Annotated in this window: 43 protein-coding genes and 1 pseudogene; 34 read left to right on the top strand and 10 right to left on the bottom strand. The window is 71.6% G+C overall.

Annotated elements, in window-relative coordinates; genetic code table 11:
- The first annotated feature begins 188 nt into the window (after positions 1 to 188).
- From ACFVH0_RS30770 to ACFVH0_RS30745, 6 genes are all read left to right on the top strand, one after another.
- Positions 189 to 1,439, top strand: a complete 1,251-nt coding sequence (locus tag ACFVH0_RS30770; protein ID WP_385825518.1) for a ParA family protein — start codon at positions 189 to 191, stop codon at positions 1,437 to 1,439.
- A complete protein-coding gene (locus ACFVH0_RS30765; RefSeq protein WP_385825516.1) occupies positions 1,436 to 2,704 on the top strand; it encodes a ParB/RepB/Spo0J family partition protein in 1,269 nt (422 codons plus the stop codon). The genes ACFVH0_RS30770 and ACFVH0_RS30765 overlap by 4 nt, the downstream gene beginning before the upstream one ends.
- 716 nt (positions 2,705 to 3,420) lie before the next feature.
- A complete protein-coding gene (locus ACFVH0_RS30760; protein WP_385825515.1) occupies positions 3,421 to 4,533 on the top strand; it encodes a bifunctional DNA primase/polymerase in 1,113 nt (370 codons plus the stop codon).
- The gene (locus tag ACFVH0_RS30755) at positions 4,530 to 6,062 is read left to right on the top strand and encodes a phage/plasmid primase, P4 family (protein WP_385825513.1); all 1,533 of its coding nucleotides are present in this window, start codon (positions 4,530 to 4,532) and stop codon (positions 6,060 to 6,062) included. The genes ACFVH0_RS30760 and ACFVH0_RS30755 overlap by 4 nt, the downstream gene beginning before the upstream one ends.
- Complete coding sequence (locus tag ACFVH0_RS30750; protein WP_124723573.1) at positions 6,059 to 6,448, top strand: DUF6009 family protein; 390 nt, start codon at positions 6,059 to 6,061, stop codon at positions 6,446 to 6,448. Before ACFVH0_RS30755 ends, ACFVH0_RS30750 begins: the two co-directional genes overlap by 4 nt.
- Positions 6,449 to 6,620: 172 nt before the next feature.
- Positions 6,621 to 8,132, top strand: a complete 1,512-nt coding sequence (locus tag ACFVH0_RS30745; protein ID WP_385825511.1) for an FAD-dependent monooxygenase — start codon at positions 6,621 to 6,623, stop codon at positions 8,130 to 8,132.
- A gap of 26 nt (positions 8,133 to 8,158) precedes the next feature.
- Here the strand turns inward: ACFVH0_RS30745 and ACFVH0_RS30740 are convergent, their stop codons facing one another.
- Positions 8,159 to 8,830, bottom strand: a complete 672-nt coding sequence (locus tag ACFVH0_RS30740; protein ID WP_385825509.1) for a ScbR family autoregulator-binding transcription factor — start codon at positions 8,828 to 8,830, stop codon at positions 8,159 to 8,161.
- Between the two features lie 128 nt (positions 8,831 to 8,958).
- Here ACFVH0_RS30740 and ACFVH0_RS30735 point away from each other — a divergent pair, with 128 nt between their 5' ends.
- A complete protein-coding gene (locus ACFVH0_RS30735; protein ID WP_385825507.1) occupies positions 8,959 to 9,810 on the top strand; it encodes an NAD(P)H-binding protein in 852 nt (283 codons plus the stop codon).
- Positions 9,811 to 9,894: 84 nt separating this feature from the next.
- On the opposite strand, the gene ACFVH0_RS30730 is transcribed toward ACFVH0_RS30735, so the two are convergent.
- Entirely contained in the window at positions 9,895 to 10,785 is an 891-nt protein-coding gene (locus ACFVH0_RS30730; RefSeq protein WP_385825505.1) for a ScbA/BarX family gamma-butyrolactone biosynthesis protein, read from the bottom strand.
- A 496-nt stretch (positions 10,786 to 11,281) separates the two neighbouring features.
- Here ACFVH0_RS30730 and ACFVH0_RS30725 point away from each other — a divergent pair, with 496 nt between their 5' ends.
- The 15 genes from ACFVH0_RS30725 (at position 11,282) to ACFVH0_RS30655 (ending at position 26,237) form a co-directional block, all read left to right on the top strand.
- A complete protein-coding gene (locus ACFVH0_RS30725) occupies positions 11,282 to 11,917 on the top strand; it encodes a ScbR family autoregulator-binding transcription factor (RefSeq protein ID WP_385825503.1) in 636 nt (211 codons plus the stop codon).
- 380 nt (positions 11,918 to 12,297) lie between these two features.
- Positions 12,298 to 13,131, top strand: coding sequence for a BTAD domain-containing putative transcriptional regulator (locus ACFVH0_RS30720; protein WP_385825501.1), 834 nt, complete (start codon positions 12,298 to 12,300; stop codon positions 13,129 to 13,131).
- Position 13,132: 1 nt separating this feature from the next.
- The gene (locus ACFVH0_RS30715; RefSeq protein ID WP_385825498.1) at positions 13,133 to 13,933 is read left to right on the top strand and encodes a ScbR family autoregulator-binding transcription factor; all 801 of its coding nucleotides are present in this window, start codon (positions 13,133 to 13,135) and stop codon (positions 13,931 to 13,933) included.
- Positions 13,934 to 13,966: 33 nt separating this feature from the next.
- Positions 13,967 to 14,692 carry a phosphopantetheine-binding protein gene (locus ACFVH0_RS30710; RefSeq protein WP_385825496.1) on the top strand — a complete coding sequence of 242 codons (726 nt, stop codon included), beginning with the start codon at positions 13,967 to 13,969 and terminating at the stop codon, positions 14,690 to 14,692.
- A 31-nt stretch (positions 14,693 to 14,723) separates the two neighbouring features.
- Positions 14,724 to 16,589, top strand: a complete 1,866-nt coding sequence (locus ACFVH0_RS30705; protein WP_385825495.1) for a polyketide synthase — start codon at positions 14,724 to 14,726, stop codon at positions 16,587 to 16,589.
- Complete coding sequence (locus tag ACFVH0_RS30700) at positions 16,586 to 17,410, top strand: 4'-phosphopantetheinyl transferase family protein (protein WP_385825493.1); 825 nt, start codon at positions 16,586 to 16,588, stop codon at positions 17,408 to 17,410. The genes ACFVH0_RS30705 and ACFVH0_RS30700 overlap by 4 nt, the downstream gene beginning before the upstream one ends.
- A gap of 221 nt (positions 17,411 to 17,631) precedes the next feature.
- Positions 17,632 to 18,537, top strand: coding sequence for an MBL fold metallo-hydrolase (locus ACFVH0_RS30695; protein ID WP_385825491.1), 906 nt, complete (start codon positions 17,632 to 17,634; stop codon positions 18,535 to 18,537).
- A gap of 232 nt (positions 18,538 to 18,769) precedes the next feature.
- Positions 18,770 to 19,591, top strand: coding sequence for a BTAD domain-containing putative transcriptional regulator (locus tag ACFVH0_RS30690; RefSeq protein ID WP_385825489.1), 822 nt, complete (start codon positions 18,770 to 18,772; stop codon positions 19,589 to 19,591).
- A 132-nt stretch (positions 19,592 to 19,723) separates the two neighbouring features.
- Entirely contained in the window at positions 19,724 to 20,485 is a 762-nt protein-coding gene (locus tag ACFVH0_RS30685; protein WP_385825487.1) for a thioesterase II family protein, read from the top strand.
- 5 nt (positions 20,486 to 20,490) lie between these two features.
- Positions 20,491 to 21,759 carry a beta-ketoacyl-[acyl-carrier-protein] synthase family protein gene (locus ACFVH0_RS30680; protein ID WP_385825485.1) on the top strand — a complete coding sequence of 423 codons (1,269 nt, stop codon included), beginning with the start codon at positions 20,491 to 20,493 and terminating at the stop codon, positions 21,757 to 21,759.
- Positions 21,756 to 23,081 carry a beta-ketoacyl synthase N-terminal-like domain-containing protein gene (locus ACFVH0_RS30675; RefSeq protein WP_385825483.1) on the top strand — a complete coding sequence of 442 codons (1,326 nt, stop codon included), beginning with the start codon at positions 21,756 to 21,758 and terminating at the stop codon, positions 23,079 to 23,081. The genes ACFVH0_RS30680 and ACFVH0_RS30675 overlap by 4 nt, the downstream gene beginning before the upstream one ends.
- A gap of 87 nt (positions 23,082 to 23,168) precedes the next feature.
- The gene (locus tag ACFVH0_RS30670; RefSeq protein ID WP_385825481.1) at positions 23,169 to 23,432 is read left to right on the top strand and encodes an acyl carrier protein; all 264 of its coding nucleotides are present in this window, start codon (positions 23,169 to 23,171) and stop codon (positions 23,430 to 23,432) included.
- A 19-nt stretch (positions 23,433 to 23,451) separates the two neighbouring features.
- Positions 23,452 to 24,711, top strand: a complete 1,260-nt coding sequence (locus ACFVH0_RS30665; RefSeq protein WP_385825480.1) for an FAD-dependent monooxygenase — start codon at positions 23,452 to 23,454, stop codon at positions 24,709 to 24,711.
- Between the two features lie 765 nt (positions 24,712 to 25,476).
- Entirely contained in the window at positions 25,477 to 25,929 is a 453-nt protein-coding gene (locus tag ACFVH0_RS30660) for a MarR family transcriptional regulator (RefSeq protein WP_385825478.1), read from the top strand.
- On the top strand, positions 25,926 to 26,237 hold the full coding sequence (locus ACFVH0_RS30655; protein ID WP_385825476.1) for a replication initiation protein, RepL2: 312 nt from the start codon (positions 25,926 to 25,928) through the stop codon (positions 26,235 to 26,237). Before ACFVH0_RS30660 ends, ACFVH0_RS30655 begins: the two co-directional genes overlap by 4 nt.
- A 164-nt stretch (positions 26,238 to 26,401) precedes the next feature.
- Here ACFVH0_RS30655 and ACFVH0_RS30650 read toward each other — a convergent pair.
- Both ACFVH0_RS30650 and ACFVH0_RS30645 read right to left on the bottom strand, forming a co-directional pair.
- A pseudogene (locus tag ACFVH0_RS30650) lies at positions 26,402 to 26,612 on the bottom strand (HAD family hydrolase); the annotation flags it as partial.
- 311 nt (positions 26,613 to 26,923) lie between these two features.
- The gene (locus ACFVH0_RS30645; RefSeq protein ID WP_385825474.1) at positions 26,924 to 27,394 is read right to left on the bottom strand and encodes a nuclear transport factor 2 family protein; all 471 of its coding nucleotides are present in this window, start codon (positions 27,392 to 27,394) and stop codon (positions 26,924 to 26,926) included.
- Positions 27,395 to 27,525: 131 nt separating this feature from the next.
- Between ACFVH0_RS30645 and ACFVH0_RS30640 the strand changes: the two genes are divergently transcribed.
- The 6 genes from ACFVH0_RS30640 (at position 27,526) to ACFVH0_RS30615 (ending at position 35,941) form a co-directional block, all read left to right on the top strand.
- Positions 27,526 to 29,118: a class I adenylate-forming enzyme family protein gene (locus tag ACFVH0_RS30640; protein ID WP_385825472.1), complete on the top strand. Its 1,593-nt coding sequence runs from the start codon at positions 27,526 to 27,528 to the stop codon at positions 29,116 to 29,118.
- The gene (locus ACFVH0_RS30635; RefSeq protein WP_385825470.1) at positions 29,115 to 30,803 is read left to right on the top strand and encodes an FAD-dependent oxidoreductase; all 1,689 of its coding nucleotides are present in this window, start codon (positions 29,115 to 29,117) and stop codon (positions 30,801 to 30,803) included. The genes ACFVH0_RS30640 and ACFVH0_RS30635 overlap by 4 nt, the downstream gene beginning before the upstream one ends.
- Entirely contained in the window at positions 30,803 to 31,612 is an 810-nt protein-coding gene (locus tag ACFVH0_RS30630) for an SDR family NAD(P)-dependent oxidoreductase (protein ID WP_385825468.1), read from the top strand. Before ACFVH0_RS30635 ends, ACFVH0_RS30630 begins: the two co-directional genes overlap by 1 nt.
- A gap of 41 nt (positions 31,613 to 31,653) precedes the next feature.
- Positions 31,654 to 32,628, top strand: coding sequence for an aromatase/cyclase (locus ACFVH0_RS30625; protein WP_385825466.1), 975 nt, complete (start codon positions 31,654 to 31,656; stop codon positions 32,626 to 32,628).
- Positions 32,629 to 32,673: 45 nt separating this feature from the next.
- Complete coding sequence (locus ACFVH0_RS30620; RefSeq protein ID WP_385825464.1) at positions 32,674 to 33,630, top strand: SRPBCC family protein; 957 nt, start codon at positions 32,674 to 32,676, stop codon at positions 33,628 to 33,630.
- Positions 33,631 to 33,859: 229 nt separating this feature from the next.
- Positions 33,860 to 35,941 (top strand): condensation domain-containing protein, encoded by a 2,082-nt coding sequence (locus ACFVH0_RS30615; RefSeq protein ID WP_385825463.1) that lies wholly within the window; start codon positions 33,860 to 33,862, stop codon positions 35,939 to 35,941.
- A 16-nt stretch (positions 35,942 to 35,957) separates the two neighbouring features.
- Here the strand turns inward: ACFVH0_RS30615 and ACFVH0_RS30610 are convergent, their stop codons facing one another.
- Complete coding sequence (locus ACFVH0_RS30610) at positions 35,958 to 38,594, bottom strand: AAA family ATPase (RefSeq protein ID WP_385825461.1); 2,637 nt, start codon at positions 38,592 to 38,594, stop codon at positions 35,958 to 35,960.
- A 100-nt stretch (positions 38,595 to 38,694) separates the two neighbouring features.
- The gene (locus ACFVH0_RS30605) at positions 38,695 to 38,979 is read right to left on the bottom strand and encodes a PqqD family peptide modification chaperone (protein ID WP_385825459.1); all 285 of its coding nucleotides are present in this window, start codon (positions 38,977 to 38,979) and stop codon (positions 38,695 to 38,697) included.
- Positions 38,980 to 39,692: 713 nt separating this feature from the next.
- On the opposite strand from ACFVH0_RS30605, the gene ACFVH0_RS30600 reads away from it, so the two are divergent.
- The 6 genes from ACFVH0_RS30600 to ACFVH0_RS30575 all read left to right on the top strand — a co-directional run bounded on the left by ACFVH0_RS30600 (position 39,693) and on the right by ACFVH0_RS30575 (position 45,816).
- Positions 39,693 to 39,989 carry an antibiotic biosynthesis monooxygenase family protein gene (locus tag ACFVH0_RS30600; protein WP_385825457.1) on the top strand — a complete coding sequence of 99 codons (297 nt, stop codon included), beginning with the start codon at positions 39,693 to 39,695 and terminating at the stop codon, positions 39,987 to 39,989.
- Positions 39,979 to 40,773, top strand: coding sequence for an acyltransferase domain-containing protein (locus ACFVH0_RS30595; protein WP_385825455.1), 795 nt, complete (start codon positions 39,979 to 39,981; stop codon positions 40,771 to 40,773). The genes ACFVH0_RS30600 and ACFVH0_RS30595 overlap by 11 nt, the downstream gene beginning before the upstream one ends.
- 333 nt (positions 40,774 to 41,106) lie before the next feature.
- Entirely contained in the window at positions 41,107 to 42,885 is a 1,779-nt protein-coding gene (locus tag ACFVH0_RS30590; RefSeq protein WP_385825453.1) for an acyl-CoA dehydrogenase family protein, read from the top strand.
- A gap of 20 nt (positions 42,886 to 42,905) precedes the next feature.
- Entirely contained in the window at positions 42,906 to 43,796 is an 891-nt protein-coding gene (locus tag ACFVH0_RS30585) for a 4'-phosphopantetheinyl transferase family protein (RefSeq protein ID WP_385825451.1), read from the top strand.
- Between the two features lie 158 nt (positions 43,797 to 43,954).
- Positions 43,955 to 45,544, top strand: a complete 1,590-nt coding sequence (locus ACFVH0_RS30580) for an acyl-CoA carboxylase subunit beta (protein ID WP_385825530.1) — start codon at positions 43,955 to 43,957, stop codon at positions 45,542 to 45,544.
- Positions 45,541 to 45,816, top strand: a complete 276-nt coding sequence (locus ACFVH0_RS30575; protein ID WP_385825449.1) for an acyl-CoA carboxylase epsilon subunit — start codon at positions 45,541 to 45,543, stop codon at positions 45,814 to 45,816. The genes ACFVH0_RS30580 and ACFVH0_RS30575 overlap by 4 nt, the downstream gene beginning before the upstream one ends.
- Here ACFVH0_RS30575 and ACFVH0_RS30570 read toward each other — a convergent pair.
- The 4 genes from ACFVH0_RS30570 to ACFVH0_RS30555 all read right to left on the bottom strand — a co-directional run.
- Positions 45,788 to 46,897: a BTAD domain-containing putative transcriptional regulator gene (locus ACFVH0_RS30570; protein WP_385825447.1), complete on the bottom strand. Its 1,110-nt coding sequence runs from the start codon at positions 46,895 to 46,897 to the stop codon at positions 45,788 to 45,790. The genes ACFVH0_RS30575 and ACFVH0_RS30570 overlap by 29 nt on opposite strands.
- Entirely contained in the window at positions 46,894 to 47,640 is a 747-nt protein-coding gene (locus tag ACFVH0_RS30565; protein ID WP_385825445.1) for a thioesterase II family protein, read from the bottom strand. Before ACFVH0_RS30565 ends, ACFVH0_RS30570 begins: the two co-directional genes overlap by 4 nt.
- A gap of 189 nt (positions 47,641 to 47,829) precedes the next feature.
- Positions 47,830 to 50,799: a LuxR C-terminal-related transcriptional regulator gene (locus ACFVH0_RS30560; RefSeq protein ID WP_385825443.1), complete on the bottom strand. Its 2,970-nt coding sequence runs from the start codon at positions 50,797 to 50,799 to the stop codon at positions 47,830 to 47,832.
- 360 nt (positions 50,800 to 51,159) lie between these two features.
- On the bottom strand, positions 51,160 to 54,918 hold a 3,759-nt coding region (locus tag ACFVH0_RS30555), incomplete at its 5' end, for an acyltransferase domain-containing protein (protein WP_385825441.1).

The following is a 54,918-nucleotide window of genomic DNA, read 5'->3' as shown; positions in this document are numbered from 1 at the left end:
TGTTTCTTGGGGGGGCTTTTTTATACCTTTTCTTTGTCTTGGCGGACCAGCCCCCCATACCACTTTACCTTTGCCGGTTTGTGGGGGTTTGTTATCACGGCGTGATAGCTCACCCACAACGAAAAAAGACGACAGAGCTAACGTTTCGCGCGCTCAATTGATCTATGACGTTAGTAGAGTGACGAACTATGACGACACCCGACACCAGGGGCGACCGAGAGAAGGTCGTCTCGAAGCTGCCCTCCTGGCTCCGCCAGGAACTCAAGGTCCGCGCCGTTCAGCACGGCATCGACATGCAGGACGCAGTCGAAGCCGGCATCACTGCATGGCGCGGTCTCGGATCCAACCTCTCCCCCATCGACACTTCTAGGGCAGAGTCCTTCGCGACGTTCCTGCCTTCTCCCTTGTGGACCGGATTCCGTTCGGACTGCAAGCGCCGCGGGGTCTCCCTCATCCAGGGTCTGGCCCAGTCCGTCCGAGTCTGGCTGGACAGCCATCCCGCACCCGCAGTGAAGCGTCCCGACATCGTCCGACGTGTCGTCATCTGCAATCAGAAAGGCGGTGTCGGCAAGACCGCTGTCACTGCCGGGACCGGCGAGGCTCTCGCGGAGGACTCCACCGCCCTTGTGCCGGTTCGTGTCTCCAAGCACTTCGCCGCACTCCTCGAAGAGGATGAGGAAGTCGCCAACGATCCGCTCGCTCTGGAGGATCTGCCTGGGCTCGGACAGCGTGTCCTGCTCGTCGACTTCGACCCCCAGGGGCACCTCACCAAGCAACTGGGCCACGCTCCCCTCGCCATGGACGGCGACTCGCTCACCAATCACATGGCCGGTGATGGCAAGGGCTCACTGAGCGATCTCATCGTGCCGATCGAGGAGGACCGGTTCGGTGGACGCCTGCACCTTCTTCCTGCCTGCACCGATGCGTTTCTCCTCGATGTGCGACTCGCCTCCGTCCGTGCACGGGAGTCTGCCCTCGAACGGGCCCTTGCCGCGGTTGAGCCCGACTATGACGTCATCCTGATCGACTGCCCTCCGAGCCTCGGGCTGAGCATGGATGCAGCCACCTACTACGGGCGCCGTCGCCCGCAGGAGGTGCCGGGGAACTCCGGTGTTCTCATCGTCGTCCAGGCCGAGGACAGCAGCGCAGACGCCTACGAGCTGCTCACGTCGCAGATCGAGGACATGCGCAATGACCTCGCCCTCGACGTCGACTACCTCGGCCTGGTCGTCAACCACTACGACGCCCGTCGCGGTTACATCGCCACCTCCTCTCTCCAGTCCTGGATGGCCATAAAGGATCCGCGTGTCGTGGGCGTCATCGGAGACCTCAAGGAACAGAAGGAAGCCGTCCGTGCGAAGCGGCCGCTTCTTGCCTATGCACCCCGCTGCGAACAGTCCGTTGCGCTCCGCGCCCTCGCCCGGGAGATCAGCAAGTGAGTAAGGCCAAGAACCTCGGGGCCGGTTCCTCCTTCGCCCAGGCCCGCCCCATCAGCGCCCGCCGGGCTGCGATCGGTGCTGCTACGGGCGTGCCGACGGCCGGCGTCCCCGATCCGACCGAGCTTGCACTGAACCTCATCAGTCAGAACCCCGACAACCCCCGCGAGGAGCTTCGCGATCTTGAGGGGCTGGCGGAGAGCATTGCGGAGATCGGCCTCGTCAACGCCGTGACGGTGGCTTCGATCGAGGCCTACTTGGAAGAGCGTCCGCACCGTGCGGACGACCTCGACGAGGGTGCCCGGTACATCGTTGTCGATGGTCACCGACGTCTTGCCGCGGCACGTCTTGCCGGTGCTGCGAAGATTCGCGTCAGCGTCGACAACGCCCTTGTTTCGACGGATGAGGCACTCCTTGAGGCAGCCTTCGTAGCCAACGTCCACCGTGACGACATGAACCCGCTGGAACAGGCCCAGGCGCTTCGTACGCTCGTCGACTTCTACGGTTCTCAGACCAAGGCTGCCAAGAGGCTCGGCATTGCCCAGTCGACCATTTCGTCGAAGCTCTCCGTCCTCGACCTCGATCCTCAACTCCAGGCGGACCTGGTGGAGGGGCGCCGCAAGATCGAGCACGTACGGAATCTCTCCAAGCTGCCGCCCGATGAGCAGCGCCAGCAGGCGGATGCGCGGGCCGCCGCAGGGGTTCAGCGGCGCTCGGCGGTACGTGAACTATCACGGCGTGATAGCCCGGAGAGCGGGGGAGCAGATGAGTCGGGTGGCGGGGCCGATACGTCGGATGGTCCTGCTGCCTCGGGTGGCTCTGGGGAACAACGGGCGGCAGTATCACGGCGTGATAATCCCGGGGAGTCTCCGGCTGGGCTATCACGGCGTGATAGCCCAGGGGAGAGCGAGGCCGATCTATCACGGCGTGATAGCCCGAGTGAGGAACAGGCAGACCTATCACGGCGTGATAGCCCGGGAGTGCGGGAGGCCGATCTATCACGGCGTGATAGCTCCGAGGCCCGGGAAGAGGTGTCGGCTACGCACGACGAAGTTCCGGGGCAGCGGTCGGAGCATGCCGGACGCCAGGTCGCACCGGCTCAGCTGGCCCCGGGGGAGTCGGGCATCGTCGCCCTCGGCAAGGTCACGAAGATGCCCTGGCACGACGGACATCAGGTTGCCGACCTCGTACTGAGGAAGATGGACGAGGCGCAGCGGAAGATCCTTGTCGACAGGATCCTTGCCGAGGGCACCGACTCGGTTCGATGAGCGGCCCGGTGGGGAGGCGGGCCGAGGTGCCGGGTTACTGCCCCGGTTCCTGGCCCGCCTCCCCACGCGGCCCGCTTCCTGGGACAGCCCGCTGTTGGTCAGCTGTCGTGATGGGGCGGGGAACTGCTCGGTACAGCAGGTGTGTTGGCTGCTGGTGCGGCAGAACTCCGGTTGCCCGGCCTGCAGTTTCATGACCTTCGGCAGCCGCGATTGGCTGGTATGTGCTGGTGGCAGCGGTCGTGATGGGGAAGCCGCTTGAGCCCGGATGGAGACGGACTTGAGCGATCCGGGGGGTGGGGGAGTGGGACCAGCGACTGAACGTCAGCGACTGAATGGGCGTTGAGTCGCTTCGCCCCGAGAGAGAAAACCGCAGGTCAGAGGGGTTTGTTGGGGGGAACAGCGACTGAAGCGACTCAAGTTTCAGGTATATCGAGACATTCCTGCGTGCGCGTGTGAGCGCGTGTGTGCGTCATATATAGCGAACTTGAGTCGCTTCAGTCGCTGTTCTGTATTGCATAAGCCTCTGACCTGGTGTTTTGTGTGCCTGCTGGCAAGCGACTGAGTGACCGACAGTCTCTGGACCCTCAGTCGCTCGGTCGTTGGGGCATCTTGCAGATGCGTACATCTGTTCTGCCCCATGTGCCTCTCCTTCCTCTCAGATTTCGCTAATCTGATTTTGGGAGTTGAGTCGCTTCAGTCGCTGATGGGGGAAGTGAATGGCAGCTGAGCTGCAGGTTTCGCGCAGCGACCCACGGCAGTTCGCAGGATCTGCATCGGTCGCTTCGCAGCCTCTGACAACTGCCTCGTGGTGTGCGCGCCAGGGGTGGCCGGTTCATCCTCTTGCTCCGGGCCGTAAAACGCCTGTGGGCAACTGTGAGGTGTGCCGTGTTCAGGGTCATGCCCGAGGGGGGTGCGACTGTATTCGTGCGGGTCGCTGGTGTCATGGGTTTCATGCGGCAACGCTTGATTTCGACCGGATCCAGCAGTGGTGGGGAAATCGGCCCGATCTCGGGGTGGGAGTTGCCACCGGTCCTGCCGGCCTCGTGGTCATCGATATCGATGCGCATGCGTGTGAACTCCCCGACCGTGACCGGCTGCTGCCGGGCGTCGGGATCTCCGCAGGGGTCGACCTGACCGGACTGGCCAATGGCTTTCACACCCTGGGCGTGCTGGCTGCCCTGCGTGGCGCTGCCAGCCCGGCGGACGACGAGTCGACGCTGCGTGTCCGCACACCGTCCGGGGGGCTCCACGTGTGGTACCGCAACGACGGCGGTCACCGGTGGCAGTGCTCCTCCGGGTCTGGCGGCGGCCGAGCCCTCGCCTGGCAGGTCGACGTCCGGGCGCACGGCGGGTACATCGTGGCGCCCGGAACCGTGACCCTTGCGGGGGTCTACCGGCCCGTGGGGACCGTGCGGGTACCGGCTGCGCTTCCCGCCTGGCTCGCCAGGGAACTGGAGCGCACCGGGCATCTGCCGTCCGCTTCCGTGCCGGGAACCCGGCCGGTGCCGCCCCGTGCCCGGCAGGCGGTTCTCGCGGCCGGTGGCGGCCGCGGTGCTGGTGACCGGGTACTGACCGGAGTTCTCGCCGAAGTCGCCGCGTGTGCGGCGGTACCCGAAGGCGCCGCGTTCTCGGAGAAGTTGAACCGGGCCGCGTACACCGCGGGAGGTCTGGTCGCGGCGGGGCACCTCACCGAGGACGAGGCGACGCGGGCGTTGCAGGATGCGGCCGAGCGGGCCCGTCCGGGGCAGCAGCGGCGTTGTCTGGCGATCATCCGGGGCGGTCTGAGTGCAGGTCTGGCCCGTCCGCTGTCCCTCGGGGGGCGGGCGTGAGTGTGGACGAGGAGAGAGCACTGTCTGCCTTCGACGTCCAGGCGGTGGCCGCGCAGATCCTTGCGCAGCCCGTCCCGGCGCCGAGGCAGAGCGAAGAGTCCGCGCGGTATCAGGCTGCTGCCGCCCCGGAGAGGGACGGCGAGGCGACGGCGGACGGGCTGCTGCCCGACACACTGACCGACCGCGGGAACGCCAAGCTGTTCGTCAAGCTCTACTGCAACGACTACCGGCACGTGCCCGGGATCGGCTGGTACCGATGGGACGGCACCCGGTGGCAGATCGACGAGGACGACACCGTGATGTGGTCGGCTGGCGATCTGGCGGAGTCCATTGCCACCACTGATCCACGAGGCGTCTACACCCCGACCGCGCTGCAGCAGCACCGCCGCCGCACGCTGAGCACCAGCGGGATGAATGCGATGCTGACGCAGGCGAAGTCCGCCCCGGGGATGGTGCTCAACGCGGCCCGGCTGGACGCGGATGCGTACGCGTTGTGCACGCCTGCGGGAGTCGTCGATCTGCGTTCCGGGCGCATCCGTCCTGCGGAGCCCACGAAGGACTTCCATTCCCGGTCGACCTCGGCCGCGCCGGAGCCGATGCCGACGCCGCGTTGGAACCGGTTCCTGACCGACACCTTCGGCGAGGGTCCGGACGGTGCGGAGATGATCGACTTTCTCCAGCTGTTGCTCGGCTACTCGGTCACGGGGGATGTCGGCGCCCAGGTCATGCCGTTCCTGTTCGGTTCCGGGAAGAACGGCAAGTCCGTACTGCTGGATGTGTTGATGAAGCTGCTCGGGGACTACGCGGACGCGGCGCCTCCGGGGTTCTTGATGTCGCGTCCGTACGAGGGGCATCCGACCGATCTGGCGGAGCTGCACGGCCGGCGCGTGATCGTGTGCAGCGAGGTCAAGCCGGGGGACCGTTTCGATGAGGCTCGGGTCAAGCTGCTGACCGGTGGCGACCGGATCAAGGCGCGCCGGATGCGGCAGGACTTCTTCAGCTTCGAGCCGACGCACAAGATGTGGCTGCTCGGCAATCACCGGCCCGAGGTGGGCACGGGTGGCTTCGCGTTCTGGCGGCGTATGCGGCTGATCCCGTTCGAGCGGGTCGTCTCCGACGATCGCAAGATCGACAACCTGGCGGACATCCTTGTGACGCAGGAGGGTCCGGGCATCCTCAACTGGCTCATCGAAGGTGCCCGTCGCTACCTCGGGGGCGACAAGGACCTGACGGGCCCCGAGCGGGTCCGTATCGCGACCACGGCGTACGCCGAGACCGAGGACCACACCGGGCGCTTCGTCCATGAGACCTGTCGGCTTGAAGCCGATCTGCGCGCGGAGCAGTCCCAGCTCTACGCGGCCTACAGGAGCTGGTGCCAGAATGAGGGGGCGCCGGCGATATCGTCCCGGGCTTTCGCGGCACGTGTTCGCGAGGTGGTGGGACTGGCGTCACCGAAGGAAATGATCCTTTCCAACCAGCGCAAGTACTACCCGGGCATCGGCCTGCTCGCGGACGAGGAGACAGTATGAGTGCCCTCATCGCAGAGGACGAGATCGTCGACGAGATGGATCTCGTCTGGCTTGAGGACATCAGTCGGCTCGACTATGTCCGCCAGAGTCTGGACCGGTTGCCGACCCGGCGGGGGAGACCCGCGTACCACCGCGACGGCCGGATGGTCGGATACGCCCTGCTCGGTCCGAAGGCCAAGCCGTCCCGTTCCTCGGGTACGTTCCGGCGGCGGGTTTTCTGGCTGCTGCCGCACGACCGGGACACCGAGCCCGACGGGCTGTACGCGCGGGGGGCGCCGGCGGAGGCTGTGGATGTGCGGACGCTGGCGCCGGGCAGCAAGGGGCACAAGACCGAGCGTTCGGAGGGCGGTCCGATGTCGTCCACTATGCGGGAGCTCCAGCCGTAGTCTCAGCCTCGACTTCAGCTTTAGTGTCGGCTTCAGCTTGAGCTTCGCTTCAGGCTGAAGCCACGGCTTCAGCTTTGGCGCCGGCCGGTTTCCTCGACGGATGGATTGGAAACAGTCCGTCCGGTATATTTCCTTCGGCGGGGATGGATCACGGCCAGGGGGAGGCGTCGCTGTGCAGGGGGAACGTTCGGTTCGGGCACAGGTCGTGGTGGTCGGCGGGGGACCGGTCGGCATGCTCATTGCCGCCGAGCTCGCCGGGTACGGAGTCGACACCGCGCTATTGGAGTCCAGGGCCGAGGTGTCCGAGCAGCCCAAGGCGACCACGCTGCACGCGCGGGCGGTGCAGACCCTGGCTCGGCGCGGCCACCTGCCGGGGCACGGGCATCCGTACACCGGTGGCGCGGCGGAGAGCCCCTTCCACTTCGCGGGGATGCCCGGACTGGTCATCAAGACGCCCGCGCGCGAGCCCGAGCCGATCCTCAAGTGCCCCCAGGCGGAGCTGGAGCGGCACTTCGAGGAGCGGGCGCGTGCGGCCGGGGCGCGGATTCTGCGCGAGCACCGGGTGACCGAGGTCGTCCAGGAGGACGGCGGGGTACGGGTCACGGCCGACGGGCCGCAGGGGAGTGTGGTCTGCCTCGCCGAGTACGTGGTGGGGGCGGACGGTGCCCGGAGCACGGTCCGGGACCTGGTGGGCATCGCCTCCGACACCCACCCGGCGACGGTGTCCGCGCTCATGGGAACGGTCATGCTCGCGCAGCCGGACGATCTCACCAAAGGCTGGCACCAGACCCCGCGCGGCTGGATCGTGGCCAAGCGCGACGCGGAGGGCAGGACACACATCCGGACGCTGAACTGCACCGGTGCCCACGCGGACCGGCAGCTGCCGCCCACTCTGGAGGAGCTGCGGCAGGAGGTGTCCTGGATCGCGGGCCGGGACATCGCGATGGACGAGCCGCGCTGGCTCAGCAGGTTCAGCGACTTCGCGCGGCTGGCCCGGAGCTACCGAGCGGGGCGGGTCTTCCTGGTGGGCGACGCGGCGCATGTGCACTTCCCGATCGGAGGTCAGGGCCTCAGCGCCGGGGTGCTCGATGCCCTCAACCTGGCCTGGAAGCTGGCGCTGGCGGTGCACGGCTCGGCGGGCGAGGGTCTGCTGGACACCTACGACCTGGAGCGCCGTCCTGTAGCCCGGCAGGTCATCGACCAGACGCAGGCGCAGCTCGCGCTGATGCGGCCCGGTCCCGAACTCGACGCGCTGCGACGGGTGTTCACCGGAGTCCTGTCGGCGGACCGTGAGCACGGGCATCTCGGCGACCTGATCAGCGCACAGGACACGGTGCTTCCGGATGACCGGGACGGTGGGGCCTCCGGCGAGGCGACGGGGACGTTCCTGCGCAATGCGGTGCTCAGCACTGCGGACGGCGAGACCGATGTGATCGGGCTGCTGCGCGAGGGCAGGCCACTGCTGCTGCTCTTCGGCGAGGAGAGCGGCGGCCACCGGGAGACGGCCCGGGAGTGGGCGGGGATCCTGAATGTGGTCCGTGCCCGGCCCACCGTCGAGGTGCCGTACGACGCGGTGCTGGTGCGGCCCGACGGCTACATCGCCTGGGTGCCGGGCGGCCGAGGCCTGGGGGAGGCGCTGTCGGCGTACTTCGCCGAGGGCGCCGTAGCTGCGGGGCACCGTTGACGGTGCCCCGCAGGAACGAGCGGTGCTCAGCCGGTCGTTTCGACCAGGTCCCGCAGCTCGGCCGCCTTCAGCGCCTCTTCGTACACCGCGGCTCCCCGGCCCTCGGAGAGGTCGAGCGAGGCGAGGACAGAAGGCATCACCGCGCTGGGCAGTACATGACGCATCAGCGCGGAGACACGGCTCACCAGGTCGCGGTACTCGCAGACGGCCTGCGACATGGACTGGATGCCGGCGAAGGAGCCCACGATGACATCGGCCGTCTCGGACGGCGAGATGTGGGGCAGCAACTCCCCTTGGGCCTGCGCCTGTTGAAGCAGGTCGAGGCCGACCTCGGCCCAGCGCAGGAACGGGCCGCTGCGGTCGAGGCTCTGCGCCAGCTGGTCCATGGTCAGCCGCACACCGGCGCGGACCATGGGGTCGGTCTGCAGCCGGTGGGCCTGGAGCATCACGACGTCCACGATCTCCTGCACCTTGGAGGCACGGGGAGGGACGATGATGCGCTGGTCCTGCTCGGCGAGGACGCCCTGGGCCAGGTCTTCCTTGGAGTGGAAGTGGAAATACAGGGCGCCCTTGGTGACTCCTGCCGCGGTGAGGATCTGGGAGATCGTGGCCGCTTGGTACCCGTGTTCCTCGAAGATCTTGGCCGCTGCCGAAAGGATCGTCTGACGGGTACGGATGGCTCGTAGCTGCTCAGCCACTCTGCCTCCTCCCTCCTCAGGGTGGTGAACGTCGGGAGGCCGGTAAAGAAACCGTCCAGTTCGTATCTTACAGGCCGTGCCCTTGTGTGTACCGGCCGGGGAAATATCGGGCAAGAGAGGCAAAATCAATGATTCTTGTCACCGGTGCCACCGGGACCATAGGGCGGGAAGTAGTCCGAAGGATCCCTGCTGACCTGGCAGTTCGCATCATGGCCAGGGATCCGGGCCGGGTCACGGGAGCGAGTACGGCGGCCGAGATCGTCCACGGAGATTTCTCGGATCCGGCCTCGCTGGCGGGCGTTCTGCGTGGTGTTCGCACCGTTTTTCTGGTGACCAACCCCGGCGGGGACGACGACGCGGACTTCATCCGGGCCGCCCGGTCGGCGGGGGTGCGGCAGGTGGTGAAGCTGTCCGCCGCCGCAGTGGCGGACAGCCGGGCCGAGGACCTGATCACCCGGTGGCAGCGCCGCAACGAGGACCTGTTGCGCGGGTCCGGCATGGAGTGGACTCTGCTGCGTCCCCGCGCGTTCATGTCCAACGCGCTCTCCTGGGCGGGCTCCATCCGCTCGGACGGCGTCGTACGGGCCCTGTACGGGGCGTCGGCCAACGCCTGCGTCGATCCGCGCGACGTGGCCGAGGTGGCGGTACGCGCCCTCACCGAGGACGGACATGCGGGCCGGATCCACACGCTGACCGGGCCGGCGGCGGTCTCGGCGGTCGAGCAGACGGCCCAGCTCGCGGAGCTGCTGCGCCGTCCGCTCCGTTTCGAGGAGCTGGGCCCTGAGCGGGCGCGTGCCGCGCTGGGCGCGCGCTATCCGGCGGACATCGCCGAGGCGCTGCTGGAGAGCGCGGAGCGCGGCCGTGAGGGCGCCAAGGCGGAGGTGGACGGCACGGTCGCCGGTCTGCTCGGCCGGCCGGCCGGGACCTTCCGCGGATGGGCGGCCGATCACCTGGGTGCCTTCGGGAACGGGGACCGTTGAGGGTGTGCAGGTGAGGACAGAAAGACGGCGGCTGCCCGGTGGGCAGCCGCCGTTCGGCGTGGTTAAGTCACTGTTCGGCACGGATCAGATCCCGTGCGATCCTGCGGTCACCGTGGAGTTGAAGACCAGCGCACCGTCCTGATGAGCGGTCACCAGGACGCTTCGGTCGCCTTCGGGGGAGGTGTCGGGCAGCAGAGTCGCCTCGATCATGCACGGGGCGTCCAGCTCCACGTACCGCTTGAACTCGTTGGCGATGGCGAGCGGTAGGTAGGAGGACCGGCCGAGGGCCGCCGCCGTGGCCTGGCGGGCGGCTTCCACCAGCACCATGCCCGGCACATGGTCGACCGCGTGCTCGAAGAGCACGGGGTGGCGGGTGTCCACCCGCAGCTGCCAGCGGTTCTGCTCGCCGGTGGGGGAGAGGACGACATCCATGGGGGACATGCGCCCGACGCTCTGCGGGGCCGCCGGGCTGATCAGCGGGAGCTGGTCCCAGTTGCCGCCGGGGACGTGCTCGCCGCGCACCCGCCGGTAGACCGCGGGCGCCATGCAGGAGAAGGAGCCGCCACCGGTCGCGACGATGTTCCCGTCACGGTGGAAGACCGCCTCGAAGCGCAGCCCCGACAGGTTCCGGCCCCGCCGGTTGATCTCCGTGCAGTGGACGTCGATGCTCAGGGCGGCCGGCTCGTACCCCATCCGCAGGTGCTGCGGACGTACGGTGAGGTCGATGTCCCAGACGAGGAATTGGTGGCCGAAGGGCACGCCGAATTCCGCGTGCCCCAGGAGTATGCCGATCTGGCGGAGCGTTTCGCACCCTATGAGCGGATCGTGGTAGCCGTCCGCGACCGGGGTGAAGAAGCTGTGGCCGCGGGGCCACTGGGCGGACATGACGAAGTGTGTGTCGTCCACGCGGTCCCAGTCGGTGAGCATGACCTCTGCGACGGCGGACCGGTGTACGAGTTCTTTGGGGACGGTCATAGTCAGAGTGTTGGGGTAGAAACCGCCGGGCTTGATCGTGGAAGCCTTGGCGCCTCTGGTCATTTCTCTGTCGAACGCGGTCCGTTCGACCTGAAACGTGCTCGCAGACATTGCTCCCCCTGGGCTGGTGCGAGAGGTGTGTTCAGGGCTGTTCCTGGCCTGAAAATACATACCAACCGGTTTAATTTCTAGTGCTCCTGACTCCTTGTCATCCAAAAACAGCGGACGCGTTCATTCCGATTTGCCTGCTCTTGGAGATGGGGCCAGGTCGGCGCGTGCTGTCGCCGAGTCTGCGTCCGGTTCCGGTCCGACATGGTTCGAGCGTGACACAAGTCGTCCTTGAGCGGGGTGACTCAAGGTGCGGCCGCGGCGTCCTGCTGGGTGAGCCGCCCCGATCCCGGTCTTCGACGGATGAGCAGGGAATCTTTCCAAAAACCGCACGCGCGGTTTGTTATAGTCGTTTCCTGTCCTTCGGCAGGCACGGCAACCTCTGGCAGTGACGGAGCAGTTGATGGTCAAACAGGAACGCGCGGCGCGTACGCGTGACACCCTGATCCGGTCCGCGGCCGAGGTCTTCGACCGTGACGGCTTCTCGACGGCGTCGCTCACCGCGATCAGCTCGCGGGCGGGGGTGAGCAACGGTGCGCTGCACTTTCACTTCTCCAGCAAGGCCGCCCTGGTGGACGTTGTCGAGGAGGAGGCGCTGACCAGGCTGCTGGCCCTCACGAGCGGTGCGCTTCCGCTCGGGACGAGCCGTGTGCAGCTCCTCGTCGATGTCACCCATGCGCTGGCCGACGCACTGCGCGGCGATGTGGTGTTGCGGGTCGGCTTCGCGCTGAGCGGCGAGACGTCCCGCCCGCGCCGGATGGATCTGCGCGAGCGCTGGCGGTGCTGGGTCGAGGAGACGCTGAAGCAGGCCGAGGCGGAAGGTGAACTGCGCCGGGGGGCGGGCGTCCAGGACGTGGTGACCGCCGTGGTGGCCGCGACCGTGGGATTCGAGGTGCTCGGGGTGCGGGACTCGACGTGGCTCTCGGCGTCGACGGTGGCGCGGTTCTGGCGGCTGCTGCTGCCGACGCTGGTGCCGGCGGCACATCTCGCCGGATTCGAGGCCGGGGGAACCCGGCGTCCGTAGACGGTGGTGTGTCGGAGCCCCGGTCCTTCGCGGCCTGCGAAAGGTCGGGGCTCCTTCGTCGGCGGGGGATTTTCGTGGCAGCCGGTCGTGGCTGGTCGTGGCCGGATCCGGCCGGTCAGGACGGGGTGGCCAGGTGCTGATCAAGGAGAAGACCTGCTGGTTTGTTTTGGCGAGTTCCTTCCGTTGTGGATGAAGGGTGTGTCGGTCCTCCAGGAAGCTTCCGCACTCTCGGCGCGTGACAACTTCGCAGCTCAGAGCGGGTATTTGAGGGGCCGCCAGGGAACCCGAGAGTAACGAACGCCTCGGTCGGTTTTGTGTTGACAAACCGCCTGTCCTGTTTTTTACTGGCCGAGGCTCATCCACGGACAGGGGAGTATGGCGTGGACATCGAAGTACTGGGCACATTGGCGGTGCGGGAGAACGGCGTCTCGATCACGCCCACCGCCGCCAAGCCGAGACAGGTTCTGGCGCTGCTGGCGCTCCATTCCGACCAGGTCGTTCCGGTGTCGGCCCTGATAGAGGAGCTGTGGGCGGGAGCCCCGCCGCGCAGCGCCAGGACCACATTGCAGACCTACGTGCTGCAACTGCGGGCCCTCATCGCGACCGCTCTGGAACAGAGTCCGGCCGACGGGGAGGCGGACCGCGGCACCGCCAAGGACGTGCTCGTCACGCTGCCGGGCGGCTATCTGCTCAACAGCGGCGGTGGCACCAGCGACGTCCGCGAGTTCGACCGGCTCGCCGGCATGGGCTACCGGGCGATGGACGGAGGCGACTTCCCGGGCGCGGCCCGGCTGCTGCGCGAGGCGCTGTCCCTGTGGTCCGGCCCGGCCTTCGCCGACGTACAGGGCGGCATCCAGCTGGACATGGAGACCCAGCGGCTGGAGGAGACCCGGCTGTGCGCGCTCGATCAGCGCATCGAGGCCGATCTGCGGATCGGCCGGCACCGTGAGCTGCTCGCCGAACTGACCGTGCTCGTCAGCCGGTACCGCACCCACGAGAACCTGCACGGACAGTTCATGCTCGCCCTGCACCGCTCCGGCCGCCGGGGCGAGGCCCTCGACGTCTACCAGCGGCTGCGCACCACGCTGGTGCGTGAGCTCGGGCTCGAACCGTCGGCCGCCCTGCGCAGGCTGCAGCGCTCGATCCTCATGGCCAGCCCCGAGAGCCCGGTGATGGCGGAGAGCGGCGCCGAACGACTCGTCCGCGTGGGCTGAGATGGCCGCACGCGACGCCGGGGGTGCGACCGCGACCCGCCCGACGGCCCTGACACGTACCAGGACCATGGGCCGAAAAGGCACCGCGGTGCAGGAGAGGTCGGAGCGGACCCGCAGGAAGCTGGTGCAGGCGGGGGCCGAGATGTTCCACCGCAACGGCTACGCGAACGCGACGCTCGGCGAGATCGCCGCGTACGCCGGAGTGACCAAAGGAGCGCTGTACTTCCACTTCGCCTCCAAGGAGGAGTTGGCGGAAGCCGTCCAGCTGCGGGGCTGCGCTCTGTTACGCGATTCGGTGCGCGAACTGCGCGCAGCCGGACTCCGCCCGTTGCAGACCCTGGTCGACACGACCCATTGGCTGGCCCGCAGCCTGCGCGAGGAACCGGCGATCCCGGCCGGCTTCCGCATCACCAAGGAGTGCGCGGGCCTGCGTGAGGGAGTCACCGACTTCCACCGAGTCTGGCTGGGGGAGGTCTGCGGACTGTTGCGTCAGGCCCGGCGAGCGGGGGAGCTCCGCGCCGGGACCACCTGGGAGAGCATCGAGTCGCTGGTGGCCGCGGCGGCCTGCGGGATCGAGACGCTGGCCGGTACCGGAATCCCCTACGCCGAGCTCCAACGCCGGGTCACCGGGCTGTGGTCGCTGCTGCTGCCGAGCCTGGTGCCCGAGGGCGCGGAGGCGAACTACCGCGCGGGGATGCCGGGAACGCTCCCGCCGTCCCGACCCGCGGACGATCCCGCGCACGCCCCCTTGGACGCCTTTGGGGCACCGGTACCGGCCGGGGCCACCGGCAGCACCGGGTGAGCGTGTGCCACCGACGGCTTGGAGGAGCCTGCGATGACGATTGACCATCCTGAGGATGTGCTGACGGACCTCATCGGGGTCCTCGGCGACGTCCTGCGGATCAAGCCGGAGAAGATCGACCCCGACCGGACGTTCCCGTCCCTGGGACTCGACTCGCTGCTGGTCGTGGAGTTCGTGGCCGTCGTCAACGGACGGTACGGGCTCCAGGTGCGCGCCACCGACCTGTACGACTACCCGACCCCGGCGTCCTTCGCGCAGGAGGTCGGGCGGGCGCGGGGCGGCGCGGCGCCCGCAGCTGCGGCGCCCGTTGCTCCTGCCGATGCCGACGCTCCCGAGACCTCCGCCGGGTCCACTCCTCCCGAGGGGGCGACGCGGATCGCGGAGGTGCTGCGCGAGCAGCTGGCGGCGATCCTGTGCTGCGACCCGTGGGACATCAACACCACCGCCGCCTTCAACGTCCTCGGCATGGACTCCATCGTGGCCGCGGAGTTCATCGCCTCGGTCAACCGCACCTTCGGACTCCGTGAGCGTTCGGTCCTGCTGTACGAGCACCCCAACCTGGCCGCCGTGGCGGCGTACATCGCGACCCGTACGGGCGCGTTCGCGCCGGAGACCGAGCCCGTCCGCGCGCCGGTCCCGGCCCCGGTGTCCGCCGTACGGCCGCCGCTCCGCGGCGATGTCGACGTCCTGCTGGACGCGATCCGCGACGACCGGCTCACCGTGGACGAGGCAGTCGTGCTGCTCGCCCGCCGTGGCTGAAGCTGTTCCACCCCATAAGGAGCGCGTCCCGATGGACGAGAAGGAAGTCCTGACCCGGTTCAAGAACGGCCATCTGGACCGGGCCCAGGCGGTCGCGCTGCTGACCGGCGCGGCCGGTGCCGTCGGCATCGCCACCACCGGACCGGCGCCCGTCGTCCTCCGGCTGCCGGACATCCGGCCGTGGCCGGACACCGGCGGACCGCTGGCCGACGAGGTCCTGGCCCTGGGCCGGGACCGCGCTGCCTCCGGTGCCACGGTCCCCGGTGCCGCCGCCCCCGGTGCCGCCCCCGCCGAGCCGGTCGCCGTGGTCGGGATGGCCGGGCGCTACCCCGGCGCGCCCGACCTCGCCGCCTTCTGGCGTCGGGTGCGCGCCGGGCAGGGCAGCGTCTCGGCGCCGCCGCCCGGACGGCCCGGCGACGAGATCGGCCACTACCTGGAGCGCGTACAGGACTTCGACCCCGAGTTCTTCGGGATCGACGCGCACGAGGCGGCCCTGATGGACCCCCAGGAGCGGCTGTTCCTGGAGACCGCGTGGGAGGCCCTGGAGGACGCCGGATGCACCGGCGGCAGACTGGACGCCCTGACCGCCGCGGACGGGACGCCGCGCAGCGTCGGCGTGTTCACCGGAGCCGGCCGCGGTGACTACGCGCTGCTCGCGGCCGGTACCTGGACGTCCGGGCGGCCCCGGCCGATGCCCTGCGGCGGACGGTGGAGTCTGCCCAACCGGTTGTCGACCCTGCTCGGCCTCACCGGGCCCAGCCAGTCGGTGGACACCGAGCAGTCCTCGGTGCTCTTCGCCCTGCATCTCGCGCTGGCCGCCCTGCACCGGGGCGAATGCGCCGCCGCGCTGGTGGGCGGCGTGCAGCTGCTCCTGCACCCGTCCAGCCGGCGGCCCGGTGCGGGCGAAGGCGTCGGCGCACTGCTCCTCAAGCCGCTGGCGCGGGCCCTGGCCGACGGCGACAGCGTCCACTGCCTGGTCCGCGGCAGCGCCGTGGGCCACCTCGCACCGCACTCCCCGGCCCCGGGCCCCGGCCGCCGCTCCCGGACCACCGGTGTGGCCCCGGCGCACGCCGCCGCGCTGCGGCTGCCGCACGCGGCACTGCGCGCGGCCGGTGTGGACACGTCGGCCGCCGTTGTCGGGGAGGACGCCGGATCCGTGCGCGCGCTCGTCGGTGAGGCCGGGGCGGCGACCGGGGCGGCCTCGCTCACCCGGGCGGTTCTCCAGTTGCGCCACCGGGAGCTTGCGCCCGGTCCGCGGCGTGCCGAGGCCGAGACCTGGGATCGCGAGGACGCGGCGCCCCGCCGTATCCGCGTCGGGGTGCGCGGGGCGGGCGGCGCGGACGCGCACGTGGTCCTGGAGGAGTACCTCCCGGCCGATACGGACACGGCGGCGGACACGGACCCGGAGGCGGCCGGGGGCAGCGAGCTGTTCGTCCTGTCCGCGCCCACCCCCGCCCATCTGGCCGCCACCGCACAACGGTTCACGGAGCTGCTCGGCGGGCCGGGACCGGTGCCGTCGCTCGCGGTGCTCGCCCGGGCGCTGCGTACCGGCCGGTCCGCGATGGACTGCCGGTTCGCGGCCGTCGTCGGCGACACCGGGGAACTGGCGCACACCCTGGAGCAGTTCGTACGGGACGGCGCGCCCTGCGCCGATCTGCGGGAGGGCGGCGCCGACCCGCTGGGGCTGGCCGACGCACCCGAGACGGACGGATACCTCGCCGCGCTGTGGCAGGCCGGGCGGCTGCACCAGTTGCGCGGCCTGTGGCTCTCCGGGCTCGATGTCGACTGGGCCGTCCTGGAGCGCGCCCACGGGGCGGGTGCCGTGGCCGTACCGCTGCCCTCGTCCGCGTTCCTGCGCGTCCCGCTGTGGCTGGGCGGCGAGGAGGGCCCGGAATGACCGTGCTGACCTCAGGCCGCCCGGCGGAGCCGGGCGCGTCCGAGCCGGAGCCCGTCAATCTGTGGTTCTGCCCCAACGACGAGCTCACACCCGGGATCGCCGCCACCCTGGCCTCGCACTGGCTGGACGAGAACGAACAGGAGGTGGCGGGCCGCTTCCTGTTCGAACGAGACCGCCGCCAGTACCTCGTCGCCCACGCCCTGGTGCGCCGGGTGCTGGCGCTGGAGACCGGCATCCCCGAGGCCGAGGCCATCATCTGGCGTTCCTCGCGCGGGCGGCCGTTCCTCCAGACGCCTGCCGGAGGACTGCCGCGCGGCGCCGACTCCCTGGACTTCAACCTCTCGCACGCCAACGCGTACAACCTGCTGGGTGTTTCGCGCGGGCTGCGCATCGGTGTCGACGTCGAGCGGCTGGACCGCGGCGAACGCGGCCTGGACAACATCATCGCCACGTTCTCCGCCCAGGAGCAGAGATGGATCGCGGGGGCGGCCCCCGGGCGGTCGAGGGACCGCCGCGCGCTGCGTCTGTGGACGATGAAGGAGGCGTACTCCAAGGCGCGCGGGCTGGGGCTCGGGCTGCCCTTCGACTCCTTCGCGTTCACCCTGGACGAGGACCGGGGCGTGACCGCCTTCCGGCCGCCGGCCGACGACTCGGCCGAGTGCTGGCGGTTCCTGGAGATCGAACCGGTGCCCGAGGTGCTGGCCGCGGTGGCGGTGGAGGTCGACTCCGGGCACGTACCGGCCGTCCATCTGCACCACGGGTTTCCCTGGAGCCGTGCCGCACCGCGTCGTCTGGTGCTGCAGGAGACCGCCCGGGTATGACGGTCCGGCCGTCGCGCCATGGCCGGAACAACACCCCTGCAGTGGTGATGAAATGAGGCGGACAATTCCGCTGGAGAAATTCCGAACAATCACCGGGAGAACGCTTGAGGACCGGTCGAGAAGGCGGAAGGGGCAGGCCGGGATCCGGATAGCTTGAATTCGGATTCCGGATCATCGGCGGTCCCGCCGTGGCCCGTCGATGACGAAGAAAGAGGTGCCCCGTGCATGCCACCACCGCCGTCACCGAGGTGGCCGAGGGCGTTCACGCGTACGTCCAGGGTGCGGGCGGCTGGTGCCTGAACAACGCGGGCATCCTCACCGACGGCGGCCACAGCGCGCTCGTCGACACCGCCGCCACCGAGAGCCGGGCCCGCCGGTTGCGCCGGGCCGCCCTCGAACTGGCGCCCCGCCCACCGCGCGCCGTGGTCAACACGCACTTCCACGGCGACCACACCTACGGCAACTGGCTCTTCCCCGAAGCCCTGACCATCGGCCACGAGCGGACCCGCACCATGGTCCGGGCGGCGGGGCTGCACATGGCCGGCCTGTGGCCGGACGTCTGCTGGGGCGAGGTCGAGATCACCCCGCCCGAGCTGACCTTCCGGGACCGCACGACGCTCCACGTGGGCGCGATCAGGGCCGAGATCATCCACATCGGCCCGGCCGCCCACACCACCGACGACACCATCGTCTGGCTGCCCGACCAGGGCGTTCTGTTCACCGGCGACCTCGTGATGAACGGCGTCACGCCGTTCTGCGTCATGGGCTCGGTCACCGGGTCCCTGCGGGCCCTGGAGCAGTTGCGCGCCCTGGGCGCCACGACGGTCGTACCCGGGCACGGGCCGGTCGGCGGCCCGGAGATCCTCGACGCCAACGAGGCGTACCTGCGCCGTATCCAGCAACTGGCCAAGGAGGGCACCGCGGCCGGCGCGACCCCGCTCGAACTGGCCCGCGCCACCGGCCCCGGCCCGTACGCGCACCTGCTCGACAGCGAGCGCCTGCTCCCCAACCTGCACCGCGGATACGCCGAGGAGCAAGGCCTGCCCGAGGGCTCGCCGCTGGACGTCCCGGCCCTCTTCGCGGAGATGGCGGCCTACCACGGCCGCCCCCCGGAGTGCCTCGCCTGAACCGCTCCGGGCGCCCGGAGGCCGCGCCCGCAGCTGCCCGGCGGACGTCTTTTTCACATCTTTTCCGTCTCCCGAACGGAATTCACCAGCGCTTTTCCGGCGGGTGGCAGGCGTGGCGGAGGGCCGCTCGACACCGACTTGAGAATTTCGGGACATTGCCCTGTGCCCCGCTACTGTTCGGGAAGTCGAAGGCTGAAAATCGATGGGAACTCGACGAATTACGGAGGAGACCGTGAAGATTCAGGTTCTGGGTCCGTTGAGTGCCGAGGTCAACGGGGGCTCGATTGTTCCGACGGCCGGCAAGCCGCGCCAGATTCTGGCGTTGCTCGCGCTGTACCCGGGGCGGGTGATGCCTGTACAGACCCTCATGGAGGAGATCTGGGGCACCGAACTTCCGCAGAGCGCGCTCACCACCCTGCAGACGTACATCCTGCAACTGCGCAGAAGACTCGGCACGGCCATGGGGCCGGGGGCTCCGGGCAACGCCAAGGACGTGCTGGCGACGCGGCACGGCGGCTATCTGCTCCAGATACCGCCGGACTCCGTGGACGTGCACGCGTACGACAGTCTCGTGGCCGAAGGACAGAGCGCGTTCGAGACCGGGGACGACGAGCGCGCGGCCGAACTGCTGCGCAAGGCGCTCGGACTGTGGAACGGTCAGGCGCTGGTCGATGTCCGGGTCGGACCGATCCTGGAGATCGAGGTCATGCGGCTGGAGGAGAGCCGGCTCGTGACGATCGAGCGGCGCATCGACGCCGACCTCAGGCTCGGCCGGCACGCCGAGGTCATCGCCGAACTGACCGAGCTGATCGCCCGGCACCCGCAGCACGAGGGACTGCACTCGCAGGCCATGGTCGCGCTGTACCGCTCCGGCCGTCAGGCCACGGCGCTGGACGTCTACCGCAGGCTGCGCGGCCGCCTGACGGACGAACTGGGTGTGGAGCCGTCCCCCCAACTGCAGCGCCTGCACCAGGCGATGCTGACGGTCGATCCCGCGCTGGACGTGATGGCGGGGCCGCGCCGCGGATCGACGTTCGACCTCTACGCGGCCTGACCCGGACCGCAGCCAGGGCCGCCCCACCGTCCCGCCGCAGCGCGGCCTCGCACCCCGCAGGACCCGTTCGAGCCCGTCTCAAGCGAGTTCGGTGAGGGTGGAGGCCGACGTGGCGGTTCCGGGGAGGTGGCGATGGGCGGCAGACAGACCCTGCGGCTGCACTGTTTCGCGCACGCGGGGGCCGGAGTGTCCTCGTTCCACCGCTGGGACAAGGCCGCCGGCGGTGCGGTGCGGACCTCGGCCCGGCCGCTGCCGGGACGGGACGAACGGCGCCGCGAACCCCGGCTGACCGGACGCGAGGAACTCCTCGCCGACCTCGGGCCCCTCTTCGAGCGGATAGCCGAGGACCCGGCGGAGCCGTACATGCTCTACGGGCACAGCCTCGGCGCGATGGTCGCCCTCACGGTCACCCAGGAACTGCACAGGACCGGGCTGCCGATGCCCGCACTGCTCGCCGTCGGGGCCTGCCCGCCGCCGCACGCACCCGCCGCGCTCACGGACGCCGCCGAGCTGCCCGACGAGGAACTGCTGCGCGTACTGGACGGGTTCGGCGCGCTGCCGCCCGGAGTCCGGCCGGGAGACGTGTGGTTCCGGTCGGTGGTCCCGGTGCTCCGCGCCGATCTGCGGCTCGCCCGCGATCTCCGTGCCGCCGCCACCGGGCCTGCGGCACCCGGCCCCGTGCCCGTACCGCTGCTCGCGGTCGCCGGCCGGGAGGACCCCCTCGCCGATGCCGGGACCGTCGCGGGCTGGGAGCACTGCACCACCGGAAGGTTCGTCCGGCGCACCGTGCCCGGCGGCCACTTCTTCGTCCGGGGCCGCGAACTGCCCCGGATGCTCGGCCGGGCCGCCCGCATCGTGCTGCGCGGCCACCGCGACCAGACAGAACAGGGGTAAGGGCGATGAGACGAGTCGTCATCACGGGCATCGGGGTCGTGGCGCCGGGCCGCCCGGGCACCAAGGAATTCTGGGCGCTGCTGACCGAGGGCCGTACGGCCACCCGCGCGATCACGCTTTTCGACGCTGCCGACTTCCGCTCCAGGATCGCCGCCGAGGCGGACTTCGACCCGCAGGAGTCCGGGCTCACCGCCGAGCAGGCCGGGCGGCTGGACCGTGCCGCCCAGTTCGCCGTCGTCAGCGCCCGGGAGGCGCTGGCGGACAGTGGGCTGGCCGGCGCGTACGACGCCACGCGCACCGGCGTCACCCTCGGCAGCGCGCTCGGCTGCACCACCGGGCTCGACGCCGAGTACGGGGTGGTCAGCGAGGGCGGCACCCGTACCCTCGTCGACCACACCAGAGCCGTTCCCCACCTGTACGACTACTTCGTGCCCAGCTCGATGGCGGCCGAGGTGGCCCGTACGGCCGGTGCGCAGGGGCCGGTGGCGCTGGTGTCCACCGGCTGCACCTCCGGACTCGACGCGATCGGTCACGCCGTGGACCTGATCCGCGAAGGCAGTGCCGACGTGATGGTCACCGGTGCGGCCGAGGCGCCCATCACACCGATCACGGCCGCCTGCTTCGACGCCATCCGCGCCACCTCCACCCACAACGACGAACCGGAAACCGCCTCCAGGCCCTTCGACCACACCCGCAACGGGTTCGTCCTGGGGGAGGGGGCCGCCGTCCTCGTCATCGAGGAGTACGAGCACGCCCGCGACCGCGGCGCGCACATCTACGCCGAGATCTCCGGCTTCGCCTCGCGCAGCAACGCGTACCACATGACCGGGCTCAGGCCCGACGGTGCCGAGATGGCCGCCGCGATCACCGCCGCGCTCGACGAGGCGCGGCTGCTGCCCGCGGACATCGACTACATCAACGCGCACGGCTCCGGCACGAAACAGAACGACAAGCACGAGACCGAGGCGTTCAAGCGCAGTCTGGGGCAGCGGGCCCACGAGGTCCCGGTCAGCTCCATCAAGTCGATGATCGGGCACTCGCTCGGTGCGATCGGGGCCCTCGAAGTGGCCGCCTGCGCCCTGGCCATCGAGCACGACACGGTCCCGCCGACGGCGAATCTGCACGAGCCCGACCCGGCCTGCGACCTCGACTACACACCGCTCACCGCACGCCGTCTGCGCACCGACGCGGTACTGACCGTCGGCAGCGGCTTCGGCGGCTTCCAGAGCGCGATGATCCTGACCAGCCCGAGCCTGGAGGGCGCAGCCGCATGACCACCGTCATCGCTCCCCGCGACCGCACAGAAGTTCCCCGCGACCGCGCCGAATCCGCCACCGGCCATCGCACCGAATCCGCCACCGGCACCGCAGCCCGCACCGCCGAGGCCGTCATCACCGGGATCGGCGTCGCCGCCCCCAACGGACTGGGCACCGAGGCGTGGTGGGCGGCCACCCTGCGCGGTGAGAGCGGTATCCGTCCGCTGTCCCGGTTCGACGCGGGCAGCTATCCGGTGAAGCTGGCCGGTGAGGTGCCCGGATTCATCGACGCCGACCATGTCTCCAGCCGGCTGCTGCCGCAGACCGACCGGGTCACCCGGCTCTCGCTCGCCGCCGCCAAGGAGGCGCTCGACGACGCCGGGGCCGATCCGGCGCAACTGCCCGACCACGCCGCGGGAGTGGTCACCGCCAACTCCTTCGGCGGCTTCGAGTTCGGCCAGCGGGAGCTGGAGGCGCTGTGGAGCAAGGGCGGCCGGCATGTCTCGGCGTACCAGTCCTTCGCCTGGTTCTACGCGGTCAACAGCGGTCAGATCTCCATCCGGCACGGGCTGCGCGGGGCCTCCGGGGTGATCGTCTCCGAGCAGGCCGGCGGTCTCGACGCGATGGCGCACGCCCGTCGCCAGGTCCGTAAGGGCGCCCGGCTCGTCGTCACCGGAGGCATCGACTCCGCGCTGTGTCCGTGGGGTTGGGCGGCCTATGTCGCCGGTGGCGGGCTCACCGACCGCGTGGACCCCGCCCGCGCCTACCTGCCCTTCTCCGAGGACGCGAGCGGCCATGTCGTGGGCGAGGGCGGCGCGCTCCTGATCCTTGAGAACGCCGAGGAGGCGCGGCGGCGCGGGGCCACGGTGTACGGCATCCTCGCCGGGCACGCCGCCACCTTCGACGCGGACGGGGTCTGCAGGCTCGGCGCGGCCGCGGAACTCGCCCTCGCCGACGCGGATGTGCACCCCGACGAGGTCGACATCGTCTTCGCCGATGCCGCGGGCGACCGCGCGGCCGACCGGGCCGAGGCGGTCGCGATTACCGCGCTCTTCGGGCCGTACGGGGTGCCCGTCACCGCGCCCAAGTCGATGACCGGGCGGCTGGCGGCGGGCGGCGCGTCCCTCGATGTGGCGGCCGCCCTGCTCGCCCTGCGCGACCAGCTGATCCCGCCGACCACCGGCACCGAACTCCCGGCGGACGACTGTCTGCTGAACCTGGTGACCGGGGCGCCCAGCCCGGGCCTGGGGCTGCCGCTGCGTACCGCGCTGGTGCTGGCCCGCGGGCGCGGCGGCTTCAATTCCGCCGTTGTCGTCCGGGCTCCCGAGGCCGCTGCCTGAGCTACACGCACCCCGATACCACCCCCTGAGCAACGCGCACCCGGGAATCACCGAAGAACCGCACGACCCCGAGGAGAAAAGACACCCATGGACCGGCTCGGACTCAGTGACCTGACCCGCATCCTGCGCGAGTGCGCGGGAGAGGAGGAGGGCGTCGACCTCGACGGCGACGTCCTCGATCTGAACTGGATGGAGCTCGGCTACGACTCCCTCGCTTTCCTGCAGACCGTCGGACACATCGAGCGGGAGTACGGGGTGCTCCTCGACGAGGAGGCGCTGGACGAGGCCGACACCCCGCGGCTGTTCCTGACGATGGTCAACGAGGCGCTCGCCGCCAGAGCCGCGGTCTGAGCGGACGGCCGGCGAACCGATGGAAGCGCCCGAGACCGACGTCCGCATGGAAGCGGCCGAGACCGACGTCCGCATGGAAGCGGCCGAGACCGACGTCTGCATCGTCGGGGCGGGGCCCGCGGGCCTCGCCCTGGCCCTCATGCTGCTGCGCTCCGGGGTCCGGGTGACGCTCGTCGAGCGTTCCACCGCGCTGCGCCGCACGTTCCACGGCGAGATCCTGCAACCCGGCGGTCAGCGTGTCCTCGACGAGCTGGGAGTGCTCGACGCGGCACGGGCCCGCGGGGCCGCGCTGCTGGGCGGCTTCCAGGTCCTGGAACGGGAGCGGGTACTCCTCGACATCGACTACTCCCGGCTGCCCGCCCCGTACGACTGCCTGCTGGCCCTGCCCCAGCCGCACCTGCTGGACGAACTGCTCACGGCCTGCCGCAGCCTGCCCGGTTTCGCTCTGCTGGAGGGCCACCGGATCGCCGCCCTGCGCGAACGCCGTCCGGGCAGCCCCTGCACCGGCATCTTCGCGAACGGTCCCGACCGTACCCGGATCGCCATCGAGGCCCGGGTCGTCGTCGGCGCCGACGGTCGCTTCTCCAAGACGCGCGCGCTGGCCGGGATCGACGCGGGACGCTCCGAGTCCTTCGCGCACGACGTGGCGTGGTTCTCGCTGCTGGCGCCCGGCCGGGAGACCGGGCGGGTACGCGTGCACCGCGCGGCCGGCAGCGCCGTACTCGTCCACGACACCCACCCCGACCGGCTGCGCGTCGGCTGGACCCTGCCGCACGGCGGCTGGCGCCGGCTCGCACGGCGCGGGATCGACGACATCCGGGCGGAACTGGCCGGTGCGCTGCCGCAGTTCAAGGACCTGCTGCACGACCAGATCAGGTCGATGAACGACCTCACCCTGCTCGACGTGTTCGCCGCACACGCCCGCGAATGGGTGCGCGACGGTCTCGTCCTCATCGGGGACGCCGCCCACACCCACGGCCCCATCGGCGCCCAGGGCATCAATCTGGCCCTCCAGGACGCGGCCGCCCTGCACCCCGTCCTGCTCGACGCACTCGCCGCCGGACAGCCGACCCGCGAGCGCCTGGCCCCCTACGCCCGGCTGCGCGGCCCGGCGGCGGCATCGGTCCACCGGATGCAGCGCATGCAGGCGAAGGCCATGTTCGGCGGCGGCAACCCCGTCGCAGGCTTCCTGCGCGCCCGTGCTGCGACCCTGGTGACCCGCACCCGGCTGGGCGCGCTGATCACCCGGAAAGTGGCCTACGGCACCGGATCTCCTTGACCCTGCGCAGCACCAGGCACCAAAAAAACGGCTCTTCACGCCCATTGGTCGGTGCATCCTCGGCCCTGGCGGGCCTCCGGTGCACCGACGGGGGTCCGCGGGTGGTCGGGCGGCCGCAGACCGGTGGGGGCGGTAGGGAACAGAGTGGCTGAGGCCGGGCGGGGCTGATCGAGACATACATGGCGGATGTTCCGTCGGCTGCGGCCGCGTCGTGGCGTGCTTTCGTCGGCTGAGGCCGGGGGATGCGAGCAGGGTTTTCACCGACGGGAGCGAGCGGGGCTCGCGCTGAAGGCGCTGTCGGGAAGCACTGGGCCCAGCCCTGCACGACTGCCTTTCACAGGCTGAGGTGCTGTGGAGCTGTCGAATCGACGGCCTGTCCTACCTGTTGGAGAGCGCGCAGAGGTCAAAGGTGTCGTGGCCTGGGAAAACGCATTTTTCATCAGGTTCTGACGATCTGGCACCCAGTTCTCAGCATCGTGCACCCAGTTCCTGGGATCAGGGCAGGCAGTTTCAAGGATCGTGGTGCCCATGTCCTGAGAACCGTGACCACTGCTGTAGGACATGAGTAGATTGACGTCACGTACATGAGTAGATGCCATAACCGGGCGGGCCACAGCTGTGGCGACGGATTGACGGCAGGTCGATCGGCGCGTCCTGGAGGCGGGGTCCATCCACTTGGTGCTCATGTACGTTAGGTTCATCTGGTCGGCCCACAGGGCCGCTGCTCATGTACATCACAGCAATGCCCATTCAGGGGAGGGCCCGTTGGGAGCGGTACGCAGACTGGTCGATGCCGACACGGGCGAGGCCATCCCCTATGCGCCCTATGCCTTCTCCGGCGAGCACATCCAGGTCGACAAGGCCAGGGTCGAAGCGATCACCGAGAGCAAGGAATTCACCCCGAGCCAGAAGTTCATGGTGCTGTGGTGGATCGGGGTCTCCCCACAGGGCATGGCACCGCTGAGAGCCACTGGTGCGGACATCGCCAAGAAGGTCGGCATGACCGCCGATGCCGTGGGAAAGATCAACCGGAAACTCCTCAAGCGGCGCATCCTGATCGAGCGCGGGCGCATCGGTAACTACAGGCTGTACCGCATCAGCCCGTACATCGCCTTTCACGGTCCCGGGATCGAGCAGCGGGAAGCGATCAGGGCGTGCAACCCGCCGGACATCCCCGGTTTCGACAACACCATCCCTTCGCTCTGGGAGGCCCAGTGAACAACGACGACAAGCAGAGGCTCCTGGACGTCCTCCACCGCACCGTCGGCATGACCGCCAACCAGCGCCTGGTCGTCATGCTCTACGCGATGCACCCCACCGACCGCGCCGGTGCCGTCATCGAGACCGGCGCCAACCTCGCCAAGCTCGTCGGCATGTCTCCGACTGTCTTCTCCCGGACCCGGCGCCAGGTCATCGAGGCCGGCTGGCTTGAGGAATCCGACCGGCTCGCACACATCAGCTACTACCGGCTCAGCGTGAAAACCACAGGCGAAGACGTCGTCGTCCCCCTGCGCCGCGCAACCTGAACGGCTCCGAGGAGCAGAGCTCATGTACCTGAGGTCAATGAGTACCGATCCCGGGGCCGGTACTCATTGACCTCAGGTACATGACCGTCGGCATGACGCCCCTGTCATTCCGCTCAGGTGCCAGGGGCGGTGGGGATACTTTTTGCCCTCGCTCAGGGCGGTGCATACTCCGCGACCAGGTCACGGACCGCTGAGGCCAGGACCTCGGGCATGCCTGCTGTCTGATCGGCGGTGACTTCCTGCGGATCGCCGACGGGTGTCGGCAACGCTCTCGGGGTCGCGGACCCCTGCCATCCACCAGCCGGTGCGTCGTATCTGCTTCGGCGTGCCCGCCTCGTACAGGAAGCGGCCCACTGCGGACAGGTCGTCAGCCACGGCCTTCTCCACTCACGCCTCGGCGAGGCGGATCGCGTACCGGATGCCCTCCGACTCCGGGCGCGCCCGCGCCGACAGCTCCCGGCTGTCCGACATCACGGGCAGGGACGCGCGCAGCCTGTTCCCGATCGGGGCCGTACGAGATTCAGGGCGCGACCGGCCCCGATATCACGCTCCACCTGCACAAGGAGCTGTGCCCGCTGCCTGCCTCGGCGCGGGCGACGCCGCACCGCGCGAGCGGCGGTCCCGATCCTCGTCCGGGCGGTGCATGTCGCCCGGACATGGGCCGGGACCGGCGCCCGGCCGCCCGGTCACGCCAGGTCGTCGCGGGTCACGAGCCGGTGGACGACCCGCCAGTCGCCGCGCGAGCGCGCGAGGGTGTCCTCCATGACGCACACCCGGTGCACCCGGGCCTCCCCGCCCTTCGGGGTCAGGTACACCAGCGCGTACGCACGGGTGCGCAGCGTCCCGTTGGGCTGCGGCTGGACATCGACCATGCCCAGCCAGTGGCGCAGCTGCTCGCCGCTGCGCGCCTGCGTCTCCTTGTTGCGCCGCACGTTCGCGGCGAGTTCCTCCCGGCCGCGTACCGGCTGCGGCAGCGTCGGTACGTCGAACACGGCGTCCGGGGTGAACGTGCCCGCCCACTCCTGCGCCGCGAAGGAGTCGAACAGCTGCATCTGGTGCGCGTAGAACTGCTGGACCTCCGCATACAGCAGGCCGAACCGGCCGGGCTGCTGATACAGCGGGCTCACATGGTGCTGCTCGGCGGCGAGCACGGTCATGGGCTGACTCCGTTCCGTCGGTTCCGGACAGCTTCTGCCGCGAAGATCGAGCGGCCTTCGAAGATTCCTCAAGCGCCCCCGCCAAGGCTTTCGAAGCGTTCACCCGCTTCGGGAGCCAGGAGGACAGCACCATGCCGACGTTCGTGTACCCGAGAATCCGGCTGGACGGCCTGCTTCGGCAGGCCGCGGTACGCGACCCGGCGGGCTGCGCCCTGCGCACGGCCGCCGGTCCGGTCACCTTCGCGGAGCTCGACGACCGGGCCGACCGCATCGCCGCCCACCTCGAAGGCACCCTCGGCCGCCGCGGCGCGCGTGTCGGCGTGGCCAACACCCTCGACGAGGTCTTTCCCGCCGCGTACTACGGGACGGCGCGCAGCGGGAACACGGTCGTGCTGGTCAATCCGCTGCTCAGGGCGGAGGGCCTGGAACACGTCCTGGCCTCGGCGGCCGTCGAGGTGGCGTTCGTGCCCACGGCCACCGCCGAACTGCTGGTGAAACTGGCCGACCGGCTGCCCGCCCTCCGTGCCGTCGTCGTCACCGACGCGTCCGAGGGGATCGTTCCTTCCGACGCGGTGCCGCTCGGGGCCGCGCTGGACTCCGTACCCGGCCGACGGTCGCTGCCCGCCCTCGCCACCGATCTCGACGCGGACGTCTGCGTCCAGTTCACCACCGGAACCACCGGCCGGCCCAAGGGCGTCCGGCTCAGCCACCGCAATCTCGTCGCCAACGCCGCCCAGACCGCCGCCGCCCACCACCTCGGCAGCGACTCCGTCACCCTCAACCATCTGCCGCTCTACCACGTCATGCACCTCAACTCGGCGATGTACGCGGGCGCCGAGCAGGTGCTGTGCACCGACCCCGACCCGTTGGTCTCGCTGCGGTACGCGGCGGAGGCCGGGGCCACCCACTACTACGGGCTGCCGGCGCGCCTGCACCGCCTCGCCCGGGACGAAAGGCTTCTCGCGGACCGGGGCCGGGCGCCCGGCGGGCCCCGGCTGACGGTCGTACTGTCCGGCGGCACCGCGCTCGCGCCCACGGCCGCCCGGGTGCTGAGCGACCGCATCGGCGTACCTGTCGTCCAGGGGTACGGGATGGCCGAACTCTCCCCGCTGTCCCACTGCCAGAGTCCGTACGGGCCGGGTGCGGTCGGTGGGGTCGGTGCGGTGGTGCCTGGGACCGAGTGCCGGATCGTGCACCTCGACACCCGCCAGGTGCTGGGCGCCCACGCCACCGGAGAGGTGCAGATCCGTGGGCCGCAGGTGACGGCCGGGTATCTGGACGGTTCGGGGCCGGCGCCCGTGGACGCCGACGGATGGTTCTCCACCGGGGACGTCGGCCACCTGAACGACGACGGGCAGCTGTTCCTCGTCGACCGGCTCGGCGACGTCTTCAAACACGACAACGAACTCGTCTCGCCCAGCGCCGTCGAGGCGGTCCTCGGAGAGGACCCCCGGGTCACCGACTGCATCGCCGCGGGCTGGCCCGACGACGTCCACGGAGCGGTGGTCTGGACGGGCATCGTGCTGCGCGACCCGGCCGCCCCCGGACTGCCCGCGGTGGTGGACTCCATCGTCGAGCGGGCCAACGCACGCCTCGCCCCGCACGAACGGATTCACCGTGCCGAAGTGCTGGACGCGGTCCCGCGCACCCCCGTCGGAAAACCGGAACGGCGCGTGTTGCGCCGGCAGTTGAGTACCCGTGCAGCCGAGGAGGCCGCCGCATGAACCACAAGGAGCGTGTACTCGTCGTGGGCGCCGGCCCGGTGGGGCTGACCGCCGCCCACGAACTGGCCCGCCGCGGCCTGCGGGTACGGCTGGTCGACGCGGCCGCCGGGCCCGCGACCACCAGCCGGGCGGTCGCGGTCCACCCCCGCACCCTGGAGACGTTCGACCAGATGGGAGTGGTCGAACCGGTACTGGAACGCGGGCGCCGCAACCGGGCGTTCACGATGTACGCCGGGGGACACCGCCTGGTCCGGCTGAACGCCGACTACCGGACGATGCCGACCCGCTACCCGTACACCGTCATCATCGAGCAGACCCGCACCGAGGAAGTGCTGCGCGCGGCGGTGGCCCGGCTCGGTGTCACCGTCGAATGGGGCGTCCGGCTCACCGGCATCACCCAGGACCGGCACGGCGTCCGGGCAGGGCTGGAGCACGCCGACGGCAGCACCGAGGAGTACGACGTCCCCTGGCTGGTCGGCTGCGACGGCGGGCACAGCACCGTACGCAAGGAGCTGCGGCTGCCGCTGATCGGCGAGTCCAGCGAGACCTGGGAACTCGCCGACGCGACGGTCACCACCGAACTCCCGCAGGACAGCATCTACTGGGTGCACACCGGCGGGCAGGCCCTGATGATGGTCCCCTACCAGGACGAGGGACGCTGGCGGCTGCTCGACACCGCGCCCCGCCCAGGTGCCGACCCCGCACGGGCCGCCGCCCGCTTCGGTGCCAAACTCGGCGCCGGACTCGGCCACCGGGTGACCGTCGGCGCTCCCGACTGGTCCTCCGTCTTCACCTTCCAGCAGCGCATGGTGCCGCGCATGCACGACGGCCGCTGCTTCGTCGCCGGGGACGCCGCCCACGTACACAGCCCCGCCTCCGGGCAGGGCATGAACACCGGCATCCAGGAGGCCTACAACCTGGCCTGGAAACTCGCCATGGTCGCCCGGGGCCAGGCCGGCCGCGAGCTGCTCACCACCTACGACGAGGAACGCGTGCCCATCGGCCGGGCGCTGCTCGGCTCCACCCGCACGGCCACCTCCCTGGTCCAGTTCAAGAACGCCCTGGCCGGCGTCATGCTGCCGGTCGTCTTCGGCGTCGTGCGCCGGGTGGCGCCGCTGCGCCGGGCCATTCAGCGCAAGGTGCTCGGCGGGCTGTCCGGGCTGCGGATCGGCTATCCGGGGAGTTCGCTCACCACCCCGGGCTCCGGCCGGGGAATCCCCCCGGGCAGCCGGGCCGCGGCGGCCGTCGCCGCACGGCAGCCCGGTGACCCCGCGGCGGAGGAGCTGCGGGCCGAACTGCGCGACACCCGGTGGACCCTGCTGTACGCGGCGGGCGGCGGACCGGACGCGGATCTGGTCGCGGCGGACACGGCCCACGCCCACGCGCCCTGGCTGTCCGTACGGACGATGCGTGCGGTCGGCGACGCCACCGGTCCCGATCCGCTGGACGACCCGCGCGGACGGCTGCGCGCGGCGATGGGCCTGGGCGCGGGCGGCTGGCTGCTGATCCGCCCCGACGGCTACGTCGCGAGCTGCGGCGCCCGGCTGACCCGGCACGAACTGGAGCGGGCCCTGTCCCCGCTCGGCCCGGTCCGTGCCCGGCGCGGTCTCCAGCACTCGTCCGGTGTTCCTCAAGCGGTTCCGGACACGGTCGAGGCTCCGACCCCAGAACTGGAGGCACCCTGATGACGGCATCGACGGCGGCACCCGAGAGCCCGGTGGCGCTGGTCACCGGAGCCACGAGCGGCATCGGCCTGGCGGTGGCCAGGGACCTCGCCACCCGCGGACACCGGGTGTTCCTGTGCGCCCGTACCGCCGAGGCGGTCGAGGAGACCGTCGGCAAGCTGCGGGCCGAGGGGCTGGAGGTCTCCGGCACGGCTGCCGACGTGCGTTCCAAGGAGCAGGTGCGGTCCCTGGTCGCGGCGGCCGTCGCGACGTACGGGCCGATCACGGTCCTGGTCAACAACGCCGGGCGCAGCGGTGGTGGTCCGACCGCCGACATCAGCGACGAGCTCTGGTACGACGTCATCGACACCAACCTCAACAGCGTCTTCCTGCTCACCCGCGAGGTGCTCAAGCACGGCGGACTGACCGGGGCAGCGGCGGCGGGCGGCCACGGACGGATCATCAGCATCGCCTCCACGGCGGGCAAGCAGGGCGTGCTGCTGGGCGCCCCGTACTCGGCCTCCAAGCACGCCGTCGTCGGCTTCACCAAGGCGCTGGGCAAGGAACTCGCCCCGGCCGGGATCACCGTCAACGCGGTCTGCCCCGGATACGTCGAGACGCCGATGGCCGAGCGGGTGCGGGCCGGTTACGCGGCCGCCTGGGACACCACCGACGAGGAGGTGCGGGAGCGGTTCGAGGCGAAGATCCCCCTCGGGCGCTACTCGACACCGGAGGAGGTGGCGGGGCTGGTCGGCTATCTGACGACGGACCTCGCCGCTTCGATCACGGCGCAGGCGCTCAACGTCTGCGGCGGGCTGGGCAACTTCTGATGACGACCGGGAGGCCGATGATGACGACCGGGAGGCCGGCGATGGCGGACGGACGGACCACGCACGGCGGGCGGACCCACCGCACGGTCCACGAGACCGAGGTGGCGGCACCCGCGGGGGTGGTCTACGGGCTGATCGCGGACGCGTCCCAGTGGCCGCTGTACTTCCCGCCGAACGTGCACGTGGACCGGCTGGAGTTCGACGGCACCAACGAGCGGCTGCGCATGTGGGCGACGGCGAACGGCCGGGTGAAGTCCTGGACCTCCCGCCGGGTGCTGGACGCGGTGGCCCGGCGGATCGAGTTCCGCCAGGAGATCCCGGCGGCCCCGCTGTCGGCGATGACCGGCACCTGGATCGTCGAGCCGCTCGGGACCGAGACCTCACGGCTGACCCTGCTCCACGACTTCTCGGTGGCCGGTGACCGTCCCGAGGACGTCGCCTGGGTCGAGCGGGCCACCGACACCAACAGCCGGGCCGAACTCGCCGGGATCGCGGCCCTCGCCCGGCAGTGGGCGCGGCTTGACTCGCTGGTGCTGTCCTTCGAGGACTCGGTGACGGTCGACGCCCCGCCGGAGGCCGTGTACGCGTTCCTGGAGCAGGCCGGGCGGTGGCCCGACCGGCTGCCGCACGTCTCGCGCCTCGACCTCACCGAGGAGCCGGCCGGAGTCCAGGTCATGTCGATGGAGACGCTCACCGCCGACGGTGCCGCCCACACCACCGAGTCGGTGCGGGTCTGCTTCCCCGACGCCGCCCGCATCGTCTACAAGCAGACCGTCACCCCCGCCCTCATGTCGGCCCACACCGGAGCCTGGACGGTGGCCCCCGGCCCCGCCGGGACCACCGTCGCCACCTCCAGGCACAGCGTCGTCCTCCGGGAGGAGGCCGTGGAGCGCGTGCTGGGCGCGGGCGCGGACCTCGCGCGGGCGCGGCGGTACGTACGCGAGGCGCTCGGCCGCAACAGTACGGCGACCCTGACCCACGCCAAGCGGTACGCGGAGTCTCCAGTGGCCCTCTAGCAACTGCGGACAGCATCTGTACAGGACCTAGAGAGGGAATGGACGATGGCCGTCGAGCGAGTGCACCGCGCGCAGTACGCGGTCGATGTGACAGCGCCTGCCGGTGTTGTCTACGGGCTGATCGCGGACACGACGCAGTGGCCGTTGTTCGTCCCGGCAAGCATCCATGTGGAACGCCTGGACTTCGACGGCTCCCAGGACCGCTTCCACATGTGGGTGCTCGCCAATGGCTCGGTACGGTCCTGGCTCTCGCACCGCACCCTGGACGCGACCCGGCGCCGCATCGAGTTCCGGCAGGAGACGCCCGCGGAGCCGGTCAGCTCGATGGGCGGCTGCTGGACCGTCGAACCGCTCGGCCCCGGCCGCTGCCGGCTGCGCCTGGAGCACGACTTCACCGTCGCCGGGAACCGTCCCGAGGACGTCGCCTGGGTCCGGCGGGCCACCGACACCAACAGCCGTGCCGAACTGGAGCGGCTGCGGGAGACCGCGGAGCGCTGGAACCGCCTGGACGACCTCCTGCTGACCTTCGAGGACTCCGTACGCATCAACGGCCCGGCCGAGCTGGTCTACGACTTCCTCTACCGGATCGCCGACTGGCCGCACCTCATGCCGCACGTGGCCCGGGCCGACGTGGCCGAGCCGCAGCCCGGCGTCCAGCTCACCGGCGTGGACATCCTCGCCGCCGACGGGGCGACCCACACCATGGAGGCGGTGCGGGTCTGCTTCCCGCACTCGGGCCGGATCCTGTGGAAGCACACGATTCCCTCCCCGCTCGCGGACGCCCACACCGGCGAGTGGTCGGTGATACCCGACGAGCGGGGCGTCCAGGTGATCGCCCGGCACAGTGTGCTGCTGCGCGAGGAGGGCATCGAGGACGTCCTCGGGGCAGGCGCGGACCTTGAGCGGGCGCGGGCCCATGTCCGTGAGGCGGCGCGCCGGTTCAGCCTCGCCACCCTGGAATTCGCCGGGCAGCACGCCGAGACGGCCGTCCGGACCCTCTGAGCACCGCGCCGGGCCCGAGCACTGCGCCGGCCCGAGCACCCCCGGCCCGAGCACCCCCCGGGCCCGAGCACTGCGCCGGCCCGAGCACTGCGTCGGCCAGAGCACCGCGTCAGCGCCGTGTCAGCGATACGTGGCCGGTGGGTGCAGACTCGGGGCCGTCCCTTCGTGTCCTGTGGAGCCGGGTCCGACGCGCCGGGGCGCGGGCACCGTCGGAGACAGGGGGGACCGGATGACCGGCAGCATGACCGTCGTCATCTCCTCCGGCATGCCTCCCGCGCTCGAACTGCGCGGCCCGCTCGACCCGGCGGCACTGGCGCGAGCGCTCGCCGCGCTGCCCGGGTGCACCCCCACCCTGCGCCGGCACACCGCGACCCACCACACCCTGTATCTCTCCCCGCGCCACCTGCCCGCAGGCGCTCTCGGCGACCTGCTCACCGCGTTCACCGGCCCGGTCGCGCTCACCGGCCCGCTCGCGGTCGCCGCCGACGGGACGCCCGCGACCGCGCCCGCCCTCGCGCCACTGCCGGAGCGGGAGGCGATCCCGATGCCGTGGCAGTCCGGCCGACCCGTCGCCCTCTTCCCGGCGTCACCCCGGCAGCGGGAGATCCTGCTCGACCTGATGACCGCCGCCCCCGGCACCGCCCCGCACATCGAGCAGCAGCACTGGCGCTGGTACGGCCCGCTCGATACCCGGCGCTACCGGGCCGCCTGGGCGTCGGTCGCCGACCGCGAGGCGGTGCTGCGCGCGTCCTTCGCACAGGCGGACGCACCCGGCGGCCCCAGGGTCGCGGTGCACCCGAGCGCCGCCCCGCAGGTGGTCCGGCACCGCCACGGCTCCGCCGACCGGCACGCGCTGCTCGGCAGTGAGCGGCTGACCGCCTTCGACCCGCTCCGGCCCGGACCGCTCCGGGTCCTGCTCGTCGACGAACAGCCGGGCACGATGGGACCGATACGGGTCGTCGTCACGTACCACCACGCCTTCCTCGACGGGCCCAGCGTGCGCATGCTGCTGCGCGCCGTGCACCGCGCCTACCTCGCCGACGGCCCGCCCGCCGGTGGGCAGCGCCGCCCCGATCTGCGCGACCACCTCGACTGGATGGGCTGTCAGGACACCGCCCCGGCCCGCGAGTTCTGGTCCCGGGCCGCCCCGCCTGCCGACGCCGCCACCCTGCCCGCCCGGCCGTCCGGCACCCCGTCCCGGCCGGGCCACGGACGTACCGGTCAGCGGCTGACACCCCACGAGGCGGTCCGGCTGCGCGACTGGGCCGGTCACAGCGGCGTCACCGAGTGCACCGCGCTGCACGCGGCCTGGGCGCTGCTGCTGCACCGCGCGTCCGGCCACACCGGCCCCGCCCCCGTCGCCTTCGGCATGACCGTCTCCGGCCGGGGCATCCCGCTCGACGGCGCCGCCATGCTGCCCGGACCGCTGCGCAACCCATTGCCCCTGAGCACCGAGGTGGACCCGGCCGCGCCGCTGGCACGGCTGCTGGCCGAACTCGGCGACCGGGCCATGGACATGGCCGCGTACGAGTGGGTCTCCGAGGGGCAGGTACACGCCTGGAGCGGCCGTCCCGCCGAGGACCGGCTCACCGGGACGGTGATCGCCTTCGAGCCGCCCGCCGCCACCGGGTCACCGGCCACCGCGGACCAGCTGCGCAACGAGTTCGACGCCCAGGACATCCGGCTGACGCCGCCCGAGACGGTGGCGGCGGACACCGGGGTGCCGCTCTCCCTGACCGCCCACCACGACGCCGACGGCGGCCTGGTGCTGACGGCGGTCAACGACCGCACCCGGATCGCCGACACCGACGCGGCCACCGCCCTCGCCCGAACCGCCCTGCTGCTACGGGAGTTCCCCCGGTTCACCGCGGACGGCACACCGGCCGCCGAGGCCCTGACCCTGCTCGGCCCCGCCGCACCGGCCCCGACGCACCGCCCCGAACCGGCGCCCGCCGTGCTGCGGTCGGCCACCCGGCCCGGCGCGGGCACCGTGCTGCTCGTACCGCCGCCGCACGCCCCGGCGGGCTGCTACGACGAGCTGGCCCGGATCTACCCCGGTCCGCAGACCCTGCTCACCGTGGACGGGGCGGCGGACGCGGCGGACTGCCTGGCCGCGCTGCGCCCGGCCCTCGTGGCGGCCGAACCCGTGACGTTCGGCTGCTACTCGGGCGGCGGCGCCCTCGCCTACGAGGTCGCCCAGCGGATCGCCGGGCACGGCTGGCTGCCGCCGCCGGTCGCCATCGCGGGCACCCCCGAAGCCGGCGCGGCCGCCCTCTCCCGGACCCTCGCCGCGGTGGCCGGCCCCCGCTGAGCGGCGGACCCGGCCCTCAGGCGCGGACCGGGGCGCCCTCGGCGAGCTCCAGATCGAGCGGGAGGTCGCCCCGGGAGGTGATCCTGAGCTTGCGGTAGACCCGCGTCAGGTGCTGCTCGACCGTGCTCACCGTCAGGAAGAGCCGGGCCGAGATCTCCCGGTTGGTCAGGCCCTGCGCGGCCAGGGTGGCCACCCGCTGCTCGGAACCGCTCAGCTTGGCCGCCGAGGTGTCGGGCCTGTCCTTGTCCGCCTTGCCGGCCCGGCCCGCACGGGTCTCCGCCCTGGCCCGGGTGGTGCCCGGCGCCGTCACCAGCGGCGCGTCGGGAAGGATCTCCTGGCACAGCGGCGCCGCTCCGGTGTCCTTCGCGAGCTGCCACGCGGAACGGAGCATCACCCCGCCCTTCGACGAGGAGCCGTCATTCTGGAGCACCCGGCCCAGATCCGCCATCGCGCGGGCCGTCTCCACCCGGTCGCCGGAGCGGTGCAGCTCGTCGATCGCCTGGGCGAGAACGGCGGGCCGCCGCTGGGCATCCCCGGCCAGCGCCCGCATGCGCAGCGCGAGACCGCGTACGTGGGGGCGCCGCGCGTCGGGCATCGCGAGCTGACGCAGCGCGAACTGCTCCGCCCGGTGGTCCTCCCCGAGGTGGAGCAGCGCCCGCGCCGCATCCGTACGCCAGGGCAGGAACGCCGGCCGGTCCACCCCCCAGCTCTCCATCAGCCGGCCGACCTCCAGGAAGTCGGCCAGTGCCGCGTGCGGCTGATGGAGAGCCAGGTGATGCAGTCCACGGGCACGCAGATACGCCAGTCCGTGCAGGCTCATCAGCTGTCGTCGGGGCAGCTGCCGACCGGTCAGGCGGGATGCCTCGGTGTACTGGCCCATCGCGGTGCACGCGCGTACGACCACGGCCGTCGGTGCGCAGGCGAAGGTTCCGTGACCCTGCGCGGGGAGCGCCGCGAGGGCCGCCGTCGCACGGGTGTGGGCGCCGCGCAGGTCGCCGAGGCGCAGCAGGGCCTCGGCGTGCAGCGTCCCGAACACGGCGCTCCAGCCCGGGGCCCGGCAGCGGTCCGCCTCGTCGAGCAGGCTGCGGCTCCACCGCACCGCCAGGTCCGGCTGTTCGGAGCAGAGCAGCGACGTCACGGCCTGGGCGAGCGGTGCGAGGGTGGCGTCCGTCAGCCGGGCCGACCGCAGCAGCCGCTCGGCGGCGCCGGGGGCGGTGTCGACCATCGCGTCCAGGGGCGAGGCCCCGGCCTTCTCGGTACCGGTGCCGAGGATCAGCTCCGACGCGTCGAAGACCCGCCCCTGGGCCAGCAGCAGTCCGGCCAGCGGCTGTTCGTGCTCGGCGGCCGGGCAGCCGGAGCGCGCCGTCTCCAGCAGGGCGTCCACGCGACGTTCGGCCGCGGCCGGGTCGAAGCGGGCCGTGATCTGGGCCAGCCGGATGCGCAGCGCGGCCCGCAGCTGGTCGTCGGCGCCGGATTCGAGGGCGAGTTCGAGCAGTCGCACCGCCGCACGGGCCTCGCCCCGCGCGAGGGATTCCTCCGCCGCCTCGCGCAGCACATCGACGTCCCACGGTCCGCCCGCCGTCCCCGCGCCGTCGGAGGCCGCGGTGAGCAGCAGCTCCGCGACCGCCGGGGCCGGGACACCGTCTTCGTGCAGCACCTGGGCGGCCCGCCGGAGCAGCCTGCCCCGGGTGGCCGGACCGGCGTCCTCCAGCACCGCGTCCCGCACGGCCGGGTGCCGGAACCGTACGCCGTCGAGGAGGCCGGCCGCCCGCAGCGCGGCAAGGCCCCGGTTCGCGGCGGCGCCGGTCAGCTCCGCGGCCCCGGCGGCGCGGGCGGGGGAGGCGTGGTCGCCGAGCAGCGCGACGGTACGGGCCACGGCGGTGGCGGTCGGCCCGGCCCGGTGCACGCAGGCGACGACCGCCTGCGCGAACGGGCCGCCGGGGGCCGGGAGCGCCGCCCCGTCGTGCATGTCCTCACCGTGCGGGTTCCCGGCCGGGTCCGCGTGCTCGGCGGTCAGGGCGCGCAGCAGCAGGGGGTTGCCACCGCTGACGTGGTGCGCCTCGTCCGGGGTGAGGCCCTCGCACCCGTCCAGTTCCAGGAAGCGGGCCGTCTCCGCCGGGGACAGTGGACCGAGCCGGACCCGACGGAAGTGGGGCTGGCGCATCAACTCGGTGGTGAACAAGGGGTCCTGCGACGGCAGGTGCGGCGAACCGGTGAGCACGACGAGGACCCGCGATCCGCGGGCGTGACGTACGAGGTACTGGAGGTGGCGCAGCGATTCGGCGTCCGTGTGCTGCACATCGTCGACGCAGAGCAGCACCGGCCGGTCGAGGCTCAGTTCGCACACCCGGTCGCAGAACTCTCTCAGGTCCTCGACGCGCGAGGGCACCCCGCCGGGCAGCCGGAACCCCGGTGCCCGGTGCACGAGTTGCCGCAGAACGCCCTGCGGGAGCTGCCGCTCGGCCGCCGTGGCGACGGCGGACAGGACCAGGGCGCCGGCCGCGGCCGCCCGCTCGGCGACGGCGTCGGCCAGGGCGCTCCGGCCGCAACCGGCGGCGCCTTCGATCAGGACGGCGTGGGAGCCCCCCGCCGTGCAGTCCGCGAGCGCCTCGTCCAAGGCGTCGATCACCGATGTCCTGCCGACCAACCGCATACTCGCCCCTGTTGATGAAGGTCTACCCCTAACCGGGACAGGTTGAAGTCTGCGCCTACAAGGGTGGTCGAGCCACCGCTGAGGGCGGGTAGGGGTCGGGTCAGGGGCGGGGCTCGGCGCACATGAGACCCGCGTCGCGCATTTCCTCGACCCATATGTCGAGATCGGCACGTGCATTCTCGGGAGCGGTATTCCACAATTCGGCGAGCAGACGTGCGGCGGCGCCCGCATCGCCCTCGTGCTGGCGGAGCGCGATCCACATCGCGGTGCCCACCGGGCCGCACCGGTAGCGCATTGTTCCCACCGCTGATTCCGCCAGGAGTTCCAGGCGACCGTCGGCGTCGACCGAGGCGACACTCACCCCGGGCATCGGTCGAACAAGCACGGACACCTCCAGTGCCGGGGTCACCCGGAGACACTTTCCTGAGCGTCGGTTCCCTGCAACCGATCGAGGAAGCCTCAAGTTATTTCGGAATGCCCGTCAGATCCATGACGACGGCCGCACTCTGGGGTTCGCGGTACCCGCACCCCCTATGCCGACGTGCACCGGTGTGCTCGGGATAGGGGGGCGTGGGGGCGTGTCCGGCGCTCGTACCGCAGCGCATCCGGCGTACGTGACACGCCCCGGACCCGCCCGTCGAGGGCGGTCGCCGGCCCGAGGCGCGAATTCCCGCCGGGATGGCGGCCGGATTTGTCCATCCGTACGGAATGGGTGGTACGGAAATCCGGCTCATTTAACCGGACCGAATACCTCCGGTGCCATGGGTCCGGGAAAACCAGGAGCCCTGCCGGTTTTCCGTCCGGCCGGATTCCCGGGGTGCCCGGCGGCGTAATACGAGGGCGCCGGTCCCCGCCCCGGAACACCCGGAGGAACCGCCACGACCTGCCCCGGAACCCCGCCGGAGGCTGCCTCCGCCCTCCGCCGGATCACCGCGCCTCCTCAAGCGGAAGTCGAGTGCTCTTCCGGGGGTCCTTGAGCCGCCTCGCCGAGCGTGGCACCCGTACCCCCCGAGCCGCGACCCGCACGGCACCGCGGCCCCTGTCCCGTCCCGTACCCGTAAACGGCACCGCTGCCGTGGCCGACCCGAGGAGCCTCACATGGTGACCTTCGTCAACAAGCTGACCGTCCACGGCGACATCGACGAGTTCCTGGCCGTCAAGGAACGGCTGACCGCCTACATGAGCAGCCAGCCCGGCTACCTCGGCCACGAGGGCCTGCGCAGCCTCGGCGACGATCGGGTCTTCCTCGAACTCGCCGTCTGGGAGAACCCCGCCGCCCACCAGCGGGCCGTGCGCAGCGAGGAGTTCCAGGCCCTGGTCAAGGACCTCGGCCCGCTGGCCACCCCCGAGCCCGGCCTGTACGAGACGGTGGAGGCGGCGCCCCGTGACCGATGACACCCCGGCGCTGGTCGCCCGCCGGTGCCGGCCGGCGACCGGCCCCGAGGCGACCGTGCTCTTCACCGGTGGCACCGGAATCCGGCCCGGCCTCGGCCGCGAGCTGTACGGCGCCTTCCCCGTCTTCCGCGCCGCGTACGACACCGTGCGCGGCGCCCTCGACCACTGGCTGCGACTGCCCCTGGCCGCCGTGGTGTTCGCCCCCGAGGGCGGAGTCGACGCTGCCCTGATCCGCCGGTCCGAATTCGGGCAGCCGGCCCTGTTCGCGTACCACGTGGCGGTCTTCCGGCTCTGGCAGTCCTGGGGGCTCCGGGCCGGTGCGGTGTCCGGCCACGGTGCCGGGGAGATCGCCGCGGCCCATGTGGCGGACGCGCTGAGCCTGACCGACGCGGCCCGACTCGTGGCCGCGCGCGGCAGACTCGCCCCCGTGCACCCGGCCGTGCTCGCCGGGGACTTCGCCGCCACGCTCGACTCCGAGGCGGCCTTCGCACGGGCCGCCGCCGACAGCGCCGTCGCACCGCCCAGGATCCCCCTGGTGTGCGCCACGACCGGCCGGAGCATGGGGCCCGGACCGGGCCGGCAGCCGCTGTCGCCCGGGTATCTCCTGCGTGAGGCCCGCCGGATCTCCCACACCGCCGACGCGGTACGGACCCTGGTACGGGCGGGATTCCCCGGCCCGTACCCTTGCGGACCCGACCCCGCCGACACCCGTCCGGGCAGCGAACTGCGCGCCGCGCTCGGCGTCGCCGGCCGGATCCACGCACTCGGCCGGGAGCCGGGCTGACCGGAAGCCATACCTCCGGCCAGCTCTCCGACCAGCGGTTCCCGCCCCGTCACCGGCCCTGCTGTACGGGGCCTCAAGCGGATGTCGAGCGCCTCTGGCGACCCTGATACTCCCCGCGCAACCTCCGCGCACCCCCGCGCAACCTCCGCACCCCCCGCGCAACCCCCATGCACTCCCGCACGCAACTCCCATGCCAAGGAGCGGACCGGCCCCGCGGCCACCCGGTGTGCCGGTGAAGTGCCGCCCGGCCGCTTCGCCCACCGCCTCCGAAAGGTGCCGGAGAACCCGGCCGGGCCCGCCAGGAAGTTCAGCCCCTCCTCGGCCGAAAGTCCAGTGACGAAGGAGCTGATCCACGCCACCATGGCCACCACCCGGATCCACGCGGAACGGATCGCCGGGCGTGCCGCCGAGGAGACCGACGCCCTGCGCCGGGCCGCCCGGCTCGAAGCTCTCCTCGGCGACCCCTACGACCCCGCCAACCCCCACGGCCTCGGCGCACTCTTCGCCGCCGACGAGCGCCACGAACCGCCCGCCGCCACCGAACGGCTCCTCGTCGAGGCCGGGTTGGGCGCCGAGTTCGTACCCGCCGAGTTCGGCGGCCGGCTCACCCGCGCCGATCTGCTCGTCAAGGTGCTGCGCCCGGTCTTCCGCCGCGACCTCGCGCTCGGCTTCGGAGCCGGCATCACCTCGCTGTTCGCCACCTCCGCGGTGTGGGCGGCCGGCACCCCCGACCAGCGGCGCGCGACGGCCGGCCTGCTGCTCGCGGGCGGTCGCGCCTCGATCGTCCACCACGAGCTGGCCCACTCCAACGCGATCCTGCGCGACGAGTTCACCGCCCGGCCGCGCCCCGGCGGCGGCTTCACACTGGCCGGCCGCAAGGACGTCATCATCAACGCGGCCGTCTCCGGGGCCTACGTCGTCTACGCCCGGACCGACCCGGCCCGCACCCCCCTCAGCCACTCCGTGCTGCTCCTGGACCCCGACCGGATCGGCGCCGGGATCAGCGCACTGCCCCGGGTCCGCACGTCCGGCATGCGCGGAAACCTGTTCTCCGGGCTGTCGTTCACCGACTGCGACATCCCCGCCGACGCCCTCGTCGGCCGGCCGGGCGAAGGCGTGGCCCTGGCGCTGCGCACCTACCAGGTCAACCGCTGCGTCATCGCCGGAACGGCCGTCGCCGCCGCCGGTACCGTCCTGCACTCCGCCGTCCGCGCCGCCACCGCCGGCCGCAGCCGCCCCATCGCCCGCCGCAGGCACAAACCCCTCGCCGGGGTCTTCGCCGACCTGCTCGCCTGCGACAGCATGGCCACCGTCGCGCTGCGCGCCCTGAGTCTGCTGCCCGACCGCACCCACATCCTCGCCGCGGCCGTCAAATACGTCGTGCCCGATTTGCTGCGGGAGAGCCTGGAGGAGCTGGCGAGCGTCCTCGGCTCCCACGGCTACGAACACGGCACCCCCGAGTACGGCGCGCTCGACAAGCTCTCCCGCGACCTGCCCGTGGCCGGACTCGGCCACGCCGGAACCGCCGCCTGCCAGGCAGTGATCGTGCCCCAGCTGCGCAACCTCGCCGAACACGCCTGGTTCCGTGACGAGGAACCACCGTCCGAGCTGTACCGCTCCGGCACCGCGCTGCCCCTGCTCGACTACCGGCTCCTCGGCATCGCCGGGGGCGGCGACTTCCTCGCCGCCTCCCTCGTCGGCGCCGCCGCCCGCCTGGCCGACGTAAGGAGCGTCGGCGGCCAGCTCGCCGTACTCGCCGATCTCGCCGAGGCGTTCACCGACGAACTGCGCTCCCTTCGCGAGCGGTGCCGGGCCATCCCGCCGGGCGCCGCCGCCCTCGCCGACCCCACCTGGTGCGTGCTCAGCGACCGGTACTCCCTCGTCCTCGCGGCCGCCGCGATCCTGGCGATCTGGGAGGGCCAGGACGGCAGCCGGCCCTTTCTGGCCGCACCGGCCTGGGCGGTGCTCGCCCTCACCCGGATCGGCGGGCGCCTCGGCATCCCGATGCCGGAGCTGCCCGACGACTGCCGCACCCAGGTCCTCGACGAACTCGTACGCCGCTACCGCACGGGCCTCAGCTACGACCTCGACTCCACCGAACTGGCCCTGTGACCGGCCCGAGGAGGCCGCCGATGGACACGGAAGCCGCACGACGCATCACCGCACCCGTGCACGCCACCGGCCCCGCGGGGCCCTGGCACGAGGTACGGGAGGGACTGGCCCGGCGCGGCAACGCGTCCGTGTTCACCACCTGGGGCGAATGGCTGCCCGCCGCCCTCGCCGACCCGGTGCTCCGCCCGCTGCTGGGTCGGGACTGGCTGCGCTACCGGCAGACCGCCGACCCTGTGCTGCGGTACCGTTTCGTGGCGTCCCGGCTGGCCGTCAAGTACACGGCCGCCGCCGCGCTCGGCACCTCGCCCGCCCAGCTCGACCTGGCGTACAAGGTCGGCGGCCGGCCCTACCTGCGGGGCTTCGACCAGATCGACCTGAGCCTCACCCACACCGACGACCTCATCGCCGTGGGCATCAGCCGCACCGGGCGCATCGGGATCGACACCGAACCCGTGGACCGCAGGCTGTCGTTCGAACTGCTCCGGGACCAGGTCTGCACCCCGGCGGAACGGGACACGCTCGCCGCGCTCCCGGAGGCGGAACAGACCGCGGGGATGCTGCGGCTCTGGACCCTGAAGGAGGCCTATACCAAGGCCCTGGGCCAGGGCCTGCGGCTCGACTTCTCCTCGTTCGGCTTCGCCACCGGATCCTCGGGCGACACCGGACTCCTCGCCCCCGACGGCACCCCCGCCGCCCACGGCGAGTGGGAGTTCGGCACCTACCCGGTGCTCGGCCGCTACCTGGTCAGCATCGCCTGCCACGACACCGGCCTGGACACCTCCCGGGACACCGCCGCCGCCACCATGCTCGACGAGGGGTTCATGGCGATGGTCTCCGGACTGATCGACCCGGGAAACCCGGGGGGATCGGAGAACCCGGAGAACCCGGACAGTCCTGTACCGGAGCCGTAGGCGTTCCCGTGCGGAATTCGAGTCCGGCTGTAGCGCCTGCGCCGATGCTGGACGACGCGACACCGGCCGGAATCCGGTGCCTCTGTGTCGAAAGGGCCTCTATGAGCATCGTCGAGGAAAAACCGCTGAAGACCGCGCCGGCCCCGGAACCCGGGAGCATGCGCCCGGCCGCCGCGGGCCGCGACGACCACCGTGTCGTGACCATGCGCGAGCGGACGGCCGAACTGCACGCCATACAGGCGCTGGCCGAATCCGGACCCGGAGAGCGGGCCACCGCGGCACAGCACGCCAAGGGCAAACTGACCGCCCGGGAACGCATCGCCCTGTTCTTCGACGAGGGCACGTTCAACGAGGTCGAAGGCTTGCGCAGACACCGCGCCACCGGCTTCGGCCTGGAGGACAAGAAACCCCACACCGACGGCGTCGTCATCGGCTGGGGCAAGGTCCACGGCCGCACCGTCTTCACCTACGCCCACGACTTCCGCATCTTCGGCGGGGCGCTGGGCGAGGCCCACGCCGAGAAGATCCACAAACTGATGGACCTGGCCGAGGCCGCGGGCGCCCCCGTCGTCGGACTCTGCGACGGCGCGGGCGCCCGCATCCAGGAGGGCGTGACCGCGCTCGCCGGATACGGCGGCATCTTCCAGCGCAACGTACGCAACTCCGGTGTCATCCCGCAGATCTCCGTCATCCTCGGCCCCTGCGCCGGCGGCGCCGCGTACTCCCCGGCGCTCACGGACTTCGTCTTCATGGTGCGCGGCACCTCGCAGATGTTCATCACCGGCCCCGACGTCGTCCAGGCCGTCACCGGCGAGGCCGTCAGCATGGAACACCTCGGCGGCGCCGACAGCCACGCCGCGTCCTCGGGCGTCGCGGCCTTCGCCTACGACGACGAGGAGAGCTGCCTGGAGGATGTACGGCACCTGCTGTCCCTCCTGCCGTCGAACAACCGCGAACTCGCCCCGGCCGGTGACCTCGACGACCCCGTCGACCGCCGCAACGAGAGCCTGCTGGACCTGGTGCCGGCCCAGCCGAACCGCTCGTACGACATGCGCGACCTGATCGAGGAGATCGCCGACCACGGTGACTACTTCGAGGTGCACAGCCAGTGGGCGCAGAACATCGTGTGCGCCCTGGCCCGGCTCGGCGGTCAGGTGGTGGGCATCGTCGCCAACCAGCCGGCCTGCCTCGCGGGCGTCCTGGACATCCATGCCTCCGAGAAGGCCGCGCGATTCGTCCAGTTCTGCGACTCGTTCAGCATTCCGCTGGTCACCCTGATCGACGTCCCCGGCTTCCTGCCCGGTGTCGACCAGGAACACAACGGCATCATCCGGCACGGCGCCAAACTCCTGTACGCGTACTGCAACGCGACGGTGCCGCGCATCTCGCTGGTGGTGCGCAAGGCCTACGGCGGCGCGTACATCGTCATGGACTCCCGTTCCATCGGCGCCGACATCGCCCTGGCCTGGCCCTCGAACGAGATCGCCGTCATGGGGGCCGAAGGCGCCGCGAACGTCATCTTCCGCCGGGAGATCAACGCCTCCGAAGACCCGGAGGAGACCCGCCGACAGAAGATCAAGGAGTACCAGACCGAGCTGATGCACCCGTACTACGCGGCCGAGCGCGGCCTCGTCGACGACGTCATCGACCCGGCCGACACCCGCGCCCGGCTGATCTCCACCCTGGACATGCTCCGTACGAAGTACGCCGAGCAGCCCAGCCGCAAGCACGGAAACCTGCCGCTGTGAACGCCGCCGGGAACGCGACGCCGGCCGTCACCGACGACGGAACGCCGGACGCCGCACTCGCCTCCGCGTCGGTCCGGGTCTCCAGGGGAAACCCGACGGCCGAGGAGGTCGCCGCCCTCGCCGTGCTGCTCACGGCCAGGATCCGGCTGGCGAGCGAGGCGCGGGAGAACGAGACACGGGAGCAGGGCCGGGGCTCCGCCGTCGTACCGGTCCGGGCGCTCCGCCATCGCGGGCCCGCCCCGTTCACGCCGCCGGGGGCATGGGCCTCGTGATCACGGGCCCGGACTCCTGCCCGGCGGGGGAGTTCCGGGCCGCCCGCGTTCGTCGGGCGGCTCCGCCGTACTCCCGGCTCTGCGCGCCGCCGCCACCGGCGGCAGCCGCGAGCTCGTCGATCCGGCGCAGCAGGGTGCCCTGCTCCCGGGACAGCTCGTCTACGCGCTCCCGCAGCCGGGCGACCGTACCGCCGAGATCGAGCAGGGCCGCCACGTCCGAAATGCCGCCGGGAATGGTGCCGGAAATGGTGCCGGAAATGCCGCCGGGAATGCCGTGCGTGGTGGCGTGTGCCGCGCCGTGCGGCGGCATCGTGCCGAGGTCCGTGAACGGCGAGTGCCGGATCGTCGCCTCCATCCGGGCACGCAGCGCCGGGCCCGGCTCCACACCGAGCGTGTGGACCAGGACCTTGCGCGCCCGCTCGTACACACCCAGCGCCTCGGCGGTCCGGCCCGCCAGAGACAGCGCGACCATCGACAGGTCATAGAGGCGCTCCCGCAGCGGATGCTCGTACGTCAGCCGCTCCAGCTCGCCCGTCACGTCATCGAGTTCGGCCGGTGCCGAGCGCAGCCGGGTCTCGTACAGCTTCTCCAGGGCCGCCAGCCGGTGCTCCTCCAGCCGCTCGGCCTCCGCCGCGCACAGCGGCCCGCTCAGACAGTCCTGCAGCGCCGGTCCGCGCCACACCGCGAGCGCGCGCCCCAGTAGTTCGGTGGCGTGCGCCGGGTCCGCGGCGGCCACGGCCCGGCCCTCGGCGGAGAGCCGCTGGAAGCGCTGGGCGTCCGTGGTGGCGCTGCCCAGCCGCAGCAGATAGCCCATGGGCTCGGTGCTGATCCAGTCCCCGTCGCCGGAGTCGCTCAGCATCCGGCGCAGCCGGGCCACATGGGCCTGCACCGCGTTGGCCGCCCGCTGCGGCGGCTCGTCGCCCCACAGCTCGTCGGCCAGCCGGTCGACCGTCAGCGTCCGTCCCGCCCCGACGACGAGCGCGGCGAGCAGCGTGCGCTGCTTGGTGCCGTGCGGGACGACCCGTCGCCCCGTCCGGCCGTCGTGGACCTCGACCGGTCCCAGGATGCGGAACTCGGTCACGGGGTGCCTGCCAGGGCCTCCAGTCCGGCCCGCACATCGGCGGTGACCGCGTCGGCCAGTGCCGCCGGATCGTCCTGGAAGTAGAAGTGTCCGCCCTCGAAGCGCCGGACGCCGAGGAAGTGATCGGTGGACTCCGCCCACTGCTCCAGCGGTCCCGCGGGCGCGGTGGTGTCCTGCTCGCCGTGGAACACGGTGAGCGGCACGGGCAGCGGCGTCACGTCCTGCGGCGGACGCCAGTTCTGTACGAGGGAGATGTCCGCGCGGATGACGGGGGCGAAGACGCTCCACAGCTCCGGGTTGTCCAGGATGCGCGGCGGGGTGCCGCCCAGCCGGATCAGCTTGCGGCGCAGCTCCGCGTCGGTCAGCTCGCCGGGCTCCTCGGCCGGCCGGCCCGGCCGCGGCGCCCCGCACCCGGACAGCCCCAGCCACACCGGCGGCCGGCGGCCCTCTTCGACCAGCCGACGGGTCAGCTCGAACGCGATCAGAGAGCCCATGCTGTGCCCGAAGCAGGCGAACGGCACGTCCGCGTCGTCGAGTTCCTCGGACAGCCGGTCCAGGAACCAGTCCACGAGTGTGTCCGCGTCACCGATCGGCGGCTCGCCCGCCAACAGACCGTGGCCCGGATAGTCCTGCGGCAGCAGCCGCCAGCCCGCCGGGAAGAGCCGGGCCCACTCGTTGAACATCAGCTGGGAGCCGCCCGCGTGCGGGAACACGAACAGCCGCAGGGTGCCGCCGAACCGCATCGTGATCTCCGTTCCACGGGCGAGGATCCTGTCATGGTGACGCTAGCCCGTCGGCCGCTCCTCGGGCGCGATGCCCGATCGGTGTTCGAGCGGGCATGAAAGCGTTCTTGAGGGTGATGTCGATACTCCTCGGGGGCCGTTCCCCAAGAGAACTCTCAGAGCCACGAGAACTCACAGAGCCACGAGAACTCACAGAGTCTGCAGGGGAGGTGCCAGCAGACGGGTGGGCAGGGCCCGGCGGCTGCTGACCCCCAGCTTCCGGTAGACCCGCGTCAGGTGCTGTTCGACCGTGCTCACGGTGATGAACAGCTGCTGGCTGATGTCCCGGTTGCTGAAGCCGCGGGCGGCCAGCAGGGCCACCCGGTTCTCCGCATCGCTGAGCAGCGACGCCTCCGAATCACCGGCATCGCCGATGCCTCTGGCATCACCGACACCGTCGACACCTCCGACCCCACCGGCACCTCTGATACCTCCGACCCCACGGATACCTTCGGCGCCCGCGGTCTGTTCGCCCCGCTCGGTGGCATGGACCGCGGCCCCGTACCCGGGGTGTGGCGTACGTGGCGCACGCGGCGCATGCGTCACCGGATCGGCCACCGCCGCTGCCCTGAACCCGGACTGGCAGATCTTCGCCTCCTGGGCCGCGCGCCAGGAGGCCGCACGGGCCTCGTCCAACTCGCCGACACTGCGGCAGGCCACGGAGAGGTCAGCCAGCGAACGTGCCAGCTCCATCCGGTCGCCCGCCGCCTGAAGCACCTCCACGGACTTGCGCAGCAGGGCCGGACGCTGCATCAGCTCGCCGCACGCCGCGAGCAGCCGCAGAGAGACCCCCCGGGTGCGCGGGCCGATCGCCTGCGCCCGGCCCAACTGCTGCTTGACCAGGTCCCGGGCGACGACCGTACGACCGAGCCGCAGATGCGCCTCCGCCAGGCCGATGCGCCAGGGCACGAACGGCAGGTCCAGATGGGCTTCCTGGGCCAGCCGGCCACAGGTCTGGAAGTCCCGGACGGCTGCGAGCAGCCGGTCGGTCGCCAGGTGGTGGTGACCGCGGGCGCTCAGGAAACGCAGGCCCCACACCGTGGTAGGCATGGCCTCCGGAGCCATCTGGCGGATCGATTCCTCGGCCTCGGTGTGCCGGCCCATCGCCGTCTGCGCGGAGACCAGCACGCTCAGCGGGTACCCGCGCAGCACGCCCCATCCCTGGGGCGACAGCACGTCGAGCGCGGCCCGCGCCCGGACGGCCGCCGCCGCCGGCTCACCCCTGCCCAGCGCGATCTCGGCCCGTACGGTGCCGAGGGCGGCCTGCCAGGTGAGCACACCGCGCCGCCGCGCCTCCGCGTACAGCCGCTCCGTCTGCTCCCCGGCCTGCTGGAGCTGGTTGCCGCCGATCAGCGTGAACAGCGCGGCCAGCACGACCTCCAGCAGGGATTCGCCCGGCCGGCAGCTCTCCAGAATGTGTTCCGCGCTGGGCAACGCACCCCTCGCGTTCGCCCCCTCTGCACCCTCCGCGACGGCGTGCACCGCCCGGATCCACGGATCCTCCCGGTGCGGGTCGCCGACGGTGCCTGTGCCTGTGCCGGTGGCCGTGCTCCGGCCCGTGATCGTGCTTGTTCCCGAGTCGGTGCCGGGGCCGTAGAACCAGCGGTACGCGAGGTGGAGTTCCGCTTCCGCGTACCGGTCGCCGTCCCGGCCGGCACCGTGCTGCTCGTACGCCTCACGGGCCGCGCGTGCTGTACCGGTGTCGCCCTTCCACAGGGCCTGTTTCAGCAGCGGCAGCGCATCCCGCCCGGCGAGGGCACCCTGCGCGAGCGCGCTGCGCGGTGCGGCCTGCCAGCGGTCGGACGCCGCCGGATCGACCTGCCACACCGCCCGGGACAGCCCGCGCCGCAGCACTTCCTGCTCGGCCGGGTCCGCGGTCGCGTCCAGCGCCAGTTCCAGACAGCGGGTCACCAGCTCGACATCGTCGCCCGTGGCTGCCTCGGCCGCCGCGCGGCGCAGCACATCGGCCGCCCACGCGGGCCAGTGCGCAGCCGCATCCGTAGTCGCGTCCGCGGCCGGAGTCGGCCCTGAGCCGGACGCGGAACCGGACGCGGAGGCGATCAGCTGCTCGGCCACCGTCACCGGATCCGCGCCCCGGAGTTGCAGCAGTTCGGCGGCGGTGGCGTGCAGCCGTGCCCGCTCCCCGGGTGCGAGCGTGCCCAGTACGGCCTGCGCGGCCACGGAATGGAACCGGACACCGTCCAGCACCCCCGCGGCGGACAGGACGCTCAGCACCCGCTCGACCACGTCCACCGGCAGCGCGACCAACTGCGCGACCAGCGGGGCCGAGGCCCGCTCCGAGCCCAGGACGGCCAGCCCCTGTGCCACGGTCAGCAGACTCGCGTCCCAGCGGTAGAGGCAGTTCAGCACTCCCTGCGCGTACGCCGAACCGACCACCGGGTGCTCGGCCGTCGCGCCGGGATGCGCCAGTTGCCAAGTGCGGTGGTCCTCGATCAGCGCCCCTGCCAGCAGCGGATTGCCGCCCGTCAATCGCAGCAGCGACGACGCGTCGTACTCGGGCGCGGACTGCGCTGCGACGGGGTCGGTGGCCTGTTCCGCGATCAGTCGCCGCAGGGCCGGTTCGTCCATCGGCGCCAGCCGCAGCCGCAGATGCGGATGCTGCGTGATCTCGGCGTGGAAACGCGTCATCGCCGGGTGGGCCCAGCTCCACTCGGTCAGCACGATCATGACCCGCGCCGAGGCGATCCGCTGTCGCAGATGCCGGACCAGCCGCAGGGTGAATTCGTCGGCGAACTGGATGTCGTCGATGCCGACGACCAACGGGCGGTGTCTGGCCAGTTCCAGCAGCCGTACGGTGAGTTCATGGACGGCGAGGGCCGCCCCGGTGGCCCCGGAAGCGTCCGGCAGCAGCCGGGCGGCGCACTCGGCGGCCTCGGCCGGGATCTCCGGGTTGCGGAACAGCTGATCCACGCCCCCTACCGGGAAATCGTCCTCCGCCCGCGATCCGGTGGCCGTCAGATACAGCGCCCCCGACTCCTTCGCGTACCGCGAGAACTCGTGGAGCAGCCGGGTCTTCCCGCCGGCCAGGCCCCCCGAGATCAGCGCGAGCTGACCGGCGCCGTCGGCGCACTCGCCGAGTTGCCGTGCAAGACCGTCCAACGCTTCACGGCAGTCCCGCTCCACTGCGCCCCCCTGAGCATCTAGCCGACGCGTAACCCCTAGGCCAGGACCTAGGCCCTAAAGGGTGCTGCCGACGGCTACAGGGCGGGTCGAGCCGGGGCTGAACACCCGGGCCGAGCCGAGGCGGAACACCGTACGGAAATCCGGTTCGGAACGGGCGGAGCGGGGGGGGGCGCCGGGGGGGGGGGGGGGCACCGGGGGGCGCCCCCCCCCCCCCCCCCCCCCGCGGGGCCCGCGCGGGGGGGGGGGGGGCCCCCCCCCCCCCCCCCCGCCCCCCCCCCCCCCCCCCCCCCCCGCCCCGGACGCACTACCTGGTCGGGCGACCCGGTGGGTCGGGGACTACCGCCCCATCTCCCGGTTGATGAAGTTGAGCAGCTCGTCGTCCGAAGCGGACTCCAACTGCCCCAGCACGCCGCCCTCCGCCGCCGAAGACTCCGTCTCTTCGCCCTGCCACTTCGCGAGGAACGCCTGCAGTCGCACCGCCACCCGTGTACGAGTGAGGGCATCGGGCTCCGAGGTGACCAGCGAGGCCTCCAGCTTGTCCAACTCGGTGAGCAGGGAGTCCCCGCTCGCCGCGCCGTCCCGGAAGATGTCCTGGCGCAGCAGTCGGGCGGCCGCGATGGCGTTCGGGTAGTCGAACACGAAGCCCGCCGGCAGACGCAGCCCCGTGGCCCGGGTGAGTCGATTGCGCAGCTCGACGGCCATCAGCGAGTCGAAGCCCATTTCGCGGAAGGCCCGGCCCGCCTCGATGTCGCCCACCGAGGCGTACCCGAGCACCGAGGCCGCCTGACGGCGGATGAGCTCGACCAGCTCGGCCTCCTGCTCCGGCTCCGGCAGGACGGCGAGGCGTTGCCGCAGCTCGTCGGAGACATCGGTGTTCTCCGCCTCGCTCGCGGCCGCGTCCGCCGCGATCCGGGCGACGTCCGGCAGGTCCGCCAGCAGCGGGCTCGGGCGCAGCGCGGTGAACGCGCGGGCGAAGGAACCCCAGTCCATGTCGGCGACGGTCAGGACCGGCGACTCCTCTGCCACCGCCCGCGCCAGCGCGGAGAGCGCCTGCGCCGGCTCCAGGGCGAGCAGCCCGCGCCGCCTCATCTGTTCCTCACCGTTCCCGTCAGCGGGGTCGGCCGAGCCGGTGGAGCCGCTGGAGTCGCCGGGTGCGTCGGACGGTACGGCTGTGTCGCCGCCGGCCCACGGGCCCCATGCCACGGACGTCGCAGCCAGGCCCCGGGCCCGCCGGAGCTGGGCCAGCCCGTCCAGGTAGGCGGTACCCGCCGCATAGGCCCCCTGCCCGCCACCGCCCCAGACACCGGCGATGGAGGAGAAGAGGACGAAGGCATCGAGCTCGGTCTCCGCGAACACGGCGTCCAGAGCGGCCGCTCCCGCGGCGCGGGCCCGCAGGGCCTCGGTCAGCTGCGCCGGGTCGGTGTCGGTGACCGGTGCGAAGTGGCTCGTACCCGAGGTGTGGACCACGGCCCGGACCGGAGCGCCATCGGCCGCCAACTCGGAGGCCAGGGAGGTCAGTTGCTCACGGTCGGTCACATCGACGTTCCGTACCACGGCCCGCTCGCCCAGCTCGGCGAGAACGTCCGGGTCTGGCGCGGAACCGGCCGGGGCCAGCAGGACGACCCGCTCCACCGCCGTGCCGGCCAGCCAGCCCGCGAGGTGCCCCGCGAGCGGCGTGGTGCCGTCGCCGATCAGTACCGTGCCGCGTGGCGCCCACTCGCGGTCGCCGGGCGGCACCGCGGCCGCCAGCAGTCGGCTCACGAGGACGCCGGAGGAGCGGAGCGCCACCTGATCCTCGCCCGACGTACCCGAGAGCACCGCTACGGCCTGCTCCCAGGTCCGGGCGTCGAAGCTCTCGGGCAGGTCGATCAGACCACCCCAGCGCTTCGGGTGCTCCAGCGCCACGACCCGGCCCAGGCCCCAGACCTGCGTCTGGGCGGCGTTGCGCAGCGGGTCGGACGTCCCGGTGGAGACGGCACCCTGCGTCAGGCACCACAGCGGGGCCTCCACCCCGGCCCCGCCCAACTTCCGGACGAGTTCGAGCGTGGCTGCCAGGCCGGGCGCGACCCCCTCGTCGAGGGTCTCGTCCGCAGCCAGGCCCAGCAGGGACAGCACCCCGGCCGCGTCGGCGTATTCGGACAGATCGGTGGCGCCGGTGACGCGTACGACCTCGGCGCCCGCCGCCTTCAGCCCGTGCTCGCACCACTCGACGACGGCGGTGCCGGACAGCGCCTCCGGCAGGGCCAGCAGCCAGCGGCCGGACAGCACGCCGCCCGACGGCTGGACGGGCTTCCAGGTGACGCGATAACGCCACCCGTCGGCCACCGAACGCTGCTGCTGCCGGCTGTGCCAGGACGACAGCACCGGAAGCACCTCGCTGAGCGGACTGTCGGCCGTCAGCTCCCGGCCGCCCACCAGCGCCGAAAGGTCCTCGCGCGCCACGGCCTCCCAGAACGCCGAGTCCGCGACCGGAGCCTCACCGGCAGCACCGGGGTGCCCACCCGCCACCGGAGCCTTGGGCCAGAAGCGCTGGTGCTGGAAGGCGTAGGTGGGGAGGTCGACTCGTTGGGCGCCGGTGTTGGCGTAGTACGCGGCCCAGTCGATGCGGGTGCCTCGGACGTGGAGTTCGGCGAGGGCGGTGGTGAGGGCTTCGGGTTCGGTGCGGTTCTTGCGCAGGGCGGGTACGAAGGTGGCGTCTTCGTTGCTGATGCAGTCCTGGCCCATGGCGGAGAGGACTCCGCCGGGGCCGAGTTCGAGGTAGGTGGTGACGCCCTGGGTTTCGAGGTGGCGTACTCCGTCGAGGAAGCGGACCGCCTGGCGGACGTGGTCCACCCAGTAGTCGGCCGTCAGCAGTTCCTCACCGGCAATTTCACCGGTCAGGTTGGAGACGATCGGGAGTTTCGGTGCGTGGAAGGTCAGGTTTTCCGCGACCGTCTTGAACTCGGTCAGCATGGGTTCCATGCGCGGTGAGTGGAAGGCGTGGCTGACGCGGAGCTGCTTCGTCTTCCCGAAGCCGGATGCGATGGCGAGTACGGCTTCTTCGTCGCCGGAGATGACCACGGAGTCCGGGCCGTTCAGGGCTGCGATGGAGACGCTGTCGGTGAGCAGCGGCAGGACTTCTGTCTCGGTGGCCTGGATGGCGATCATGGCTCCGCCGGTGGGCAGGGCCTGCATCAGACGGCCCCGGGCGGCGACGAGCGCGGCAGCGTCTTCCAGGGACCAGACGCCCGCGACGTGCGCGGCGGCCAGTTCGCCGATGGAGTGGCCGAGGAGGTAGTCGGGGGTGACGCCCCAGTGCTCCAGCAGCCTGAACAGGGCGACTTCGATGGCGAACAGCCCGGCCTGGGTGTAGACGGTCTGGTCGATCAGCTCCGACCCGCCGAACACCACACCCTTGACCGGCTGGTCGAGGTGCCGGTCGAGTTCGGCGCAGACCGCGTCGAAGGCGTCCGCGAACACGGGGTAGGTGTCGTACAGCTCGCGGCCCATCCCGGCCCGCTGCGAACCCTGCCCCGAGAACAGGAAGCCGACCTGGCTGCCGGGGTGTGCCCGGCCGCCGATGGCATCCGCCTCCATGCCCTGCTCCGCCAGCGCCTTGACGCCTTCCAGCAGTTCGGCCCGGTCGCTGCCGACGACGGCGGTCCGGTACTCCAGGGCGCTGCGGCTCGTGGCCAGCGAGTAGGCCACGTCCTGCGTGTTCAGGTCCGGTCGGCTCAGCAGCCTCGCGTACAACTCCCGTGCCTGAGTGGCCATTGCCGATCGCGTTTTCGCGGACAGCACCCAAGGAACCACGGGCGCCGACGTGTCCGTACGGACGACTGCCGGTATCGGGTTCTCCGCCAGTACCTCTTCGATGATGACGTGGGCGTTGGTGCCGCTGATGCCGAAGGAGGAGACGGCGGCGCGGCGGGGGTGTCGGTGTTGGTCCCAGGTGCGGGGTTCGGTGAGGAGTTCGACGGCTCCGGTGGTCCAGTCGACGTGGGTGGAGGGCTGGTCGATGTGGAGGGTGCGGGGCATGACGCCGTGCCGCATCGACATGATCATCTTGATGATGCCGGCGACGCCGGCGGCGGCCTGGGTGTGGCCGATGTTCGA

This window comes from Streptomyces sp. NPDC127117 (assembly GCF_042677325.1).
GTDB lineage: Bacteria > Actinomycetota > Actinomycetes > Streptomycetales > Streptomycetaceae > Streptomyces.
This window is presented reverse-complemented; position numbering and strand designations above follow the sequence as displayed.

Coding starts and splice junctions, on each gene's coding strand:
- ACFVH0_RS30705 (WP_385825495.1), top strand. CDS start 14,724: ATGGACGAGAAGGAAGTCCTGACCCGGTTCAAGAACGGCCATCTGGAC.
- ACFVH0_RS30675 (WP_385825483.1), top strand. CDS start 21,756: ATGACCACCGTCATCGCTCCCCGCGACCGCACAGAAGTTCCCCGCGAC.
- ACFVH0_RS30685 (WP_385825487.1), top strand. CDS start 19,724: ATGGGCGGCAGACAGACCCTGCGGCTGCACTGTTTCGCGCACGCGGGG.
- ACFVH0_RS30630 (WP_385825468.1), top strand. CDS start 30,803: ATGACGGCATCGACGGCGGCACCCGAGAGCCCGGTGGCGCTGGTCACC.
- ACFVH0_RS30680 (WP_385825485.1), top strand. CDS start 20,491: ATGAGACGAGTCGTCATCACGGGCATCGGGGTCGTGGCGCCGGGCCGC.
- ACFVH0_RS30620 (WP_385825464.1), top strand. CDS start 32,674: ATGGCCGTCGAGCGAGTGCACCGCGCGCAGTACGCGGTCGATGTGACA.
- ACFVH0_RS30615 (WP_385825463.1), top strand. CDS start 33,860: ATGACCGGCAGCATGACCGTCGTCATCTCCTCCGGCATGCCTCCCGCG.
- ACFVH0_RS30670 (WP_385825481.1), top strand. CDS start 23,169: ATGGACCGGCTCGGACTCAGTGACCTGACCCGCATCCTGCGCGAGTGC.
- ACFVH0_RS30610 (WP_385825461.1), bottom strand. CDS start 38,594: ATGCGGTTGGTCGGCAGGACATCGGTGATCGACGCCTTGGACGAGGCG.
- ACFVH0_RS30760 (WP_385825515.1), top strand. CDS start 3,421: ATGGCAGCTGAGCTGCAGGTTTCGCGCAGCGACCCACGGCAGTTCGCA.
- ACFVH0_RS30635 (WP_385825470.1), top strand. CDS start 29,115: ATGAACCACAAGGAGCGTGTACTCGTCGTGGGCGCCGGCCCGGTGGGG.
- ACFVH0_RS30715 (WP_385825498.1), top strand. CDS start 13,133: ATGGCCGCACGCGACGCCGGGGGTGCGACCGCGACCCGCCCGACGGCC.
- ACFVH0_RS30625 (WP_385825466.1), top strand. CDS start 31,654: ATGGCGGACGGACGGACCACGCACGGCGGGCGGACCCACCGCACGGTC.
- ACFVH0_RS30750 (WP_124723573.1), top strand. CDS start 6,059: ATGAGTGCCCTCATCGCAGAGGACGAGATCGTCGACGAGATGGATCTC.
- ACFVH0_RS30580 (WP_385825530.1), top strand. CDS start 43,955: ATGCGCCCGGCCGCCGCGGGCCGCGACGACCACCGTGTCGTGACCATG.
- ACFVH0_RS30640 (WP_385825472.1), top strand. CDS start 27,526: ATGCCGACGTTCGTGTACCCGAGAATCCGGCTGGACGGCCTGCTTCGG.
- ACFVH0_RS30645 (WP_385825474.1), bottom strand. CDS start 27,394: ATGACCGTGCTCGCCGCCGAGCAGCACCATGTGAGCCCGCTGTATCAG.
- ACFVH0_RS30600 (WP_385825457.1), top strand. CDS start 39,693: ATGGTGACCTTCGTCAACAAGCTGACCGTCCACGGCGACATCGACGAG.
- ACFVH0_RS30710 (WP_385825496.1), top strand. CDS start 13,967: ATGACGATTGACCATCCTGAGGATGTGCTGACGGACCTCATCGGGGTC.
- ACFVH0_RS30770 (WP_385825518.1), top strand. CDS start 189: ATGACGACACCCGACACCAGGGGCGACCGAGAGAAGGTCGTCTCGAAG.
- ACFVH0_RS30585 (WP_385825451.1), top strand. CDS start 42,906: ATGGACACGGAAGCCGCACGACGCATCACCGCACCCGTGCACGCCACC.
- ACFVH0_RS30565 (WP_385825445.1), bottom strand. CDS start 47,640: ATGCGGTTCGGCGGCACCCTGCGGCTGTTCGTGTTCCCGCACGCGGGC.
- ACFVH0_RS30730 (WP_385825505.1), bottom strand. CDS start 10,785: ATGACCGTCCCCAAAGAACTCGTACACCGGTCCGCCGTCGCAGAGGTC.
- ACFVH0_RS30735 (WP_385825507.1), top strand. CDS start 8,959: ATGATTCTTGTCACCGGTGCCACCGGGACCATAGGGCGGGAAGTAGTC.
- ACFVH0_RS30665 (WP_385825480.1), top strand. CDS start 23,452: ATGGAAGCGCCCGAGACCGACGTCCGCATGGAAGCGGCCGAGACCGAC.
- ACFVH0_RS30700 (WP_385825493.1), top strand. CDS start 16,586: ATGACCGTGCTGACCTCAGGCCGCCCGGCGGAGCCGGGCGCGTCCGAG.